This is a genomic window from Mesorhizobium sp. M0437, assembly GCF_040321335.1.
Classification (GTDB): domain Bacteria; phylum Pseudomonadota; class Alphaproteobacteria; order Rhizobiales; family Rhizobiaceae; genus Mesorhizobium.
In genome coordinates this window covers 57,672-113,458 of the sequence record NZ_JAMYRK010000011.1, presented here as the reverse complement: position 1 = coordinate 113,458, position 55,787 = coordinate 57,672, and the positions used below count along the sequence as shown (strand labels likewise).

The 55,787-nt window shown below is 61.8% G+C and carries 56 protein-coding genes and 1 pseudogene (2 of these 57 cut by a window edge); 37 read left to right on the top strand and 20 right to left on the bottom strand.

Going from position 1 to position 55,787, the window contains the following annotated elements; genetic code table 11:
- From NKI72_RS09980 to trmB, 8 genes are all read left to right on the top strand, one after another.
- A protein-coding gene (locus NKI72_RS09980; RefSeq protein WP_352541253.1) for a PhoH family protein crosses the window boundary here: on the top strand, nt 1-458 show its 3' portion. 592 nt of this gene lie to the left of the window's left edge; 458 of the gene's 1,050 nt are visible here — the last part of the coding sequence; its start codon lies beyond the left edge, outside the window; its stop codon occupies nt 456-458.
- A 17-nt stretch (nt 459-475) separates the two neighbouring features.
- Nucleotides 476-973, top strand: a complete 498-nt coding sequence (gene ybeY, locus NKI72_RS09975; RefSeq protein ID WP_352470060.1) for an rRNA maturation RNase YbeY — start codon at nt 476-478, stop codon at nt 971-973.
- Nucleotides 974-1,001: 28 nt separating this feature from the next.
- Nucleotides 1,002-2,075 (top strand): hemolysin family protein, encoded by a 1,074-nt coding sequence (locus NKI72_RS09970; protein ID WP_352850096.1) that lies wholly within the window; start codon nt 1,002-1,004, stop codon nt 2,073-2,075.
- A gap of 17 nt (nt 2,076-2,092) precedes the next feature.
- Complete coding sequence (locus NKI72_RS09965; RefSeq protein ID WP_352767044.1) at nt 2,093-2,272, top strand: VOC family protein; 180 nt, start codon at nt 2,093-2,095, stop codon at nt 2,270-2,272.
- A 229-nt stretch (nt 2,273-2,501) separates the two neighbouring features.
- Complete coding sequence (lnt, locus tag NKI72_RS09960; protein ID WP_352541257.1) at nt 2,502-4,088, top strand: apolipoprotein N-acyltransferase; 1,587 nt, start codon at nt 2,502-2,504, stop codon at nt 4,086-4,088.
- A 137-nt stretch (nt 4,089-4,225) separates the two neighbouring features.
- Nucleotides 4,226-4,645: a helix-turn-helix domain-containing protein gene (locus tag NKI72_RS09955; protein WP_023676895.1), complete on the top strand. Its 420-nt coding sequence runs from the start codon at nt 4,226-4,228 to the stop codon at nt 4,643-4,645.
- Between the two features lie 329 nt (nt 4,646-4,974).
- Complete coding sequence (gene metK, locus NKI72_RS09950; RefSeq protein WP_023676896.1) at nt 4,975-6,264, top strand: methionine adenosyltransferase; 1,290 nt, start codon at nt 4,975-4,977, stop codon at nt 6,262-6,264.
- An 11-nt stretch (nt 6,265-6,275) separates the two neighbouring features.
- Nucleotides 6,276-6,977, top strand: coding sequence for a tRNA (guanine(46)-N(7))-methyltransferase TrmB (gene trmB, locus NKI72_RS09945; RefSeq protein ID WP_352614602.1), 702 nt, complete (start codon nt 6,276-6,278; stop codon nt 6,975-6,977).
- A 60-nt stretch (nt 6,978-7,037) separates the two neighbouring features.
- Here trmB and NKI72_RS09940 read toward each other — a convergent pair whose 3' ends face one another.
- Nucleotides 7,038-7,202 carry a hypothetical protein gene (locus NKI72_RS09940; protein WP_352830451.1) on the bottom strand — a complete coding sequence of 55 codons (165 nt, stop codon included), beginning with the start codon at nt 7,200-7,202 and terminating at the stop codon, nt 7,038-7,040.
- Nucleotides 7,203-7,483: 281 nt separating this feature from the next.
- Here NKI72_RS09940 and rimP point away from each other — a divergent pair, with 281 nt between their 5' ends.
- The 11 genes from rimP (at nt 7,484) to NKI72_RS09885 (ending at nt 20,429) form a co-directional block, all read left to right on the top strand.
- Complete coding sequence (gene rimP, locus NKI72_RS09935) at nt 7,484-8,116, top strand: ribosome maturation factor RimP (protein ID WP_023676900.1); 633 nt, start codon at nt 7,484-7,486, stop codon at nt 8,114-8,116.
- A 47-nt stretch (nt 8,117-8,163) separates the two neighbouring features.
- Nucleotides 8,164-9,759 (top strand): transcription termination factor NusA, encoded by a 1,596-nt coding sequence (gene nusA, locus NKI72_RS09930; protein WP_352681242.1) that lies wholly within the window; start codon nt 8,164-8,166, stop codon nt 9,757-9,759.
- A gap of 38 nt (nt 9,760-9,797) precedes the next feature.
- Nucleotides 9,798-10,448: an RNA-binding protein gene (locus tag NKI72_RS09925; RefSeq protein ID WP_352541262.1), complete on the top strand. Its 651-nt coding sequence runs from the start codon at nt 9,798-9,800 to the stop codon at nt 10,446-10,448.
- On the top strand, nt 10,445-13,012 hold the full coding sequence (gene infB / locus NKI72_RS09920; RefSeq protein WP_352470067.1) for a translation initiation factor IF-2: 2,568 nt from the start codon (nt 10,445-10,447) through the stop codon (nt 13,010-13,012). Before NKI72_RS09925 ends, infB begins: the two co-directional genes overlap by 4 nt.
- A gap of 16 nt (nt 13,013-13,028) precedes the next feature.
- A complete protein-coding gene (locus tag NKI72_RS09915) occupies nt 13,029-13,484 on the top strand; it encodes a hypothetical protein (protein WP_352830455.1) in 456 nt (151 codons plus the stop codon).
- 215 nt (nt 13,485-13,699) lie between these two features.
- Nucleotides 13,700-14,125, top strand: coding sequence for a 30S ribosome-binding factor RbfA (rbfA, locus tag NKI72_RS09910; protein WP_352541264.1), 426 nt, complete (start codon nt 13,700-13,702; stop codon nt 14,123-14,125).
- A complete protein-coding gene (truB, locus tag NKI72_RS09905; RefSeq protein ID WP_352541265.1) occupies nt 14,125-15,078 on the top strand; it encodes a tRNA pseudouridine(55) synthase TruB in 954 nt (317 codons plus the stop codon). The genes rbfA and truB overlap by 1 nt, the downstream gene beginning before the upstream one ends.
- Before the next feature lie 146 nt (nt 15,079-15,224).
- Nucleotides 15,225-16,319 carry a magnesium/cobalt transporter CorA gene (gene corA / locus NKI72_RS09900; protein WP_352613885.1) on the top strand — a complete coding sequence of 365 codons (1,095 nt, stop codon included), beginning with the start codon at nt 15,225-15,227 and terminating at the stop codon, nt 16,317-16,319.
- A 140-nt stretch (nt 16,320-16,459) separates the two neighbouring features.
- Nucleotides 16,460-16,771, top strand: a complete 312-nt coding sequence (gene rpsO, locus NKI72_RS09895; protein WP_280940423.1) for a 30S ribosomal protein S15 — start codon at nt 16,460-16,462, stop codon at nt 16,769-16,771.
- Between the two features lie 407 nt (nt 16,772-17,178).
- Entirely contained in the window at nt 17,179-19,326 is a 2,148-nt protein-coding gene (gene pnp / locus NKI72_RS09890) for a polyribonucleotide nucleotidyltransferase (RefSeq protein WP_023676908.1), read from the top strand.
- An 89-nt stretch (nt 19,327-19,415) separates the two neighbouring features.
- Complete coding sequence (locus NKI72_RS09885) at nt 19,416-20,429, top strand: class I SAM-dependent methyltransferase (protein WP_352767033.1); 1,014 nt, start codon at nt 19,416-19,418, stop codon at nt 20,427-20,429.
- A gap of 36 nt (nt 20,430-20,465) precedes the next feature.
- Here the strand turns inward: NKI72_RS09885 and fabI are convergent, their stop codons facing one another.
- From fabI to fabA, 3 genes are all read right to left on the bottom strand, one after another.
- Complete coding sequence (fabI, locus tag NKI72_RS09880) at nt 20,466-21,278, bottom strand: enoyl-ACP reductase FabI (RefSeq protein ID WP_352613887.1); 813 nt, start codon at nt 21,276-21,278, stop codon at nt 20,466-20,468.
- A 13-nt stretch (nt 21,279-21,291) separates the two neighbouring features.
- Nucleotides 21,292-22,512: a beta-ketoacyl-ACP synthase I gene (gene fabB / locus NKI72_RS09875; RefSeq protein ID WP_023676911.1), complete on the bottom strand. Its 1,221-nt coding sequence runs from the start codon at nt 22,510-22,512 to the stop codon at nt 21,292-21,294.
- 120 nt (nt 22,513-22,632) lie between these two features.
- The gene (gene fabA, locus NKI72_RS09870) at nt 22,633-23,151 is read right to left on the bottom strand and encodes a 3-hydroxyacyl-[acyl-carrier-protein] dehydratase FabA (protein WP_352470073.1); all 519 of its coding nucleotides are present in this window, start codon (nt 23,149-23,151) and stop codon (nt 22,633-22,635) included.
- A 240-nt stretch (nt 23,152-23,391) separates the two neighbouring features.
- Here fabA and irrA point away from each other — a divergent pair, with 240 nt between their 5' ends.
- Both irrA and NKI72_RS09860 read left to right on the top strand, forming a co-directional pair.
- A complete protein-coding gene (irrA, locus tag NKI72_RS09865; RefSeq protein WP_023676913.1) occupies nt 23,392-23,823 on the top strand; it encodes an iron response transcriptional regulator IrrA in 432 nt (143 codons plus the stop codon).
- Between the two features lie 10 nt (nt 23,824-23,833).
- On the top strand, nt 23,834-24,193 hold the full coding sequence (locus tag NKI72_RS09860; RefSeq protein ID WP_352613888.1) for a DUF4260 domain-containing protein: 360 nt from the start codon (nt 23,834-23,836) through the stop codon (nt 24,191-24,193).
- An 81-nt stretch (nt 24,194-24,274) separates the two neighbouring features.
- On the opposite strand, the gene NKI72_RS09855 is transcribed toward NKI72_RS09860, so the two are convergent.
- Complete coding sequence (locus NKI72_RS09855) at nt 24,275-24,832, bottom strand: SH3 domain-containing protein (RefSeq protein WP_352541270.1); 558 nt, start codon at nt 24,830-24,832, stop codon at nt 24,275-24,277.
- Nucleotides 24,833-24,988: 156 nt separating this feature from the next.
- On the opposite strand from NKI72_RS09855, the gene NKI72_RS09850 reads away from it, so the two are divergent.
- Entirely contained in the window at nt 24,989-25,990 is a 1,002-nt protein-coding gene (locus NKI72_RS09850; RefSeq protein ID WP_352470076.1) for a 2-hydroxyacid dehydrogenase, read from the top strand.
- 64 nt (nt 25,991-26,054) lie between these two features.
- Here the strand turns inward: NKI72_RS09850 and NKI72_RS09845 are convergent, their stop codons facing one another.
- From NKI72_RS09845 to NKI72_RS09805, 9 genes are all read right to left on the bottom strand, one after another.
- Nucleotides 26,055-26,543: a GNAT family N-acetyltransferase gene (locus NKI72_RS09845; protein ID WP_352613890.1), complete on the bottom strand. Its 489-nt coding sequence runs from the start codon at nt 26,541-26,543 to the stop codon at nt 26,055-26,057.
- Nucleotides 26,540-27,301 (bottom strand): molybdopterin-synthase adenylyltransferase MoeB, encoded by a 762-nt coding sequence (locus NKI72_RS09840; protein ID WP_352470078.1) that lies wholly within the window; start codon nt 27,299-27,301, stop codon nt 26,540-26,542. The genes NKI72_RS09845 and NKI72_RS09840 overlap by 4 nt, the downstream gene beginning before the upstream one ends.
- A 76-nt stretch (nt 27,302-27,377) precedes the next feature.
- Nucleotides 27,378-28,526 carry a DNA replication/repair protein RecF gene (gene recF, locus NKI72_RS09835; RefSeq protein WP_352613891.1) on the bottom strand — a complete coding sequence of 383 codons (1,149 nt, stop codon included), beginning with the start codon at nt 28,524-28,526 and terminating at the stop codon, nt 27,378-27,380.
- Nucleotides 28,527-28,552: 26 nt separating this feature from the next.
- Nucleotides 28,553-29,671 carry a DNA polymerase III subunit beta gene (gene dnaN / locus NKI72_RS09830; RefSeq protein ID WP_352613892.1) on the bottom strand — a complete coding sequence of 373 codons (1,119 nt, stop codon included), beginning with the start codon at nt 29,669-29,671 and terminating at the stop codon, nt 28,553-28,555.
- A gap of 199 nt (nt 29,672-29,870) precedes the next feature.
- Nucleotides 29,871-31,418 (bottom strand): chromosomal replication initiator protein DnaA, encoded by a 1,548-nt coding sequence (gene dnaA / locus NKI72_RS09825; RefSeq protein ID WP_031211816.1) that lies wholly within the window; start codon nt 31,416-31,418, stop codon nt 29,871-29,873.
- An 841-nt stretch (nt 31,419-32,259) separates the two neighbouring features.
- Nucleotides 32,260-32,526 carry a 30S ribosomal protein S20 gene (gene rpsT, locus NKI72_RS09820; protein ID WP_023676922.1) on the bottom strand — a complete coding sequence of 89 codons (267 nt, stop codon included), beginning with the start codon at nt 32,524-32,526 and terminating at the stop codon, nt 32,260-32,262.
- Nucleotides 32,527-32,686: 160 nt separating this feature from the next.
- Nucleotides 32,687-33,460, bottom strand: a complete 774-nt coding sequence (locus NKI72_RS09815; RefSeq protein ID WP_352613893.1) for an enoyl-CoA hydratase — start codon at nt 33,458-33,460, stop codon at nt 32,687-32,689.
- 24 nt (nt 33,461-33,484) lie between these two features.
- On the bottom strand, nt 33,485-34,375 hold the full coding sequence (gene mutM, locus NKI72_RS09810; protein ID WP_352613894.1) for a bifunctional DNA-formamidopyrimidine glycosylase/DNA-(apurinic or apyrimidinic site) lyase: 891 nt from the start codon (nt 34,373-34,375) through the stop codon (nt 33,485-33,487).
- Nucleotides 34,368-35,609: a phosphopentomutase gene (locus tag NKI72_RS09805; RefSeq protein WP_352613895.1), complete on the bottom strand. Its 1,242-nt coding sequence runs from the start codon at nt 35,607-35,609 to the stop codon at nt 34,368-34,370. Before NKI72_RS09805 ends, mutM begins: the two co-directional genes overlap by 8 nt.
- Nucleotides 35,610-35,769: 160 nt before the next feature.
- On the opposite strand from NKI72_RS09805, the pseudogene NKI72_RS35425 reads away from it, so the two are divergent.
- Nucleotides 35,770-35,898: pseudogene (locus NKI72_RS35425) on the top strand (phosphate/phosphite/phosphonate ABC transporter substrate-binding protein); the annotation flags it as partial.
- Nucleotides 35,899-35,999: 101 nt separating this feature from the next.
- Here NKI72_RS35425 and NKI72_RS09800 read toward each other — a convergent pair.
- The 3 genes from NKI72_RS09800 to NKI72_RS09790 all read right to left on the bottom strand — a co-directional run bounded on the left by NKI72_RS09800 (nt 36,000) and on the right by NKI72_RS09790 (nt 37,785).
- Nucleotides 36,000-36,620 carry a TadE/TadG family type IV pilus assembly protein gene (locus NKI72_RS09800; protein WP_352470083.1) on the bottom strand — a complete coding sequence of 207 codons (621 nt, stop codon included), beginning with the start codon at nt 36,618-36,620 and terminating at the stop codon, nt 36,000-36,002.
- A gap of 30 nt (nt 36,621-36,650) precedes the next feature.
- On the bottom strand, nt 36,651-37,211 hold the full coding sequence (locus tag NKI72_RS09795) for a TadE/TadG family type IV pilus assembly protein (RefSeq protein ID WP_352613896.1): 561 nt from the start codon (nt 37,209-37,211) through the stop codon (nt 36,651-36,653).
- A 151-nt stretch (nt 37,212-37,362) separates the two neighbouring features.
- Nucleotides 37,363-37,785 (bottom strand): pilus assembly protein N-terminal domain-containing protein, encoded by a 423-nt coding sequence (locus tag NKI72_RS09790; protein ID WP_352613897.1) that lies wholly within the window; start codon nt 37,783-37,785, stop codon nt 37,363-37,365.
- A 342-nt stretch (nt 37,786-38,127) separates the two neighbouring features.
- On the opposite strand from NKI72_RS09790, the gene NKI72_RS09785 reads away from it, so the two are divergent.
- The 9 genes from NKI72_RS09785 to NKI72_RS09745 all read left to right on the top strand — a co-directional run bounded on the left by NKI72_RS09785 (nt 38,128) and on the right by NKI72_RS09745 (nt 47,188).
- The gene (locus NKI72_RS09785) at nt 38,128-38,298 is read left to right on the top strand and encodes a Flp family type IVb pilin (RefSeq protein ID WP_023676929.1); all 171 of its coding nucleotides are present in this window, start codon (nt 38,128-38,130) and stop codon (nt 38,296-38,298) included.
- Between the two features lie 149 nt (nt 38,299-38,447).
- Entirely contained in the window at nt 38,448-38,966 is a 519-nt protein-coding gene (locus NKI72_RS09780) for an A24 family peptidase (RefSeq protein ID WP_352613898.1), read from the top strand.
- A 189-nt stretch (nt 38,967-39,155) separates the two neighbouring features.
- Nucleotides 39,156-39,971: a Flp pilus assembly protein CpaB gene (gene cpaB, locus NKI72_RS09775; RefSeq protein ID WP_023676931.1), complete on the top strand. Its 816-nt coding sequence runs from the start codon at nt 39,156-39,158 to the stop codon at nt 39,969-39,971.
- Complete coding sequence (locus tag NKI72_RS09770; RefSeq protein WP_352613899.1) at nt 39,968-41,494, top strand: type II and III secretion system protein family protein; 1,527 nt, start codon at nt 39,968-39,970, stop codon at nt 41,492-41,494. The genes cpaB and NKI72_RS09770 overlap by 4 nt, the downstream gene beginning before the upstream one ends.
- A 14-nt stretch (nt 41,495-41,508) precedes the next feature.
- Nucleotides 41,509-42,243 (top strand): CpaD family pilus assembly protein, encoded by a 735-nt coding sequence (locus NKI72_RS09765; RefSeq protein WP_352448620.1) that lies wholly within the window; start codon nt 41,509-41,511, stop codon nt 42,241-42,243.
- Between the two features lie 55 nt (nt 42,244-42,298).
- Nucleotides 42,299-43,582, top strand: coding sequence for a CpaE/TadZ family protein (locus NKI72_RS09760; RefSeq protein WP_352621909.1), 1,284 nt, complete (start codon nt 42,299-42,301; stop codon nt 43,580-43,582).
- A gap of 29 nt (nt 43,583-43,611) precedes the next feature.
- Entirely contained in the window at nt 43,612-45,120 is a 1,509-nt protein-coding gene (locus NKI72_RS09755) for a TadA family conjugal transfer-associated ATPase (RefSeq protein ID WP_352850094.1), read from the top strand.
- A 29-nt stretch (nt 45,121-45,149) separates the two neighbouring features.
- Entirely contained in the window at nt 45,150-46,163 is a 1,014-nt protein-coding gene (locus NKI72_RS09750; RefSeq protein WP_023676935.1) for a type II secretion system F family protein, read from the top strand.
- A gap of 8 nt (nt 46,164-46,171) precedes the next feature.
- Complete coding sequence (locus NKI72_RS09745; RefSeq protein ID WP_023676936.1) at nt 46,172-47,188, top strand: type II secretion system F family protein; 1,017 nt, start codon at nt 46,172-46,174, stop codon at nt 47,186-47,188.
- Between the two features lie 116 nt (nt 47,189-47,304).
- Here the strand turns inward: NKI72_RS09745 and NKI72_RS09740 are convergent, their stop codons facing one another.
- Nucleotides 47,305-48,126 (bottom strand): tetratricopeptide repeat protein, encoded by an 822-nt coding sequence (locus NKI72_RS09740; protein ID WP_352470190.1) that lies wholly within the window; start codon nt 48,124-48,126, stop codon nt 47,305-47,307.
- Nucleotides 48,127-48,248: 122 nt separating this feature from the next.
- Between NKI72_RS09740 and NKI72_RS09735 the strand changes: the two genes are divergently transcribed.
- The 5 genes from NKI72_RS09735 (at nt 48,249) to pdeM (ending at nt 54,211) form a co-directional block, all read left to right on the top strand.
- Complete coding sequence (locus tag NKI72_RS09735) at nt 48,249-49,613, top strand: leucyl aminopeptidase family protein (RefSeq protein WP_352613902.1); 1,365 nt, start codon at nt 48,249-48,251, stop codon at nt 49,611-49,613.
- 70 nt (nt 49,614-49,683) lie between these two features.
- A complete protein-coding gene (locus tag NKI72_RS09730) occupies nt 49,684-50,034 on the top strand; it encodes a MarR family winged helix-turn-helix transcriptional regulator (RefSeq protein ID WP_023676939.1) in 351 nt (116 codons plus the stop codon).
- Nucleotides 49,997-50,908, top strand: a complete 912-nt coding sequence (locus tag NKI72_RS09725) for a C40 family peptidase (RefSeq protein ID WP_502898527.1) — start codon at nt 49,997-49,999, stop codon at nt 50,906-50,908. Before NKI72_RS09730 ends, NKI72_RS09725 begins: the two co-directional genes overlap by 38 nt.
- Before the next feature lie 67 nt (nt 50,909-50,975).
- Nucleotides 50,976-53,498 carry a ligase-associated DNA damage response DEXH box helicase gene (locus NKI72_RS09720; RefSeq protein WP_352850093.1) on the top strand — a complete coding sequence of 841 codons (2,523 nt, stop codon included), beginning with the start codon at nt 50,976-50,978 and terminating at the stop codon, nt 53,496-53,498.
- On the top strand, nt 53,495-54,211 hold the full coding sequence (gene pdeM, locus NKI72_RS09715; protein ID WP_352830465.1) for a ligase-associated DNA damage response endonuclease PdeM: 717 nt from the start codon (nt 53,495-53,497) through the stop codon (nt 54,209-54,211). The genes NKI72_RS09720 and pdeM overlap by 4 nt, the downstream gene beginning before the upstream one ends.
- 2 nt (nt 54,212-54,213) lie before the next feature.
- On the opposite strand, the gene NKI72_RS09710 is transcribed toward pdeM, so the two are convergent.
- Both NKI72_RS09710 and NKI72_RS09705 read right to left on the bottom strand, forming a co-directional pair.
- Entirely contained in the window at nt 54,214-55,149 is a 936-nt protein-coding gene (locus NKI72_RS09710; RefSeq protein WP_352830468.1) for a dimethyl sulfoxide reductase anchor subunit family protein, read from the bottom strand.
- An 11-nt stretch (nt 55,150-55,160) separates the two neighbouring features.
- A protein-coding gene (locus NKI72_RS09705) for a 4Fe-4S dicluster domain-containing protein (protein WP_352830471.1) crosses the window boundary here: on the bottom strand, nt 55,161-55,787 show its 3' portion. It continues 108 nt past the right edge of the window; the window shows 627 of its 735 coding nt (coding positions 109-735); its start codon lies beyond the right edge, outside the window; the stop codon is at nt 55,161-55,163.

Genomic DNA, 55,787 nt, shown 5'->3' with positions numbered 1-55,787 from the left:
TTCTGCCGGGTGACATGAAGGAGAAGGTCGATCCCTATCTGCGGCCGCTCTATGACGCGCTCTACGACATGATGCCGGCCGACAAGGTCGAGCGGGCGATTGCTGCTGAGGTCATCGAGATCGCGCCGCTGGCATTCATGCGCGGCCGTACGCTGGCGCACGCTGCCGTCATCCTCGACGAGGCGCAGAACACCACGCCGATGCAGATGAAGATGTTCCTGACCCGGCTCGGCGAGAACTCGCGCATGATCGTCACCGGCGATCCGACCCAGATCGATCTGCCGCCAAACACCAAATCCGGCCTGGTCGAGGCGCTGAGAATCCTCGACGGCGTCACCGGCATGGTGACCGTACGCTTCAATGAAGGCGACGTCGTCAGGCATCCGCTGGTCGCCGAGATCGTCAAGGCCTACGACCGTGACGGCAAGCTGGCCAGGGGCTTGGGTGTCGAAAGCTGATACGATTATGCGGCCGCATGGCTGAGGAGCAAAAGGCGGGGGGACCGCTTCCCGTCGAGATCGATATCGCGATCGAGGCGGGCGACTGGCCCGACGAGGCGGCGCTGATGCGGCTTGTCGACCGTGCCGTCTCGGCCGCCTTTGCCGAAACCGGTGCGGACGGCCGTTCCGAGCTCAGCATCGTCTTTTCCGACGATGCCCATATCCGTACGCTCAATGCCGGCTGGCGCGGCAAGGACAAGCCGACCAACGTCCTGTCTTTTCCGGCTTTTCCGTTTGCCAGGGGCGGGCCTCTGCCGCCGATGCTCGGCGACATCGTGCTGGCCGCCGAGACTGTCGCGCGCGAGGCGGCACTGGAAGACAAGCCCATCGAGGACCATATCTCCCATCTCGTCATCCATGGCCTGCTGCATTTGCTGGGCTATGATCACGAAACGGATGCCGAAGCGGAACTGATGGAAGCGACAGAGCGCGCAGCACTTGCGAGGCTTGCCATTCCCGATCCCTACACGTAATTACAAAAGACCAATTGACCGGACGATGATGAACGACAAACCAGAGACTGCCGCCCGCTCCGACGCCGGCAGTGTGATCAAGCCTTCCGAAACGACGGAAGAGGGCTCGAGTCCGAGTACCACGACCGGCAGCTTCGCCAGCGAGGCATCGCCTGCCGGTCCTTCCCTGTTCGATCGCGTGCTCGGGCTTTTCAGGCACCGCAACGGCACCAGCCTGCGCGAGGAGATTGCCGGTGCGCTTGCCGAAACGGCGAGCGATGCAGAATCCTTCTCGCCCGGCGAACGCGCCATGCTCAACAACATCCTGCGCCTGCGCGAAGTGCGGGTCGAGGACGTCATGGTGCCGCGCGCCGACATCGAGGCGGTCGAGATCACCACGAAGCTCGGCGACCTTCTGGGGTTGTTCGAGCAGTCCGGCCATTCCCGCATGCCGGTCTATTCGGAGACGCTCGACGATCCGCGCGGCATGGTTCATATCCGCGACGTGCTGGCGCACATCACCAAGGTCGCCCGCGTCAGAAAGGGCAGGACGACCAGGAAAACTCCGCTCGCGACGGTTCTCGATCTCGCCCAGGTCGATCTGGCGCGCACCATAGGCGATCTCAGCCTGATCCGACCGGTGCTGTTCGTGCCGCCGTCGATGCTCGCCTCCGACCTGATGGGGCGAATGCAGACGACGCGCACCCAGATGGCGCTGGTCATCGACGAATATGGCGGCACTGACGGTCTCGTCTCGCTCGAGGATATCGTCGAGATGGTGGTCGGCGACATCGAGGACGAACATGACGAGGACGAGCCGATGATTACCCAGGCCGGCGAAGGCGTCTTCATCGTCGACGGCAAGGCCGAGATCGACGACGTCGCCAAGATGATCGGCGAGGATTTCGCCGCCGGCGAGCACGGCGAATATGTCGACACGATCGGCGGCATGATCTTCAACACGCTTGGCCGGGTGCCGGCGCGCGGCGAAGTGGTGCAGGCCATACCCGGCTTCGAGTTCCATGTGCTCGACGCCGATCCGCGCCGCGTCAAGCGCGTGCGCATCGTCGAGACCCTGAAGGGCGAGCGCCGCCGCCGCGCCGTCCGCACCGAGCAGGCTTGAAAGACGCGGCTTGCCCGATGCCGGTTGAGGACCCGTTCAAGCACTCGACCTTGGGCTCCGGCGTCTTCTACGAGGATACGCAGGCCGCATTGACCTGGCTTGAAAAGGCCTTCGGCTTCGAGCCGAGCATGGTGGTCAGCGATGCAGGTTCGGCGATGGTTATATCATCGTCGATTCCGAATGGGCCGACCATATAGCCAGCCCGGCTTCAGTTACAGGCAAGAACACGCGCGCGATCCTGAAGGCCATGTCTGGACCTTTTCCCAGACTGTCGGCGCTGTCCCACGCGAAGAGGCTGAGCGGCTGGGCGGGCTGAAGATACAAGGCTGGCATCGATAGCTATGAGCGGACTACGTCGCCCGGTTTGGAGCCAAGGCCGCGGCCTGATAAATCTTGCTTCCTGATTCGCACGACTCGGAAGCATAGATGGAGCGCCAGGCCGGCCGGATAATTCTGCTTTGGGGCTGGCGGCGCGCGCTGGTGGCGTTTCTTGCCGGCGCGCTGGCGGTTCTTGCCCAGGCGCCGTACGATTTCTTCGCCGTCTGTTTCGTTTCGTTTCCCCTGCTGGTGTGGCTCCTCGACGGCGCGACCGGCGAAGCCTCGGACGGTTTTCTGCGGCGCTTGCGTCCGGCCTTCGCCATCGGCTGGTGGTTCGGTTTCGGCTACTTTCTTGCCGGTCTCTGGTGGGTCGGCTCGGCGCTTCTGGTCGAGGCCGACAGCTTTGCCTGGGCCTTGCCGTTCGCGGTGGTCGGCATCCCCCTCGCGCTCGCCTTCTTCTATGGTTTCGCCGCCGTGGTCGCCCGGCTGTTGTGGAGCAACGACATCGGACGCATCGCCGCGCTCGCCTTCGGCTTTGCGCTGGCGGAATGGCTGCGCGGCTTCCTGTTCACCGGCTTTCCGTGGAATGCCGTCGGCTATGCGGCGATGCCGGTACCTTTGCTGATGCAGAGCGTCTCGGTGACCGGCATGGTCGGCATGGACGCGCTTGCGGTCTTCGTCTTTGCGCTGCCGGCGCTGCTTGCGGCGCGCCGGCATCTCCGCCTCGGCGCGGCATTGCTTGTCGTGCTCGTCGCCGCCCATGCCGGCTTCGGCTATATCCGGCTCGCCGCCCCCGAAAAGCCGGCCGCCCGCAGCCTTGACGTCCGTATAGTGCAGCCTGCCGTCGACCTTACCGAAAAATGGGATACCTCGGTGCGTGACCGTATCTTCGCCACCATGATGGGGCTTTCGGCCAAGGCGCCGGAGCCCGGCCATGACAGGCCGCAATTGATTCTGTGGCCGGAGACCTCCGTGCCGTTTCTGTTCACCGAACGTCCGGATGCCCTGCCTGCGATCGGAGAAATGCTTGGCGATGGCCAGATGCTGGTCGCCGGCGTCGTTCGCGAGGAAGGCGGCTCGGCGGCCGGCAGCCGTTACTACAACTCTGTGGTGGCGATCGACGAAAGGGGCGAAATCGTCGATGCCGTCGACAAGGTCCACCTGGTACCCTTCGGCGAATACCTGCCTTTCGCCGATCTGCTCGGCCGCTTCGGGCTTGAGCAGCTTGTTGCCGGTCCAATGACCTTCGCGGCGGGCAATGAGCGGCATCCGATCGCGCTGCCCGGCGGTATCCGGGCGCTGCCGTTTATTTGCTATGAGGTCATCTTTCCCGATCTGGTCGCAGTTGACGCAACGTCAGCCGAGCTTATTGTGAACGTCACCAATGACGCCTGGTTCGGCGACACGCCGGGGCCGTACCAGCACTTCAGGCAGGCGCAGATCCGGGCGGTGGAGAATGGGGTGCCCCTGTTGCGCGCGGCTAATAACGGCATTTCGGCCGTTGTCGACCCACGCGGTCGCATCGTCGACGCGCTGGCAATCGATGCACGCGGCGCGATCGATGTGCGTGTGCCGATCTCCGACCAAGCCATCGTTTCCTCCGGCCAACGACGCATTAACGGAATGCTGATCATGTTTTTGCTTGCCGTTGCGGCATGCATTTTGAACGTAAGGCAAAGGCTACGGGCGAATTGACAGCCGACACATTAGAAACTCATACTGTAAGCGCCTGAAAATTTTCGAAGTCGATAAGGTCGTTCTGTTGGGGCACGGGCCGCGGCGTCGTTTGGGCAGCAAAATAGAAAAAGCCGGAAAAATTCGGCGAGGAAAAAATGACAGAAGAAAACAAGAAAAAGCCGAATCCGATCGACATCCACGTCGGAAGCCGCATCCGGCTTCGCCGCAATATGCTGGGAATGAGCCAGGAAAAACTGGGTGAAAACCTCGGCATAACGTTCCAGCAGATCCAAAAGTACGAAAAGGGCACCAATCGCGTCGGCGCCAGCCGTTTGCAGGCAATCGCCTCCATACTCGGCGTCCCCGTCGCCTTCTTTTTCGAGGATGCGCCCGGTCAGGAGCCCGTGGGCAACCGTGGATTTGCCGAGGATGCTTCGATGACCTCCGCCGTCGAATTCTGCGGCAGCCCGGAAGGCCTCCAGCTGAATCGCGCCTTCGTCAAGATCGCCGATGTGAAAGTGCGCCGCAAGATCATCGAGTTGGTGAAGTCGCTTTCCACCGACGAAGTCGATTGACTGGCCCGTGAAGAGTTCAACAAGGAAGGGCTCGTCGTAGCTGGGCATGCAATTTCTCGCGGCTGCGCGCATTGAGGGATGTTCATTCCGCAGATGCGCTAAAGCGCAGATCGATTTCGCTCGACTCGCTTCCTGGAAGCCGTTTTCCTCAGTCTGTTGCGCAAGGGCTGATCGCAGTGCGCCCTGCCGCCGTCTCGGGATGCAAGGATAATAACGTCAAAATTCATGCCAGAACGGCTGCATGGCTTGACTAGCGACGCCCGGCACCGTTAACAACTGGCGCGCCAAAATCGGCGGCCTGCCGATATTTTTTTCAAGAGGGGACACCCGTGACGCGGCACAATTACTTCTTCACCTCGGAATCCGTTGCCGAGGGCCATCCCGACAAGGTCTGCGACCGCATCTCCGACGAGATTGTCGATCTCGTCTATCGCGAAGCCAGAAAGACCGGCATGGACCCGTGGAAGGTCCGCGTTGCCTGCGAGACGCTTGCGACGACCAATCGCGTTGTCATCGCCGGCGAGGTGCGCGTCCCCGAGACGCTGCTCAAGAAGGACAAGGAGGGCAACGTCCTGAAGGATGCGGCCGGCCATCCGATCGTCAACCCGGCCAAGTTCAAGTCGGTCGCTCGCAAGGCGATCCGCGAAATCGGCTACGAGCAGGCCGGCTTCCACTGGAAGACAGCCAAGATCGAGGTCCTGCTGCACGGCCAGTCGCCGGATATCGGCCAAGGCGTCGACAACGCCTCCGACCGGCAAGGCGAGGAGGGAGCCGGCGACCAGGGCATCATGTTTGGCTATGCCTGCCGCGAAACCCCGGACTTGATGCCGGCGCCGATCTATTACAGCCACAAGATCCTCGAATTGCTGGCGGCTGCGCGCCATGAAGGCAGCGGTGATGCCGGCAGGCTCGGGCCGGATGCCAAGAGCCAGGTCACCGTCCGCTATGTCGACGGCAAAGCGGCGGAAGTGACGCAGATCGTGCTGTCGACCCAGCATCTCGATGAGACGTGGGATTCGAAGAAGGTGCGCAACGTCGTCGAGCCCTATATTCGCGAAGCACTGGGCGACCTGAAGATTGCCGACAATTGCAACTGGTACATCAATCCGACCGGCAAGTTCGTCATCGGCGGGCCTGATGGCGACGCCGGCCTGACCGGCCGCAAGATCATCGTCGACACTTATGGCGGGGCTGCGCCTCATGGCGGCGGCGCTTTTTCTGGCAAGGACACCACCAAGGTCGACCGCTCGGCGGCCTATGCGGCGCGTTATCTCGCCAAGAACGTGGTTGCCGCAAAGCTCGCCGATCGCTGCACCATCCAGCTTTCCTATGCGATCGGTGTCGCCCAGCCGCTGTCGATCTACGTCGACCTGCACGGCACCGGCAAGGTCGACGAGGCAAAACTCGAGCGTGCACTGCGCGCCGTGATGGACCTGTCGCCGTCCGGCATCCGCCGCCACCTCGATCTCAACAAGCCGATCTATGCCAAGACGTCGTCCTACGGCCATTTTGGCCGCAAGGCCGGCCGCGACGGATCCTTCTCCTGGGAGAAGACCGATCTCGCCAAGGCGCTCAAGGATGCTCTCGCCGAACCGGTCGCCGAAGCAGTCGCCGCCTAACCGCGGCGCCTATGGATCCGAAGGACCGGCCAAGCCGTGCGACCGAGGCCTTTTTCGGTCGCCGGCGCGGCAAGACCATTCGACCACAACAGGCAGCGGCGCTGGAGAGCGGCTTCGCCGCCTACAGGCTCGATCTGACGGTTGAACCGCCGGCCGACCTGCGCAGCCTTTTCGAAGCCGAAGTTTCGGCTGTCCAGCTCGAAATCGGTTTTGGCGGCGGCGAACATCTTCTGCACCGTGCTACGGCAAGCCAGGCGACCGGCTTTATCGGCGTCGAGCCTTTCGTCAACGGCATGGCCAAGATGATGATGGCGGTCCGGGAGCGGCCGCTTGCCAATCTGCGCGTCTATGACGACGACGCCACACGTCTGCTGGACTGGCTGCCGCAGGCTTCGCTTGACGGCATTGACCTTCTCTATCCGGATCCGTGGCCGAAGAAGAAGCACTGGAAGCGGCGCTTCGTCAGCCCGGTCAATCTCGACCGCTTCGCGCGCGTCCTGAAGCACGGCGGAAAGTTCCACTTTGCATCCGATATCGACAGCTATGTGAACTGGACGCTCCTGCATTGCCGGGCGCACGACGCCTTCACGTGGCAGGCAAGCGAAGCAGCCGACTGGCACCGGCCCTATGATGGCTGGCCGGGGACGCGCTATGAGGCCAAGGCCATTCGCGAAGGCCGACGGCCCGCCTATCTCACCTTCGTGCGGAAATAGGCGGGAAATTAGAGCTGAGCACAAGGCGAGCCGGCCGAAGGCTCTCGGCGGCCACCTGGCTCAGAAGCGACGGATCTTGTTGAAGGCTGCCGGCTCCATGCCGAGATTGCGCAGATCATGCGCACGCGGCTTGCGACCGCGTTCCACAGCCCGCGACGCGGCTACGGCGCTGCCGAACACGCTAAAGACATCGCCTATGCCTGAAAAAAATCCACGATTGTTCATGATGGGACCCTTTCGAGCGCAGTGAGCGCTCCAATTGTGCAATGCAACGTAGATAGTCGTGCGTGGCCGGTGCTCAAACGGTGATCACTGCATGGGCGCCATGCATTTGGAGCAGCGCTGCGGACTCGGAGCCTTGCCGTCATGCAGGACGGGCTTGAAACGAGGACCACGATCGTCTATATCAGCTTCAAATTCTTGGTCGGTATGACGAAGAGTGGGTCCACCCGGTCCCGCTCTTTTTTATTACCTGCCGACCGACAGAAATCGAGTGACAGGACCGAATGACAGTGACGGCAAGCGAAGGCGACGACCGCATCATCCGCGAAAGCGGCATCGATGCGCGCATCGCGCTGATCGTTCAGCCGGTACTGCGCGCCATTGGCTTCCGCTTGGTACGTGTGCACTTGTCGGGCCAGAACGGGCTGACGCTGCAGATCATGGCCGAGCGCGAGGACGGCACCATGACGGTCGAGGATTGTGAAGAGGTCAGCCGGGCGGTATCGCCGGCGCTCGATGTCGATGATCCGATCGAGAAGGCTTATCATCTCGAAGTGTCGTCGCCGGGCATCGACCGGCCGCTGGTCCGCAAATCGGACTTTGCAGCCTGGACCGGCCATCTGGTGAAGATGGAAACGTCGGTTCTCGTCGCCGACCGTAAGCGCTTCAAGGGCAAGATCGCCGAAAGCGACGCGGACGGTGTGCTGATCGAGCGTGACAAGGCCGCTTACGGCGAGGAGCCGACGGTACGTGTTCCCTACGATGCGATTGCCGAAGCGCGGCTGATTCTGACCGACGACCTTATCCGCGATGCGCTGTCGAAGGACAATCGGGCGCGCAAGGAAGCCAGGAAACGCCGCGGCGAACCCGAAGACGCACCAGAGGGTGCGGAAGACGAAACCGAACAGGAAATGTGATTGGGCTGCCGGCCGTAAAGGTCGGCAACAAGCTCGGGAGAAAGAAGATGGTTGTAAGCGCCAACAGGCTTGAACTGCTGCAGATCGCCGATGCGGTCGCGCGTGAAAAGTCGATCGACAAGTCGATCGTCATCGCCGCCATGGCCGATGCGATCCAGAAGGCCGCGCGCTCGCGCTACGGCCAGGAAACCAATATCCGCGCCGACATCAATGCCAACACCGGCGAGATGAAGCTGCAGCGGCTGATGGAAGTGGTCGAGAAGGTCGATGACTACGCGACGCAGATTGCCATTTCCTCGGCGCGCGAGCGCAATCCGGACGCCCAGCTCGGCGATTTCATTGCCGAACAGCTACCGCCGATGGATTTTGGCCGCATCGCCGCCCAGTCGGCCAAGCAGGTCATCGTGCAGAAGGTGCGCGAGGCCGAGCGCGACCGGCAATATGACGAATACAAGGACCGTATCGGCGAGATCGTCAACGGTACCGTCAAGCGCGTCGAATACGGCAACGTCATCGTCGATCTCGGCCGCGGCGAAGCGATCATCCGCCGCGACGAGCTGATTCCGCGCGAAAACTACAAGTATGGCGATCGCGTCCGTGCCTATGTCTATGACGTGCGCCGCGAACAGCGCGGCCCGCAGATCTTCCTGTCGCGCACCCATCCGCAGTTCATGGCGAAGCTGTTCACCATGGAAGTGCCGGAAATCTACGACGGCATCATCGAGATCAAGTCGGTCGCCCGCGATCCGGGTTCGCGCGCCAAGATCGCTGTCATCTCGCGCGACAGCTCCATCGATCCGGTCGGTGCCTGCGTCGGTATGCGCGGCAGCCGCGTCCAGGCGGTCGTCGGTGAATTGCAGGGCGAGAAGATCGACATCATTCCTTGGTCGCCTTCGGCGGCGTCCTTCATTGTCAATGCATTGCAGCCGGCGGAAGTCGCCAAGGTCGTGCTCGACGAGGATGCCGAGCGCATCGAGGTCGTCGTTCCCGACGATCAGCTGTCGCTGGCCATCGGCCGCCGCGGCCAAAACGTCCGTCTTGCCTCGCAGCTCACCGGCTGGGATATCGACATCCTGACCGAGCAGGAAGAGAGCGAACGCCGCCAGAAGGAATTCGTCGAACGGTCGTCGCTGTTCATGGAAGCCCTCGACGTCGACGAGATGGTCGGCCAGGTGCTCGCTTCCGAAGGCTTCACCAGCGTCGAGGAGGTCGCGTATGTCGACTCCGGCGAAATCGCGTCGATCGACGGCTTCGACGAGGACACGGCTTCGGAAATCCAGACCCGCGCCCGCGAATATCTGGAGAAGATCGAAGCCCAGCATGACGAGAAGCGCAAGGCGCTCGGCGTCAAGGACGAGCTGCGCGAGATCCCCGGCATCACCACCGCCATGATGGTGACGCTCGGCGAGGACGGCGTGAAGACGATCGAGGATTTCGCCGGCTACGCCGCCGACGACCTGACCGGTTGGAAGGAACGCAAGGACGGCGAGACGAAGGTATTCCCGGGTGTGCTCGCCAACCACGGCGTATCACGCGCCGATGCCGAGCAGATGGTCCTGGCCGCTCGCCTGAAGGCTGGCTGGATCACCGAAGACGAGCTTGCCGCCGAGGGCGTGCCGGCTGACGAAACCGTCGGTGCGTGAGGTGAAACCGCATCGCACCGAACCCGCCCTTGGACGAGATGAACGATCGCACCTGCATCGTCACCCGCAGGCAAGCCGAACCGGATGAACTGATCCGTTTCGTCGTCGGCCCGGGTTCGGCCGTCGTTCCGGACATCAAGAGAAACCTGCCCGGCCGCGGTTGCTGGGTGACGGCCGACCGCCTACATATAGAAAAGGCAGCGGCCAAAAATCTGTTTGCCCGTGCTTTTAAGGCACAGGTGAGCGTGCCGGCCGATCTTGGCGGCATGGTCGACGCGCTACTTTCCAGGTCCGCTCTGGGCATGCTTGGCCTGGCCCGCAAGGCGGGCGCCATAGCGCTCGGAGCGACCAAGGTCGAGAGCGCCGTGCGCGGCGGACTTGCACTTTTCGTGCTCCACGCGACCGAGGCTTCCGACGATGGCGTCCGCAAGATAAGCCAGGCGCGACGGGCAACCGTCCACCTTGGCGGGCCTGCGATCCGCGCTTACAAACTTTTCTCCGAGGCCGAGTTGAGCTTGGCATTGGGGGGTACAAATGTGATACATGCTGCCGTTCTCGCGGGAGACGCGGGCAGGGCGGTCCAGAAGCGCATGGTTGCGCTCGACCGATATCGGGGCGGTTCCCCGGACGATCTGGCAATGCTTGCGGCCGTTGCTGACGAAGATGATGCCGCAGAGGATATGGAATGAGCGATACGAAATCGGGCGACGACAAGACGCTGAGTGTTACGCCGAAGAAGACCTTGACGCTGAAGCGCCCCGGCATGGAACAGGGCACGGTGCGCCAGAACTTCTCGCACGGCCGCACCAAGTCGGTGGTCGTCGAGACCAAGAAGCGCAAGTTCTCGCTGCCCGGCGACAAGCCGGAGCCGGCGGCAGCGCCTGTGTCCGTCTTCACGCCGAAGCCGGTCGCGGCAGCGCCTGCCGTGCAGGAAGCTCCCAAGGCGCCTCCCCCTCCGCCGCCGGTCGAACGCGGCGGCATGGTGCTGAACGAGTTGTCGCGCCAGGAAATGGAAGCACGCCGCCGGGCTCTCGAGGGCTCGAAGGTCCGCGATGTCGAGGATCGCCAGCGCGCCATCGAGGAAGCCAAGCGCCGCAGCGAGGACGAAGAGCGCCGCCGCCGCGAGCGCGAGGAATCGGCTCGCCGTCAGGCCGAGGAAGAGGCACGGCTGCAAGCCGAGGCCGAATCCCGCCGCCGTGCCGAGGAAGAGGCGCGCCGCCGTGCGCCGCTCGCCGCCGAACTGGCAACAGTCGATGACGAGGAAGAGGTCAAACCGAAGCGGACCGGTGCCGGCGCACCAGTGCGCCGTCTGGTTACGCCGGAAGTGGCGCGTCCGGCCAAACCGACCAAGGGCGAGGAAGACCGCCGCCGCGGCAAGCTGACTCTGAATTCGGCGCTTTCCGACGAGGATGCGCGCGCCCGCTCGCTCTCGTCGATGCGCCGCCGTCAGGAGAAATTCAAGCGCGCGTTGCATAACGAGCCACGCGAGAAAGTCATGCGTGAAGTGATCCTGCCCGAAACCATCACCATCCAGGAGCTGGCGCAGCGCATGTCCGAGCGCGCTGTCGACGTGGTCAAGTTCTTCATGAAGCAGGGCCAGATCCTGAAGCCTGGTGACGTCATCGACGCCGACACGGCCGAACTCGTCGCCACCGAATTTGGCCACACGGTCCGCCGCGTCGCCGAGTCCGACATCGAAGAGGGCTTGTTCAACATCGCCGATCGTCCCGAGGACCTGCAGCCGCGTCCGCCGGTGGTAACGATCATGGGTCATGTCGATCACGGCAAGACCTCGTTGCTCGATGCCATCCGCAATGCCAACGTCGTCTCCGGCGAGGCCGGCGGCATTACCCAGCATATCGGCGCCTATCAGGTCGAGAAGAACGCTCACAAGGTTACCTTCATCGACACGCCCGGCCACGCCGCCTTCACGGCAATGCGTGCCCGCGGTGCCCAGGCGACCGATATCGCCATCCTCGTGGTGGCAGCCGACGACAGCGTCATGCCGCAGACGATCGAATCGATCAATCACGCCAAGGCGGCCGGCGTTCCGATCATTGTGGCGATCAACAAGATCGACAAGCATGACGCCGACCCGCAGAAGGTGCGTTCGGAACTGCTGCGCCACGAGGTGTTCGTCGAATCCATGGGCGGTGAGGTGCTGGATGTCGAGGTGTCGGCGACCAAGGGCATCAATCTCGACAAGTTGCTCGAAGCGATCCTGCTGCAGGCCGAAATCCTCGACCTGAAGGCCAATCCGGACCGCACCGCCGAAGGCGTGGTCATCGAAGCCCAGCTCGACAAGGGCCGCGGCCCAGTCGCTACCGTGCTGGTGCAAACCGGCACGTTGATGCCGGGCGACATTCTCGTCGCCGGCAACGAATGGGGCCGGGTACGCGCACTCGTCAATGATCGCGGCGAGCAGGTCAAGGAAGCGCCGCCGGCAATGCCGGTGGAGGTGCTCGGCCTGCAAGGCACGCCGCAGGCCGGCGACCGCTTCGCCGTGGTCAACAACGAAGCCCGCGCCCGCGAGATCACCGAATATCGCCAGCGTCTGGCGCGTGAGAAGGCGGTGGCCAGGCATGCCGGCCAGCGCGGCTCGCTTGAACAGATGATGTCGCAGTTGCAGACCAGCGGATTGAAGGAATTCCCGCTGGTCATCAAGGGCGACGTGCAGGGCTCGATCGAGGCGATCAACGCCGCGCTCGACAATCTCGGCACCGACGAGGTGCGCGCCCGCATCGTCCATGCGGGGGCTGGCGGCATTACCGAAAGCGACGTGTCGCTGGCGGAAACTTCGGGGGCTGCGATCATCGGCTTCAACGTTCGCGCCAATGCGCAGGCCCGCGCAGCCGCGGCTGCGGCAGGCATCGAGATCCGCTACTATTCGATCATCTACAATCTGGTCGATGATGTGAAAGCGGCGCTCTCCGGCCTGCTCTCGCCGGAGCGTCGCGAGACCTTCATCGGCAATGCCGAGATCCTCGAGATCTTCGACATCACCAAGGTCGGCAAGATCGCCGGCTGCCGTGTCACCGAAGGCAAGGTCGAGCGTGGTGCGGGCGTCCGCCTGATCCGGGACAACGTCGTCATCCACGAAGGCACGCTGAAGACCCTGAAGCGCTTCAAGGACGAGGTTTCGGAAGTTCCGGGCGGCCAGGAATGCGGCATGGCCTTCCAGAACTACGAGGACATGCGCGTCGGCGACGTCATCGAGTGCTTCCGCGTCGAGATGGTGACCAGGACGCTGTAAAGCGCTTGGCACCGATATGGGCCAGGACGCTTCAAATCTGGAAGGTATGTTCCCTCTATGGGAATATACCTTCCAAACAAATGATACGCAGCTTAAACGTGCTGCGCGTTCGTTTTCCGACCTGCGGTATGGTCGATCCAGGCGTTGGATTCTCACAGGTCTTGCTTGGCTGATTTTGATAGCCTCAGTTCTTTTGATTATCTGGACATCTGCGTTGGCCGTCGCTCTGCTGGAGTACCTTTCAAAGGGCGTGGTCTCCAGTGAGACAATTTACGTTCTCGCCCCAATTGCGATGGGGACTATATATATTATAGTAGCTCGTAGTTTTCTTGGTTTCTTTAAAAGGAAAGTAAATAATAAGAAAATTGGCAATATCACCGAACCGGTAAAGATCTTCGATGGGTATATTATTCAGTTTTTGGACTCGATAAAGAATCGAAGGATAGAACGGGTGCAACTGAGCAACGACTAGCTGTTTTTCCTCATAGATAACGGTACCCATTTCGTTTTTATCCCAAGGGATGTCGTTCCCGCCGATGCGCTCGAGAAAATAAAAATCTGGGCAACTCAGGCTCGGTCGTAGAACGAAGACCTATTAAGGTCAGTTGCCCAGGGTAGCCAAACCTGCCCAACGGCGTTAAGTCAGCGGTTTGAGGCGGTTCGAACCCGCGCGAAGGAAGAATTTTCATGCCAAGACCACCATCGGCTGGCCCATCCCAGCGTATGCTTCGCGTCGGCGAGCAGGTGCGCCATGCTCTGTCGGAAACCTTGCAACGTGGCGAGATCCTCGATCCGTTGATCGAGAATGCCGTGGTGTCGGTCTCGGAAGTGCGCATGTCGCCCGATCTGAAGATCGCCACCGCCTTCGTCTCGCCGCTTGGCGCCAAGGATGCCGGCGTGGTGGTCGAAGCGCTCAACAAGCATGCGAAGTTCGTCCGCGGCCGTGTCTCCGGCGCGCTGCGGCAGATGAAGTACATGCCGGAATTCCGCTTCCGGCTCGACACCAGCTACGACAATTTCCAGAAGATCAACGAATTGCTGCACTCGCCCGAAGTGGCGCGCGATCTCAGCGCCGACGACAAAGACAAAGACGACCGGAAGGACAGCGAATAGTGGCGCGTCGCGGCAAGAAGAAGGGCCGGCCGATCTCGGGCTGGCTGGTACTGGACAAGCCGGTCGGCATGGGCTCGACTGAAGCCGTCGCCAAGATCAAATGGCTGTTCCAGGCGGAAAAGGCCGGCCATGCCGGCACGCTCGACCCGCTGGCGTCCGGCATGCTGCCGATCGCGCTCGGCGAAGCGACCAAGACCGTGCCATACGTCCAGGACGGCGCCAAGGTCTACCGCTTCACGGTTGCCTGGGGCGAGGAGCGTTCGACCGACGACCTCGAAGGCCCGGCGACCAAAAGCTCGGACCGCCGTCCGGCGGAAGCCGACGTACGGGCGCTGCTTTCGAAATATACCGGCGTCATCATGCAGACGCCGCCGCAATTTTCGGCGATCAAGATCGCCGGCGAGCGCGCCTACGACCTTGCCCGCGATGGCGAGACGATCGACATTCCACCACGCGAGGTAGAGATCGGCCGGCTCGACCTGGTCGAGCACATGGCAGATCGCACCATCTTCGAGGTCGAATGCGGCAAGGGCACCTATGTCCGCTCGCTGGCGCGCGACATGGGGCGCGACCTTGGCTGTTTTGGTCACATCGCCGAGCTGCGGCGGGTCGAGGTCGAGCCGTTCACGCAGGAAGATTTCGTCACCTTGGCCGAGTTGGAGGCCGCCCGCTTCGGCGAGCAGGGCGAGCCGCAAGCAGCAGACGCGCCGATCGACTTCGGTACCATCGATGCCCTTCTGCTCGACACCGCCGCGGCGCTCGAATGCTTGCCGCAGGTTGCGATCAGCGACGATGCGGCAACCAAAATCCGCCTCGGCAATCCGGTCATCATTCGCGGCCGTGACGCGCCGGTAGAAGCGGAGGAGGCCTGCGCCACCGCGCGCGGCAAGCTGGTCGCCATCGGCGCCATCGAGCAAGGCATGTTCAAGCCAAAGCGGGTCTTTGTCGGGTAACAGCTGTCGCCCGGCGCATGATCTCCAAACCGGATTCTATTTTGGGAAAGGATCATGCGCTAAATCAACAGGCCTACGGCGTCGTTTGCAGTCCGAAAGGATGCGCTGCGCTGTAGTGCCGTTCGACGCTGCACTCGAGGGGGCACATGGCAAAGGCTGACACGGTCAACAAACGAGCGGCGCTCAAAACACGGAGGCCGCCGGTCGGGGCTTCGCCCGGCACGCTGATCGCCGACCCGGCGGCACGCCGTTCCGAGCTCAGGCTGACGTTGATCTCGCCCGAAAAGTTCAAGACCATCGACAATGCCAGCATCGACGACGTCAACACCCATTGCCACAATTGGCCGGTTATCTGGCTCGATTGCACAGGCCTCGCCAACATCCAGCTGATCGAGGAGATCGGCCGGATCTTCAACCTGCATCCGTTGGCGCTGGAAGATGTCGTCAACACCGGCCAGCGGCCGAAGGTGGATTTCTTCGAGGACCATGCCTTTGTCGTCGTCAGGATGATCGACGATGTCACCGCGCATCGCTACGAACAGATCGCCGTCTTCTTCGGCAGGAACTTCGTCGTCACCTTCCAGGAGCGCGAAGGCGACCCGTTCGATCCCGTGCGCAAGCGGATCGCAAGCTCGGTGCCCAACCGCTTGCGCTCGCGCGGCGCCGACTATCTCGCCTATGCTTTGATCGACGCCATCGTCGACAGCTATTTCCCGCCGATCGAGGCTGCCGGCGAATTGGTCGACAGCATTGAGGACCAAATGCTGAACCAGGCGCACAAGCATCAGATGCGGCAGCTTCACGAATTGCGGCGCGATGCCAATGTGCTGAAGGGCGTGCTTTGGCCGATGCGCGACGCGCTGGCGACCATGATCCGCAACGACGTCTCTTATGTGAAGGCCGAAACCAAGATATTTCTGAACGACACGCTCGATCATTCGCTGCGATTGATCGAACTGGTCGAAACCCAGCGCGACATGCTGACCGGCCTGATCGAGATGCACTTGTCGCTCAGCCAGGCGCGCACCAACGACGTCATCAGCTATCTGACGATCGTCTCGGTGATCTTCATGCCGCTTACCTTTCTCGTCGGCGTATGGGGCATGAATTTCGACCCCGACACCTCGCCCTGGAACATGCCGGAGCTGAAGGCCTATTACGGCTATCCGCTGTCGCTCGCCTTCATGGCGCTTGTTGCGGTCGGGCTCTTTGCGTACTTCAAATGGAAGAAATGGCTCTGACTAGGCGGAAGTGCCCGTTTATGCAGCAAAAAGCCGGCTTGTGAATTAGGCTGGCCTTTTTGTCGGAATTGCACTATATGCGCCGCAGCTTCGCGCTTTGACGCGTTGCTTGCACCGGCCCCTGCTGGACGACATCCCGGCTGAGGGCGTCCCGTTTCCTCAAACAGACAAGGAAAAACACGATGTCGATTACTGCCGAACGCAAGAAGGAATTGATGGGCGAATTCGCAACCGCCAAGGGCGATACCGGGTCTCCGGAAGTCCAGGTGGCCATCCTTTCCGAGCGCATCAAGAACCTGACCGATCATTTCAAGGACCACAAGAAGGATAACCATTCCCGCCGTGGTCTGCTCGCTCTCGTTTCCCAGCGCCGCAGCCTGCTTGATTATCTCAAGCGCAAGGACGACGCGCGCTATCAGACGCTGATCGAGAAGCTCGGTCTGCGCCGTTGACGAATTGACCGGCGGGTTCTTTCGAGAGCCCGCCGGTCGCGCATTGGAGCATCGGGTCATCCAAGGCTCCATGAAGGAAGTAGAGCGCCGCGCATCGGTTTGGATGCGCAAAGGACGCTCTGAAGTTTAGATTTGCGCAGGATATTTTCCGAAAACCTGGTTTTCGGGTTCACGCGCAAGGCCACTCGGATCGATTGGCCAACCCGGTTTCGAAACAGCAGAGGGCCGCTCGAAACCGCCCATGGACGGTCATGGGGCAGGATTGCAGGACGCTCGTGCGGCAAATGCGCTGAATAGCCGAGCTTCCCGTTGTCTTGCCCGTGGCTGCCCGAGAAAGGAAGCCAAGGGAAAGGGGCATCCGCGCACGCTGAAACGGCGCGGCCCTTTCCGCATACGAAGGACAAGACATGTTCAATTACCACAAAGTGGAAATCGAATGGGGCGGCCGTCCGCTCATTCTCGAAACCGGCAAGATCGCACGTCAGGCTGATGGCGCGGTGCTGGCCACCTACGGCGAAACCAAGGTTCTCGCCACCGTCGTCTCGATGAAAGAGCCGAAACCCGGCCTCGATTTCTTCCCGCTGACGGTCAACTACCAGGAGAAGACTTACGCCGCCGGCAAGATCCCGGGTGGCTATTTCAAGCGTGAAGGCCGTCCGAGCGAGAAGGAAACGCTGGTTTCCCGCCTGATCGACCGCCCGATCCGGCCGCTCTTCGCCGAAGGCTACAAGAACGACACCCAGATCGTCGTCACCGTCGTCCAGCACGATCTCGAAAATGACCCGGACATCCTGTCGATCGTCGCCACCTCCGCCGCCCTGACCTTGTCCGGCGTGCCGTTCATGGGTCCGGTTGGCGGCGCCCGCGTCGGCTACATCAACGGCGAATACGTGCTCAACCCGCATGTCGACGAGATGCAGGAATCGAAGCTCGACCTAGTCGTCGCCGGCACCGCCGACGCCGTGCTGATGGTCGAGTCCGAAGCCAAGGAACTCGGCGAGGACCTTATGCTCGGCGCCGTCATGTTCGGCCACAGGGGCTTCCAGCCGGTGATCGACGCGATCATCAAGCTGGCTGAAGTCGCGGCAAAGGACCCGCGCGACTTCAACGCGCCGGACTATTCCGCACTTGAAGCCGAGATGCTCAAGATCGTCGAAGGCGAGCTTCGCGACGCCTACAAGATCACCGACAAGCAGAAGCGCTATGCCGCCGTCGACGCCGTCAAGGCGAAGGTCAAGGCCGCGTTCGCGCCGGCAGAAGGCGAAGAGGCCAAATACACGTCCGAACAGATCGGCACCGTGTTCAAGGAGCTCCAGGCCAAGGTCGTGCGCTGGAACATCCTCGACACCGGCTCGCGCATCGACGGCCGCGACCTGAAGACGGTCCGCAAGATCGTCTCGGAAGTCGGCGTCCTGCCGCGCACGCACGGCTCGGCGCTGTTCACTCGCGGCGAGACCCAGGCGCTGGTCGTCGCCACGCTCGGCACCGGCGAGGACGAGCAGTATGTCGATTCGTTGACCGGCATGTACAAGGAGAAGTTCCTCCTGCACTACAACTTCCCTCCCTATTCGGTCGGTGAAACCGGCCGCATGGGTTCGCCGGGCCGCCGCGAAATCGGCCATGGCAAGCTCGCCTGGCGCGCCATCCGGCCGATGCTGCCGACCGCCGACCAGTTCCCCTATACGTTGCGCGTCGTTTCGGAGATCACCGAGTCCAACGGCTCGTCGTCGATGGCTACCGTCTGCGGCACCTCGCTGGCTCTGATGGACGCGGGCGTGCCGCTTGCCAAGCCGGTCGCCGGCATTGCGATGGGCCTGATCAAGGAAGGCGAGCGCTTCGCCGTGCTCTCCGACATCCTTGGCGACGAGGACCACCTCGGCGACATGGACTTCAAGGTTGCCGGCACCGCCTACGGCATCACCTCGCTGCAGATGGACATCAAGATCGAGGGCATCACCGAGGAGATCATGAAGATCGCCCTCGACCAGGCCAAGGATGGCCGTCAGTACATTCTCGGCGAAATGGCCCACGCGCTGTCCGGCGCACGTGCCGAGCTCGGCGAGTTCGCGCCGCGCATCGAGGTCATGCACATCCCGACCGACAAGATCCGCGACGTGATCGGCTCGGGCGGCAAGGTCATCCGCGAGATCGTCGAAAAGACCGGCGCCAAGATCAACATCGAGGACGACGGCACCGTCAAGATCGCCTCGGCCAATGCCAAGGAGATCGAGGCGGCTAAGAAGTGGATACACACCATCGTCGCCGAGCCGGAAGTCGGTGAAATCTACGAAGGCACGGTCGTCAAGACCGCCGACTTCGGCGCTTTCGTCAATTTCTTCGGTCCGCGTGACGGCCTCGTCCACATCTCGCAACTCGCCAATGACCGCGTCGCCAAGACCTCCGATGTGGTCAAGGAAGGCGACAAGGTCTGGGTCAAGCTGATGGGCTTCGACGAGCGCGGCAAGGTCCGCCTGTCGATGAAGGTCGTCGACCAGGCCACCGGCAAGGAAATCGTTCGCGACAAGAAGAGCGAAGGCGAAGAAAACGCCGCCTAAGCTGATCTAACTATGCAATCGAAGCGGGCGCGCCGGAAGGTCGCGCCCGTTTGCGTTTCAACAACAGCCTTGCAGTTCAAGAGTGGTGAATGTCCGCCGAGCCGCTGAAAACGCTTTTCCATCCGTTCGAGGCCGGTGCTGTCTCCCTGCCACGAAAGGATGAACGCATACTCTTTCTCGGTGCCGAGCCCGGCTTTCGCTTGCCCGAAAGTTTTGATGCCAAGCTTCATCTTGTCCAAGGCTTCAGGCCGCACTTTCGCGCCTTGCAGGCGTCCGGCTTCGCGGTCACGCCGCAGGTCGAAGGCGAGGCTTTCGACGCGGCATTTGTGCTCGCTGGCCGCCATCGCGGCCAAAACGAGTTGCGCGTTGCCGAAGCGGTCGAACGCGCAGCACCAGGCGGGTTGATCGTCGTCGCCGGCAGCAAGGACGATGGAATCGCCAGCCTGCGCAAGCATGTCGGCGCCCTTGTGCCGCTCGAAGGCCACCTGCCGAAGCATCACGGCATTGCCTTCTGGTTTCGCCGGCCGGCCGATACCGTTGCCGCGGCAACGCTTCGCGCCGCCAATCCGGACTTGGTGGTCGAGGACCGCTTCCGCACGGCCCCAGGCATGTTTTCCTTCGACAAGATCGATGCCGGATCGAAGCTGCTAGTCGAAAATCTGCCCAACGATCTGCGTGGCAGCGTTGCGGACTTCTGTGCCGGTTGGGGCTATGTCGCCGCCGAAGTCGCCGCCCGCTCACCCGGCATATCGGCGCTTGACCTTTACGAAGCGGATTTCGAGGCGCTGGAGGCGGCCAAGGCCAATGTCGGCAACACAGGCGTGGAGCCACGTTTCTTCTGGATAGATCTGTTGAGCGAACCGGTCGAGCGCCGCTACGACGTGGTCGTCATGAACCCGCCCTTTCACCGCAGCCGGGCGACTGAGCCGGAAATCGGTGCCGGCATGATCCGCGCGGCAGGCAAGGCGCTGAAGCCCGGCGGCCGGCTGTTCATGGTGGCAAACCGCCAGCTTCCCTACGAACCGGTGCTGGCGGCCGCCTTCTCCAGCCATGCGGAGCTCGCCCGCGACGGCATGTTCAAGGTCTTATCGGCGCGACGCTGAAATCCTGCGGGGCAAGCCGGCGATACGTCGCTCGCGCTATTCCCGCCCGCCGTCGGTCTGCTTCAATTCGTCAAGCGTCGGCATGGAAACGATGTGATAGCCGGAATCGACATAATGGATTTCGCCGGTGACGCCGGAGGACAGGTCGGACAGCAAATAGAGCGCGGAGCCGCCGACTTCATCGATCGTCACTGTACGGCGTAGCGGCGAGTTGCGCTGCTGGTAGGAGAACATGTGGCGTGCGTCGGAAATCCCGGCGCCCGCAAGCGTCCGTACCGGTCCCGCCGATATGCCGTTCACCCTGATGCCGCGCGGGCCGTAGTCGTTGGCGAGATAGCGGACGCTGGCCTCCAGCCCCGCCTTGGCGACACCCATAACGTTGTAGTTCGGCATGACACGGACCGAACCGGCATAGGTCAGCGTGACCATCGAACCGCTATCCTTCATCAATGTGGCGGCGTGACGGGCGATCTCGGTGAAGGAGTAGCAGGAGATCACCATGGTGCGGATGAAGTTGTCGCGGCTCGTGTCGGCGTAGAGGCCTTTCAGCTCGTTCTTGTCGGAAAAGCCGATGGCATGGACGACGAAATCCAGCCCGCCCCACGCCTTCCCCAAAGTCTCGAAAGTCGCGGCGACCGACACGCTGTCCTCGACGTCGCAAGGCACCACCAGGGATGCGCCCAATTTCTCGGCGAGCGGCTTGACCCGGCGCCCGAAGGCCTCGCCCTGATAGGTGAAGGCGAGGTCCGCGCCATGTTCGGACAGTTTGCGGGCGATACCCCAGGCGATCGAATGATCGTTGGCAACACCCATGACAAGCCCGCGCTTGCCCTTCATCAATCCGTCCATGGTCGGCAAATCCTTATGCGGAATAGCGCTGGAAAATCAGCGTTGCGTTGGTGCCACCGAAACCGAACGAATTGGACAAAACGGTGTCGATCCTTGCATCGTCGATGCGCTTGCGCACGATCGGCATGCCCTCGAATTCCGGATCGAGGTTCTCAATGTGGGCGCTCTCGCCGATGAAGCCGCCTTGCATCATCAGGATCGAGTAGATCGATTCCTGCACGCCGGCGGCGCCCAGAGAATGGCCGGTTAACGATTTGGTCGACGTGATGAAAGGCATCTTCTCGCCGAACACCTCGCGGATGGCGCCCATTTCCTTGGAGTCGCCGACCGGCGTCGAGGTGCCGTGCGTATTGATGTAGTCGACCGGCGAGGACACCGTTGCGAGCGCCTGCTTCATGCAGCGCGCCGCGCCTTCGCCCGACGGCGCCACCATGTCGTAGCCGTCCGATGTCGCGCCATAGCCGACGATCTCGGCATAGATCTTGGCGCCGCGTGCCTTGGCATGCTCGAGCTCTTCAAGAATCAGCACGCCGGCGCCGCCGGCAATGACGAAACCGTCGCGATCGACGTCGTAGGCGCGTGAGGCGACCGACGCCCTGTCGTTGAACTTGGACGACATGGCGCCCATGGCATCGAAGAGATCCGACATCGTCCAGTCGAGATCCTCATGGCCGCCGGCGAAGACGATGTCCTGCTTGCCCCACTGAATCAGCTCGTAGCCATTGCCGATGCAATGCGCAGACGTCGAGCAGGCCGATGAGATCGAATAGTTGACGCCGTGGATCTTGAACCAGGTGGCAAGCGTCGCCGACGCGGTCGACGACATCGCTTTTGGCACCGCGAACGGCCCGATCCGCTTGGGGCTGCCGTTTTTGATCGTGGTCTCGGCCGCCTCGACGATTGCACGGGTCGACGGTCCGCCGGAGCCCATCACGATACCGGTGCGCTCATTGGTGATGTCGGCCTCGTCGAGGCCGGCGTCTGCGATCGCCTGGTCCATTGCGACATGGTTCCAGGCAGCACCCTGCGACAGGAAGCGCATGGCGCGACGGTCGATCATGCCCGACGGGTCCAGCGTCGGCGCACCCCACACCCGGCAACGGAAGCCATGCTCGGCGAAAGAGTCGGAGAAGCTGATGCCGGATCTGGCATCGTGCAGCGAGGTCTGCACCTCGTTGGCATTGTTGCCTATCGACGACACGATTCCGAGACCTGTGACTACGACCCGTCTCATTCGCAACTCCTTCCAGCGGACCCCGAACCTGAAATCAATTTCCGGAATGGAACCATGCGCAAAATTAAAGTGCTACAGCGTTCATCAGACGTCCAAGACGTCGTACTGCAGGGTCTTCGTTCAGACGGCGGCCGATTGCTTGGACAGACCGACCTTCAGATCCGTTGCCGCGTATATGGGCTCGCCATCTGCCTTCAGCCAGCCATCGGCGATGCCAAGCACAAGCCGACCGCGCATCACGCGCTTGAAGTCGACGCCATACTCCACCTTCTTGACCGAAGGCGTGACCATGCCTTTGAACCTCACCTCACCGGTCGACAGCGCCATCCCCTTGCCGGGTTCACCGAGCCATCCGAGATAGAACCCCGTCAACTGCCACATGGCGTCCAGGCCCAGGCATCCCGGCATGATCGGATTACCGATGAAATGGCAGGCGAAAAACCACAAATCCGGCTTGATGTCGAATTCCGCGCGGATGAAACCCTTGTCGAACGCACCGCCGGTCTCGCTGATCTCGGTGATGCGGTCGAACATCAGCATCGGCGGATAGGGCAACTGCGCATTTCCCGGTCCGAACAGCTCGCCGCGGGCGCAGGCAAGCAATTCCTCGTAACCGTAGCTGGATTTCGGATCCGCCATCAATCTCGTCCCCGTGATCGTCCCGCGCGAAAGGAGCCCTTGTCGGTGGTTTCCTAACACAATCTGTTTCAGGCCGGAAACCGGCGTTTGCGCTTAACCTGCCCGTCTGCCCGGGTCAATGCGCGCTATTGATCGCATTCGGTCGACAGAATATATGTCAGGACACGTCCAGTTTCGGCAGATGCTCAATTTCTGCCATTTTGGACCTGTCTGAGGCGGAACTGTGAGCGCGACGGATAGATGGATCTGGGTTGCCGGAAGGATAATGTCGCTGTGGACAAGCGGGTTCGTGAGGCCGGTCTGAGGCCGACACGCCAGCGCATCGCGCTGGCCGATCTGCTTTTCGCCAAGGGCGACCGCCATCTTTCGGCCGAGGAACTGCACGAGGAGGCGCTTGCCGCCGGCGTGCCGGTGTCTCTGGCCACCGTCTACAATGCTCTGCACCAGTTTACCCAGGCCGGTCTTCTGCGCATCCTTGCCGTCGAGGGATCGAAGACTTATTTCGACACCAACACCTCCGATCACCATCATTTCTATATCGAGGGCGAAAACAGGATCTTCGATATCGACAGCGGCCCGGTGACGGTTTCCAACCTGCCGGAGCCGCCGGAGGGCATGGAGATCGCCAATGTCGATATCGTGGTGAGACTGCGTCCGAAACGCTGCGACTGACCGGCATCTTATGAAATTCCTGGATTTGACGCTCCGGCTCGAATGGGTCGCCGTCGCGGTGGCGGCTCTTGTCTTCTATGCAATCGCCGGTGTTTCCTGGTGGCTGTTTGCCGTGCTCATTCTGGCGCCCGACCTGTCGATGCTGGGTTACATCGCCGGGCCGCGCGTCGGGGCCGTCGCCTACAACGCCTTGCACACACTGATCTTGCCCGTTCTGCTGGCGCTTCTCGGCAGCGTCTTTGACAATGCAATGGCGATAGCTGTCGCGCTGATCTGGATCGCCCACATCGCCATCGACCGCGCTCTGGGCTACGGTTTGAAGCTGTCAAGCAGTTTCCAGGATACCCATCTCGGCCGCATCGGCCGCTAAACCATCCCCGAACCGAAGATCAGCGAAACAAATGCCGGATCCGGTGCTTCCAGCGCTGGCCCGACCTGCGGTTCGGAAAAGTCAGTTCTTGACCTTTTCGCCGGGATAGGCACCCCAGACCAGCGACTGCGCGAGCCAGCCGGTATGGCCGTCGAAGGTCATTTCGCACCACTGGCCATCGCAGGACTTGATCGTGCCCATCACCCCCGGTTCGAGGATCGCGATGACGCCTGCGTCTTTTGCCGGGTCGTCAAGGAGGTTGACGCGAGCGTCCTTGCCGCGCTGCCAGGGGGCGACGATCGCCGTGCGACGGCCCGAAAGCAGCGACTGATTGATCCAGCCTTCCGAGCCGTCGGCATCACGCACACGGCGCCACGTATCGAACTCCTGGATGATCTCCATCGGCAGGCCTGGCTTCATATACATCCAGTCGACGGAATAATTGACGCCCGGCCCAACGCGCGAGTTGACGCGGCCGGATTTCAGGCTGACGAAGCGCGGCAGCGGCAAGCCGCTTGGTCCGAGCGTGATGCTCTGGGCGGGTGCGGCGGCACTTTGCGCCATCACCAGTGGGCTATGGATGAGAGCGCCGAGGAATGCTGCACTGAGGGTCAGGCGGAGCGACGCGAAACCAGACACTTTCGTTCCTTTCGGCACCGGCCCATCGGCCTTCGCCCCTTTTTCTTTGTCTTCGGCGGAACCGCTTGTTACATGAATGACCGGTACCGCGATCGGCTCTCAGTTTCGCCGTTCTTGGTTAAAGAGGTCTCAACGAGATCGGGTTCGAGGAAAACAATGGCAGGCAAAAAGAAGCCCCTCGTCGTCATCACGCGCAAATTGCCCGACCCGGTCGAGACCCGCATGCGCGAGTTGTTCGACGCCCGCTTGAATGTGGAGGACAGGCCGATGACGCAGCCGGAACTGGTGGCTGCGGTCAAGGAGGCCGATGTGCTGGTGCCGACCGTCACCGATAATATCGACGCGGCGCTGATTGCCCAGGCCGGCGACAACCTCAAGCTGATCGCCAATTTCGGCAATGGGGTAGACAAGATCGACGTTGCGGCAGCGGCCAAGAAAGGCATCACCGTGACCAACACGCCGAACGTGCTGACCGAAGATACGGCCGACATGACCATGGCGCTGATGCTGGCCGTACCGCGGCGGCTGGCCGAAGGCGCCAACGTGCTGACCGGCGATAAGAAATGGGCGGGCTGGTCGCCGACCTGGATGCTCGGCCGGCGCATTTGGGGCAAACGGCTCGGCATTGTCGGCATGGGTCGCATCGGCACCGCCGTCGCCAGGCGTGCCAAGGCGTTTGGCCTCTCGATCCACTACCACAACCGCCACCGCGTACTGCCGGCAATCGAGGACGAGTTGGAAGCCACGTATTGGGAAAGCCTTGACCAGATGCTCGCCCGCATGGACATTATCTCGGTCAATTGTCCATCGACACCGGCAACCTTCCACCTGCTTTCGGCGCGGCGGCTGGCGCTTCTGCAACCGTCAGCTTACATAGTCAACACCGCGCGCGGCGATATCATCGATGAGGAATCGCTGGTCAAGCTCATCCATGACGGCAAGATCGCCGGCGCCGGCCTCGACGTCTACGAGCACGAGCCGGCGCTGAACAGCAAGCTGCTGAAACTCGCCCACAAAGGCAAGGTCGTGCTGTTGCCGCATATGGGCTCGGCGACGCTCGAAGGCCGTATCGACATGGGCGAGAAGGTAATCATCAACATCCGCGCCTTCTTCGACGGTCATCGCCCGCCCGACCGCGTGCTGCCGCTGCGGGCGTGACCGGCCATCGTGGCAGCGAATTCTGGTCGCGGCAGCTGCCTGCTCGCTTTTGGATAGCGTTTGCTTACAAAAGCACCTTGCGCATGGTGATTGAGGTCGGCCGGTCGTAACCTTTGTGTGCTGTCCGTTCGGTTTCGCGAAAGCCGAGGCGGGCGAAGGCAGCGTGGTTTCCAGTCAGTTCGACCCGGGTCTGGAGCTCGATGGCGGTCCTGTTGCGGCTGCGGGCAAGATCTTCGACGGCCTGCATCAGCTGTTTTCCAATGCCTTGTCCCTGAAGCGTCGGCTCGACCGCGAGCTTTCCAATATAGAGGTCGTCTGCGCGCTTCAGGACGAAGACGCAACCGACGATCTCGTTTCCCTTCAGTGCCAGGAATGCTGTCTCCTCCAGCGCTCTAGCCCTGAGATTTTCAACGGTGAGCCGATGCGCCGAGGACGGCGGGTCAATAACCTCGTCCATAAAGGCGAAGGCGCGCATGACCAGCGCCAGCACCTCGTCCCAACGGTCGAAATCGGCCGCAAGCTGCACGATGGAAACGTCGGCAGGCAGGCTCATGGGCTGGTTCGCTTGTAGCGGATCGTGTCGAAGCGTGCCGCCAGCGCATCGTAGAGCAGCAGTCGTCCGACCAGCGGCTCGCCAATCCCGGTGATCAGCTTGATCGCTTCCATGGCTTGCAGCGTGCCGATGACCCCGGTCAGCGCCCCGACAATGCCGGCCACCGCGCAGGATGGCACAAGTCCCGGCGGCGGCGCCTCGGGAAAGAGATCGCGGTAGCTTGGGTTCAACTTGCCGTCCGGGCCGGTTTCGAATGGCTTCAGTACGGTGACCGAGCCGTCGAAGCGGCCAACGGCGGCATGCACGAGCGGCCGGCTTTCCGCGGCGCAGGCGTCGGCCACCGCGTAGCGTGTCTCGAAATTGTCGGAGCCGTCAACGACGATGTCATAACGGGCAATGAGGGTAGGGGCGTTGTCGACGGTCAGCCTGAAATTGTGCTCTTCCACGACGACGTTTGGATTGATGCGGATGATCGCCGCTCTGGCACTGTCGGTTTTTGCCATGCCGACCATGTCCGTGCCGTGGATCACTTGTCGTTGCAGGTTGGAAAGCGAAACGATGTCGTCGTCGACGATACCGAGAGTGCCAATCCCTGCGGCGGCGAGATATTCGAGCACAGGCGCTCCCAATCCGCCGGCGCCAATGACGAGCACCCGCGCCCGCTTCAGCCGCTGCTGGCCGGCGCCGCCGATCTCGGGCAGCACGATGTGGCGGGCGTAGCGTTCGAGCTCTTCATCGGTGAGGGCGGCTGTGATCATCGCCGGACCATATAGCGGAGGAAAAAGCTTGTCAGGTATCAATGCATGCCGCTCAGAAGTGCGCCATGAACCAAGTTCAAATGGTCGGCCTGACCGTGCCGTGATCGACGGTCAGGAATTGCGCGCGTCCCTTGAGGCTGTCAAACAACGCGGCATCGGTCCCGGTCATGAAGGCCTGGCAGTTTAGTTCCTCCAGGATCGAGAACAAGGCCGCCCGTCGACCGCCGTCGAGATGGGCGGCGATCTCGTCGAGCAGCAGGATCGGTGTCATGCCCGACATCTCACCGGTTAGCCGCGCATGCGACAAGACAATGCCGACCAGCAGCGCCTTCTGCTCGCCGGTCGAACAGAGCTCGGCCGGCATCGCCTTGGGCCGGTGGCGCACCACGAGGTCGGAACGGTGCGGGCCGTCGAGCGTGCGTCCGGCGGTGCGGTCGCGGTCGCGCCCCTGGACAAGCGCACGACGGAACCGTTCCTCTACGTCGACGGCCGGCAAAATACCGAGTTCGCCTTCCAGTTCGCCAGAGATGCCGATGTCGGCTTGCGGAAACGGTCCGTCGCCGGGCAGCCGGTCGATCATGGCGGCGAGCAGGCGCACCAGTTCGGCACGCGCCGCGGCAATCGCCACGCCGGTCTCGGCCATTTGCATCTCGATCGCATCGAACCAGGCACCGTCGCGTGAACCGTCGGCGAGCAGTCTGTTGCGGCCGCGCATTGCCTTTTCGTAGTCAAGCGCGCGCTGGCCGTGGCCAGGATCGATCGCCAGCACCAGCCGGTCTAGGAAGCGCCGGCGGTCGGCAGCCGGCCCGGGGAACAGGCCGTCCATGGCCGGTGTCAGCCAGACCACGCGCAGCCATTCCAGCATGTCTTCGGCTGAGCGTGCCGTCGCGCCGTTGATCCGCACCCGCCGGCCGGCTTCGCCGTCGCTGCCCGATATTCCGGTACCGATCTCGACCTGGCCTTCCGGCCCGTCAAGCCGGGCATGCAGCGCAAAGCCACCGTCGCCGCCTTCGCGCGCCACCTCGGAATAGGGTGCGCGGCGCAGGCCGCGGCCCGGCGTGAGCAGCGAGATCGCTTCAAGCAGATTGGTCTTGCCGGCGCCATTGTCGCCGGAGAAAACGACAGCGCCGGGATCAAGGTCGATTGCCAACGCCGCATAGTTGCGGAAATTCGTAAGTATGAGCTTACTTATGTACGTCTGCTGCGGTTTTGCAGATCTGGTCACGACAGCAAGATGGCCCCGTTCGGGCCCTACACCCGCATCGGCATCAGCACGTAGAGCGCGGTCTCGTCGGCCATATCGTGGATCAGTGTCGGGGAACCGGCATCCGCCAGCATGAACTTCGCCTCCGTGCCGGTCAGTTGCGCGGCAACGTCGAGCAGGTATTTGGCGTTGAAGCCGATTTCAATCGGATCGGACGAATAGTCGGCCGCCAGTTCCTCGGTGGCACTGCCCGAATCCGGGTTGTTGACCGCAAGCGTGACCTGCCCTTCGGCGATCGAAAGCTTCACCGCCCGGCCGCGTTCGGACGAAATGGTCGAAACGCGATCGACGGCAGCGGCGAAACTCTGGCGATCGATAATCAGCTTCTTGTCGTTGCCGGTCGGAATGACGCGCTGGTAGTCCGGGAAAGTGCCGTCGATCAGCTTGGAGGTCAAGATAACGCTGCCGATGGTGAAACGGATCTTGGTGTCGGACAACTCGGTGGTGACTGCAACATCGGGATCGTCGACCAGCTTTTGCAGCTCGCTGACCGTCTTTCGCGGGATTATGACGCCAGGCATGCCCTCAGAGCCTGCCGGCGCATCGATCTCGGCGCGCGCCAGCCGGTGGCCGTCGGTCGCGACAGAGCGCAGCTTCAGCTTGCCGCCGGCCTCGTGCGTGTGCAGATAAATGCCGTTCAGATAATAGCGCGTCTCCTCGGTGGAAATGGCGAACTGGGTCTTTTCGATGAGGCCCTTTAGTCCGAAGGAATCGAGCCGGAAAATATGCGAGAACGACCCGGCTGAAAGCTCGGGAAAGTCGGACTGCGGCAGGCATTGCAGGCGGAAGCTCGAGCGCCCCGACGTCACCGTCATGGCGTTGCCGTCTTCGTCGGTCTTCAGCGCCACCTCCGCGCCGTCGGCAAGCTTGCGCACGATGTCGTAGAGCAGATGTGCCGGGACCGTCGTCGCCCCGCCACGTTCGACCTTTGCCGGCGTTGCTTCGGTCACCTCCAGGTCGAGGTCGGTCGCCTTCATTTCAAGGCTGGCCCCCTCGGCGCTGAGCAGCACGTTCGACAGGATCGGAATGGTATTGCGCCGCTCGACCACGCGGTGAACATGGTTGAGCGACTTCAGGAGATTTGACCGTTCCAGGATAACACGCATGACAAAACAGGCTCGCTTGAATGAATGAACGGGTCTCCGGCAAGCGGCGCCCCGCGAAAGGTCTGAACAGGCTCAGAATCTGCGTAAACTGACAGGAAAAACCCGGCAAACGCAAGCCCGCGCCACCGGTTCGGACCGGCTGCACGGGCTTTCTGGGGATAAAAAGGCCGGAGTCCGCGAGCCGGCGTTTTTCGGGCCGTCAGGCCTGGTCGTTGATCAGCCTTCTCAGCAATTCGAGTTCCTGCGCCAGTGTGTTGTCGGCACCGGAAAGATCCTCGATCTTGCGCACCGCATGCAGCACGGTCGTATGGTCACGACCGCCGAACCGCCGCCCGATCTCCGGCAGCGAGCGCGGCGTCATCACCTTCGACAGATACATGGCGACCTGCCGTGGCTTGACGATGGTGCGTGTGCGCCGGTTGGACAGAAGTTCGGTCTTCGACACGTTGTAGTGGCGCGCGACGATGCGCTGGATGTCCTCGATACGCACCCGCTTGGGTTCGCCCGAACGATAGATGTGGCCAAGGATCTCGTCGATGCGGTCGATGGTGATCTGCGGTTCGAAGGATTGACGAAACAAAAGCTGGTTGAAGGCACCTTCGAGCTCGCGTCCGCTGCCGGTCACCGTGCGGGCGACGTGGTTGAGGATCTCTTCGGAAATATCGAGCGACGCATCGTCGAGCTTGGCGGTGGCAAGCCTGAGCTTGAGCATACCGATACGCATGGCGAAATCCGGGGCTGACATTTCCAGCGCGACGCCGCCGTTGAGGCGCGAGCGGACGCGTGGCTCCAGCGACTCCAATTCCGACGGCGGCCGGTCGGCAGCGACCACCACTTGCTTGGCGCTGTCGAGCAGCATGTTGATTAAATGGCAGAATTCGTGCTGGATCGACTTGCCCTGCAGGAACTGCATGTCGTCGATGATGAGGAGGTCGATGTCGCGCAGCTGTTCTTTCAGCGTCAGTGCGTTGTTGTCGCGGATCGCGGTGGCGAACCGCCACATGAAATACTCAGCCGTCAGATAGACGACCCGCGATTTCGGATTCTGCTTCAGCGATTCTGCGGCGATCGCCTGCAACAGGTGCGTTTTGCCCAGCCCGACCGTCGCGTGAAGAAAGAGCGGATTGAAACGCACCGCGCTCGACTGCGATTCCGCGACCGCCTTGGCGGCGGCAAAAGCCACTCGGTTCGATGGTCCTTCGATGAAGGAGGTGAAAGTATAGCGTGGATCGAGTGGCGAACCGAGAACATTGTGCCGGAACTCGGTTTCTGCCGGCATCCCCGGGCGGGGTACCGGGACCCGTTCGACCCTGCTGGGGCTCGCCGTGCCCGCAGAGAGCGCGGTTTGCGTCTGCCTGGTCATCTTGCGCGCCGGGGCCACTTCTGGCTCGACGCTGTTGCGGCCCTGCCGTGTGGCGGTGCGAACCACGATCTCGATCTTGAGGATTTCCGGATCCTCGTGCTTCCACAACTCGGTGATGAGATCGAGATAGTGGCCGTTGATCCATGAACGCAGGAATGCGGTTGGCACTGAGATGCGGACAATGCCCTTAGAGGATTCAGCGACCTTCATGCGCCCGAACCAGCTCGAATAGACCTCGGTTCCCAGACGCGCCTTCAACTGGGCCTTGACCCGATCGAACTTCTGTTCAGCTTCATTGGAAGCCGCCATGTCGTTCCTTCCGATTAACGTTCCAGGAAATGGGAGGTCGCCTGTAAGCTCCCTTTCGATGCCGCCGCTCTGCATGATCGAGTTCCTTGTCTCTTGTACCTGTTTTCCGCCGGGGATGCGCCTCCTGCATCCATGTTTCCGGCGACCGTGTCTTCGCTGCGACACCATCGCCGCCGCCGGGCTGATGAATCGCCTCGTTGTCGGTCCGGCGCCGAAGAGCCGATCCGCTTTGGTCATGTCAGGGCAACAAAATGCCGTCCGGCGAAAAACCGCCGGCGCACCGTCGACCTGCCATGTACAATTACGCCAGTCCCCTACCGTATCGAAAAGACAAACCAACCCCGTCCGCGGAGTTGAATCCGCGCTGTAAACTCTGCCAATTTGAGCTGGCCGGTTTCAGGCTGGTCAAGGGCCAAGGGCCCGTCCCTTCGATGGACAGACATTACCGAAATCGCTGTGGATAGGGCAAGGCCACCCCTAACGGATTTTTAAGGAATCTGACTAGCAAGGGACGTTTCGAACGCCATGCCGCAACAGTTGATTTTGACAAAGCCATTGTGATTCAAACCCTTTTCCGGCGAATGTGAAAAAGGCCACACAACGCGAAATTTTCTGAAATAATTCACTTGACAGCCAATTGCCGCCTATCGGCCACAGCCGATGTGAACAAGCTGTGGATCACCATCGGTAAGCCTCTGAAAAAAAACAGTAATCTGTGACGCTCGGAAATTTTCGCATTGGCGGTTTCGAAGGCTGCGAATATCAGCGGGTATGTATACGCCGGCAAAGCATTTCGAACTTTGAAATGCATGCGGAGCGCCATTTTGCGGGCTTTCTTTTAAGTACTTGCCGGCAAACGAAAAAAACCCGGCGCGATTGGCCGGGTTTGAAGAAGCGCAGTTCAGGAAAAGATATATTAGGCCGACAGCACCTTGACCCGTTGGGCCAGCCGCGACACCTTGCGCGATGCCGTGTTCTTGTGCACCACGCCCTTGGTCGCGGCGCGCATCAATTCCGGCTCGGCCACCTTGAAGGCAGCCTGTGCGGCCGCCTTGTCGCCGGCCGCGAGCGCCTCTTCGACCTGGCGGATGTAGGTCCGGACGCGGGAGCGGCGGTTCTTGTTGATCGCTGCGCGACGGGCGATCTTGCGCGTTGCCTTTTTGGCCGAGGAGGTATTGGCCATGGTGCCTCTCTTCTGATCTGGTGGGCGCTTGCGGGATACCGCAGGGCGCAAAAAACAAACGGGCAGCCACAGGGCCGCCTCGGTTGGTGCGGCTTATAGTTCAGCTTTTCCGGCGCGTCAACGCTGCAGCGCTTTCTTTTTGACCGGCGCCTTCGTCATCTCATCGGTTCGTGAAATTCGGCTTCCGCTTGCCGCTGAAGGCCGCCATGCCTTCCTTCTGGTCATCCAGCGCAAACAGCGAATGAAATAGCCGGCGCTCGAACCGCAGACCCTCGGTGAGCGTCGTCTCATAGGCGCGGTTGACGGCCTCCTTTGCCATCATCACCGACGGCAAGGAAAAACCAGCGATCTTGGACGCTGCCTTAAGCGCTTCCTCGATCAACTCGCCGGCTGGCACCACGCGCGAGACAAGGCCGGAACGCTCGGCCTCGGATGCGTCCATCATTCGACCCGTCAGGCACATATCCATCGCCTTCGACTTGCCGACAAAGCGGGTCAGGCGCTGCGATCCGCCCATGCCGGGCATGACGCCCAGCGTGATCTCGGGTTGGCCAAACTTGGCGGTGTCGGCGGCGATGATGAAGTCGCACATCATCGCCAGTTCGCAGCCGCCCCCCAGCGCATAGCCCGCCACTGCCGCGATGATCGGCTTTCGTGCCCGCGTAAATTCCTCCCAGCCGACGAAGAAATCCTGCAGATAGGCATCCACATAGGAGATGGACTGCATTTCCTTGATATCGGCACCTGCCGCGAAAGCCTTTTCCGAACCAGTGATGACCATGGCGCCGATGTCGGCATTGGCGCCCATGCTATTCACCGACGCGACCAGTTCCGCCAGCACTTGTGAATTCAGCGCGTTGAGCGCCTGCGGCCGGTTCAGCGTAATCAGCCCGACCTTGCCGCGGGTTTCGACGATGATGGTTTCATAGCCCATGCTTTGCTCCTCCTCGGTTCTGGTTCAAGCCTGACAGGCCCGGCAGTGGAAGGTCGAACGACCGCTTTGCACGATACGCTCGATGTGGCCGCCACAACCAGGCTTGGAGCAGCCTTCCCCCTCGCGATCGTAAACCGCGAAGGAATGCTGGAAGTAGCCCAGTGATCCATCGGTCTGCATATGATCGCGCAACGACGAGCCGCCGGCGGCGATCGCATCGGCGACGACCGAGCGGATTGCTTCGGCCAGGCGTTCGCTTTGCTCTTTGGCTTTCTTGCCGGCTCTCGCGAGGGTGCCCGCTTCGCGCAGCGGCGACAGGCCGGCCCGCCAAAGCGCTTCCGAGACGTAGATATTGCCTAGCCCGGCAATCAGCCTCTGGTCCAGAAGTGCCGCTTTCAGCGGTGACTTGCGACCTTTCAGCAACGAAGCGAGCAGCGCGCCGTCCAGTGCGTTGCCTGTAGGCTCGACGCCTAATCCCGCCAGCATCGGATGCATGTCGGGCTCCCCTTCCGAAAACAGCATGAACCCGAAGCGGCGCGGGTCGTTGAAGATCACGCGAGAGCGGACGCCGGAAGGGGATGCGATGTCGAAGACGACGTGATCGTGAGCAGTGTTTTTCGAGCGTTCGTGGTGGAACGCGCCGGGCGTTGCGCTCTCGTCGGCCGTTTCGATGCGAAACGAACCCGACATGCCGAGATGGCAGATCAGAACCGGGCCGTTGTCCATGTGCATTGTCAGATATTTGGCACGGCGGCCGAGCGCCGCAATCGTCTTGCCGGTCAGCCGCTCCGAAAATCTCTCGGGGAACGGAAACCGCAAATCCGGCCGGCGTGCCTCGACACCGACAATGCGGGCACCTTCAAGGGCCGGCTGCAGACCGCGCCTGACTGTCTCTACCTCCGGCAGCTCAGGCATGGCCACCTATCGTGGCATGGAAGGAGGTGCCGTGACGGCCGCGCGCCAGCCCGAGATGTTCGGCCACGGTTTCGCCGATGTCGGCAAATGTTGTCCTCAGTCCGATGTCTGCGCCTTTGAAACCCGGCCGTGTCCCGATAATCGGAATACGCTCGCGCGTGTGGTCGGTGCCGCGCCACGTCGGATCATTGCCGTGATCGGCGGTCAAGATGAGCAGATCGCCTGGCCTCAGCCGTGCGAATGCCTCGGGCAGGCGCCGGTCGAAAGCTTCGAGTGCGGCGGCATATCCCGCAACGTCGCGCCGATGCCCGAACTCGGTGTCGAAGTCGACAAAGTTTGCGAAGACGAGGTCGCCGTCGCGGGCGTCTTCCATGGCACCAAGCGTTTTGTCGAACATCGCCATGTTGCCGGCAGCCTTGCGGACTTCCGAGATCCCCCGATGGGCGAAAATGTCGCCGATCTTGCCGATCGCGATAACCCGGCTGCCGCGCGCCGTCAGCCGGTCGAGCAGCGTCGGTTCCGGTGGCGGTACGGCATAGTCGCGACGATTATGCGTTCGCTCGAACGTGGCGGCGGTTTCACCGATAAACGGCCGCGCGATGACGCGGCCGATATTCAGCGGATCGACGAGCCTGCGCACCAGTTTGCAGAACTCGTAAAGCCGTTCCAGGCCGAAATGAACCTCATGCGCGGCGATCTGCAGGACGGAGTCGATCGAAGTGTAGCAGATCGGCTTGCCGGTGCGGATATGGTCTTCGCCGAACCGTTCGATAATCTCGGTGCCCGGAGCATGGCAATTGCCGAGGATGCCAGGCACCTTCCCTTCACGCACCATTGCTTCGGTCAACTCGGCCGGAAAGGCAGGAATCTTGTCTGGGAAGTAACCCCAGTCGAAACGGACCGGCAGGCCGGCTATTTCCCAATGGCCCGATGGCGTATCCTTGCCGCTCGAAACCTCTTGGGCCGCGCCGTGAAAGGCGGCGGCAAGCGGTGCACTGCCGGCATTCTCAAACCTGAAACCCGTTGCCGTTGCCGCGGCTTGGCCGAGACCGAGCGCGAGCATGTTTGGTACAAGAAGGGGTCCGGCACGCAGGCCTTCGCGGTCGGCGCGGCCTTCTGCGCAGGCCCGCGCGATGTGTGCGAACGTATTGGAGCCGGTGTCGCCATAACGTTCGGCATCGGCCGCGCCGCCGATGCCGAAGGAGTCGAGGACAAAAAGGAAGGCGCGTGCCATCGAAAGGTTCATCATTGCCTGTGTGTTGGCTCAGACATAGGGTTCCGCGCCGCCATTGGCAATTCGGAAACCCAAACAGCACGGCTTGGCGTGCTGGTCCCGGAGAGACGAATCGCGGCATGGTCGATCTGCGGATGGAAATGCGCGGCGCGGAGCTCGCATGAGGCTTGCCCTGACAGCATTCGCCACCGTACTGGCTTTGCTGCTGGATGCGTCTTGCACAAACCTGGCGCGAGCCGATTGGCGCGATGTTATCAGAACGTTCCGTATCGGTATCGTCGCCGAACCGTTGCCGGTCGAGGGACTATGTGCTGGCTGCAGCCATCGTGCGTCTAGTCTCGGCCCGCGGTCGCAAGCAATAGCAACAGACCGGTTAGCGGGCTTCAGGCGTCAGCAATCGCTGCACGGAATGGTCGGGCTCCTGCGCGGCCGCAGATAATAAGTTTCCGCCATCGATATCGAATTGAAGACCGAGCTCAACCCGAACCGGCTTTGGCCGTCCGCCGACCAGGTAATGATTGGCTTGTAGGCGAGATCGCTTTCGACCCGGATGAGGAACGTGCCTTTGATCTTGAGCGCGCTAGGGACCGTTGTGGTGGAATCCTTGACCGCGTCGACGCTAGAGACGCCATCGACCAGTTTGCGCGACCACACGACCAGGACTTTCGGCGTCGTCTCGTTCGTCACCTGTATCGCCGTGATAATGATCTTCGGTTTCGAGCGGTTGTAGGGCTGGAGCGTGGAACTGCCGATCGCCATGATGGCATCGACATCGGCCGCCTTGACGGTCTGCTGCTGCGTGACGAGGTCCGCTACCATGCTGCCGATGCGGCTGACCTTCTTGCTGGTCTCGATGGCTTGCGAGGCCTCCATTGTCATAAAGTACATGATCAACAGGATAGGCACGATGAGGGCAAACTCGACAGCCGCAATACCGCGGCGGTCCGAGCAAAGTCGGACTGCTCTTGTACAAATCCCTGCGATGCCCAGCTGTGCCCCCGCACGAATCATGGCTTTGCCCTTTTCAAGCGACTACGTGGTTCAGTTGTCGAACGGCTCGTTCTGCCAAGTGATCGAAGCAAAATGCAGCGTTTTGCCGTCCTTCAGGTTGGCCATCGATTTGGCCATGAAGTCGGTCATCACCGGCCATTTGTAAAAAACACGCAGCATGTTTCTCGACTCCGCCAGGCCAGGTGCGACGGTGAAGGTCTGTGTGCTCGTGCCTTTGGTCAGCACGACGTCGCCATCCTGGACCTTGAAACCGGCCAGCGCCGCATCGGCGAAGGTCGGATATTCGCGCAAGTCCACCAGCAATCCGGGACAGGTCTTGGCGACCATGATCTCCAATTTGGTGCAGATCATATCCCGCAGCTTGGTGCCGGACACATCGGTCGGTCTTAATTGGCCGGTACGCAGCTGGCGCGCGATGTCGTCGGTTGCGTTTGCCATCACTTCCTGTGCGGCAAAAGAAATGCAGCTCTCCAGGATGGCGAAGACAAGAAGCGCGAAAGGAATTGCAAGCATGGCGAATTCGATCGCCGTGCTTCCGCGGCGGTCGCCCAAAAACCGTCTTGGAGAACCTGCTCGTCCTGCCTTGCTCATGTCCGCTGCCCGCCGATGCCGCTTCTGTATCGGTCCACCCTTAGTCGGAACCGATTGAAGTCCGGTTGGAATGACCGTTAAATTCAACGGGAAGGCCTTAACCCGGCGATAACCGAAGCACGTTCCCGCCAAAGACGGAGACGTCGGCTAGCTAATGCACGGCGCTCATTTCGGCTTCAGAGGCCTTCTCGGCATCGCTCTTATACGAGCTTTCGCAATATGGCGCACAGGACATGGTCTGTACTTCGGAACGCCGATAGATGCGCACCGACGACGCTGCCTGGCGCACGACGGTTATTTGCTCATCGACGATCGGATTGCCCTGCTGGTCGAGGACGACGAGATTGGTGACGCCAAATCCCTTGCCGGTCAGTACGATCGTCGATGCGTCCTGCACGGAGGCGTCGGCGATCGCCGGATTGCCGACGACAATCGTATCGGCGGCGCGCGACAATTTGATGATCTTTGCCTGGTTCATCGTCACCTCGATGCCGGCGCCGGCCTTGGCTGGAAAGGCGAAAGCCGCTGCGGCAAAAAGCACGGCAACTGGAAATGATGATCTCGGCCCGGCCATTGAGGCGCCCCCTGGCAAACTGTTCAACGGAACATGAACGAGATTGGTGAACCAACCGTTAAGCGGCTGGAATTCAGAATCAAGCCGGAACCGGCATTGGGTCTAGCCGGCACGGCTGAAACGTCTTTGCCGAATTGCGCCTGTTGCGCCTTTTGTCGGCCGGGGCCCTGGCGGCGGGTATTTTAGTTCTGGGTTAACCACGCAATGTCGTCGAAGCGGGAAAGGAATCGGTAAGCCTGTTTATTAAGCCGATTGAAACAGCTTCTCCTTAGATTCGCAGTATCCGATCAGCCACCAAGAGAAGTTGACGGAAGTGCTGTAACAATTGGAGTAGGAGCTCGAATGTCTAACCTCATCGCACGTTTTGTGAAGGACGAATCCGGCGCGACCGCTATCGAATACGGTCTGATCGCCGCTCTTATCGCACTCGCCATCATGGTCGGCGCCGGCCAGCTCGGCAACTCGCTGAACGCCAAGTTCACCGCCATCTCCACTAAGGTGAACGGTAGCTGACCGTAACGGGTTCGCTTGTTCTGAAATAAGGGCCGCCGCACTGGCGGCCCTTATTTAGTCCTGGTATGAATTGAAATTTGCGCCTCATCAGTCGTTAGTCGAATAGGATTGGGTTGGGGGCCAGATGCAATTGGGTCATAGGCGCGCCGATGCTTGAAGCCGTGATCTTCGTCGTATTTCCGTTCTGCATGCTTTTTGCCGCGATCTCCGACATGCTTTCGATGACGATCGCCAATCGCGTGCCGGTGTTGCTTGTGGTCGTCTTCGCCTTGGTTGCGCCTTTGACCGGTATGGACTGGGCCACCTATGGCTGGCATTTCGCCGCCGCCGGCCTGGTTCTCGCGGTGACGTTCGGCCTGTTCGCGCTGGGCGGCATGGGCGGCGGCGACGCCAAGCTTCTGGCTGCCACTGGCATGTGGATGGGACTGAACATCCATCTCATCGAATACCTCGTCGCCTCGACATTCATCGGCGGCCTGCTGACGCTAGCCATCCTCGCCTATCGAAAATCGCCGCTTGCCGCCGTCACAAGCCATAATCCGTTCCTGCGCCATTTCGCCGATGAGGCGACCGGCGTTCCGTACGGCATCGCGCTTGGCATTGGCGGTCTGCTCACCTATTCCGACTCGCCATTGATGGCCTGGGCACTCACCAGGCTGGCGGGCTGAATTTCACTTTACGCGGTTGGCGCCGAGCAGGCGAGTTGGCCACGTTTTCCTTCGGGCCGGGCTTGTCGGTCCAATTTATATAAACGTTAAATTAATCACGATCGTAAGTATAACATTAACCTTGTTTTGACGATTGCCGCTGCAAAGTCCCGCTTGGCTACGTGGTTTGCCAAGGCGAGGTTCGGACAGATGCCAGCATCCCGATTGATTATTCTGAGCGTGGCGATAGCCGCGGCCGGTGGTGCAGGCTATGTCGCGAAGAACATGGTCGTGGCTCCGCCGCCTCCGGTTGTCGATTCCGGTCCTCAGGCGCCGGCGATCGCGCTGCAGGATGTGCTTGTTCTTTCCGGCGACGTTCCGATGGGCAGTCCGCTTGAAAACAACATTTCCTGGGAGTCATGGCCGTCCGCAGGCATCAACGCAAATTTCATCACCCGCGCCGCCGAGCCTGAAGCGCTGGACAAGCTGAAGGGCGCCGTCGCTCGCGTGGCGCTCTACGCCGGCGAGCCGCTGCGGCGCTCGAAGCTGATCGGTGAAGGGCAAAGCTTCATGTCGTCGATCCTGCCCTCCGGCATGCGGGCCGTTGCCACAAGCATCTCGGCCGACACCTCGGCCGGTGGCTTTATTCTTCCCAACGATTTCGTCGACGTCATCATGACCCGCCGAGCCGATCCCGCCAATGGCGGTGGTCCGGGCTTCACGACCGAAACTATCCTGAAGAACATTCGCGTCCTGGCGATCGACCAGACCATTCAGGAGGACGAGGAAGGTAAGAAGACCAGGGTTGGCCAGACCGCCACCCTGGAACTGACGCCGCAGCAGTCCGAGATCATCACCGTCGCACAGCAGATGGCGGATCGCCTGACATTGGCGCTGCGCTCGATCAAGGACAGCCAGGACAAGAATGTGGGCGAAGCCGATTACCTGGTTTCCGGCAATGGCCGGCGCGGAACAGTGCGGTTGATCAAGTCGGGCGAAGTTTCCGAAGTGGGGGCAAGGAAATGAGGCTAAAAACCAAACTGCCGCTCATCCTGGCTGCGGCGATCGGCCTGTTTCTCCTTGGAACGAATGCATATGGCATTGTCGATGCCAGTGCGGCGGGCAATGCCAGGGTGACGGCTTCGACCGCCACCCAGCGGGTTAAGCTCGGACTGAACAAGTCGGTGGTCATCGACCTCCCGAGCGATGCCTACGACATTCTCGTCGCCAACCCCGCTGTAGCCGACGCGGTGACCCGCACCGCCAGGCGCATCTATCTGTTTGGAAAGGCGGTCGGCGAGACAAATATCTTCGTCTTTGGCTCGAATGGCGAGCAGATCGTCAGCCTTGACCTAGCGGTCGAACGTGACGTCGCCGGGCTGGAGGATTATATCAAGCGCTTCATCCCGTCATCGGAGGTCAAGGTCGAGTTGCTGAACGACAACGTCGTTCTGACCGGAACCGTGGACACTCCTCTGGACGCCAAGCGCGCGGCCGATCTGGCAACTATTTTCGTGTCCGGCGGCGAGGCAACCACGGGTCAATACTCGCAGACCGCTGCCGGCGGTTCGGCTGAAGCCGGCGTCGCGATCGATAACCCGGATGCCGAGCGCCGCGTCAGCAAGATCGTCAACCTGCTGCAGATCATCGGCGACGACCAGGTGACGCTGAAGGTGACGGTCGCGGAAGTCAGCCGCTCGGTGATGAAGCAGCTCGGCGTCAACATGGTGGGCAACGGCAGCAGCAACGGCATCAGCTGGGGCGCGGTAAGCGACAATTTCACTGGTTTGGGCAAGTCGCTGTCGAACTCGGGCCTCTCTATCGGGAGCTCGACGCTGCAGGCCTACATCAATGCCATGGAACAGTCCGGTGTCATGAAAACCCTCGCCGAACCAACATTGACGGCCGTATCCGGCGAGAAGGCGACCTTCAAGGTTGGCGGCGAATACAACATGGTGACCAGCGTTTCCCAAGCCGTATCAAACGATAACCAGACCGGTCTGAAGACGTATTCGGTCGAGAAGATCGAATACGGCATTGGCCTGGAATTCCAGCCGGTGGTGCTGTCTCCCGGCCGTATCAGCCTGAAAGTCAGAACCTCGGTTTCCGAGCCGACAACGGAGGGATCTGTGTCTTTGTCCGAAGGCGTAACGAGCCCGGGCATGAATGCCCTGTCGCTCCGCAAGCGCTTGGCCGACACAACAGTGGAACTGCCTTCGGGCGGCTCGATGATGATTGCCGGCCTTGTCCGCGATGATCTCAGGCAAGCTGTCAACGGCTTGCCCGGTCTGACAAAGATTCCAGTGCTTGGCGCGCTGTTCCGCAGCAGGGATTTCGTTCGCAACGAGACCGAGCTCGTCATCATCATTACGCCCTATCTGGTGAAGCCGGTGGCGCGCAACGATCTTGCCAAGCCGGATGACAATTTCAACGCCGCCAGCGATGGCGCCGGCATTTTCCTTGGCCGCGTCAACCGTGTCTACGGCACCATGCAGACCAACAAGCCCAACGGCCGTTACCACGGCGTTGTCGGCTTTATCTACAAGTAAGCGGGGAAGCGGTCATGTCTAAGGCAACATCGAAGGCACGGGCGATCACCGCGACGCGGTCAGTCCATTCGCGAATCTGGCGGCCGGCCGTTCCCATTATGGCGATCGCGGTGGCGGCATTGCTGGCCGGCTGCGCCAATCGCGACAGCGTCACGGTGGGTGCCATACCGGACGATTATCGCACCACCCATCCGATCGTCATAGCTGAGAAGATACAGAAGATCGACCTTCCGGTCGGCGCCGGCGACCGTGGCATGACCAGATCCCAGCGTGACACGCTCCTGGGCTTCCTGGACGGATACGACAGGAGCGCGGCTCCGGTGCTGACGATCGAGATTCCGAGCGGCTCAGCCAACGAAATCGCAGCGGCCGCGGCCGGCCGCGATTTCGCCAGGCTGGCCATAGCCAGCGGCATCAGCCGGAAGCGGATCGACATGCGGTCCTATCAGTCTGTTTCGGCCGAAGCGTCCGCACCGGTTCGTGTTGCCTACGTCTCGGTGAAGGCTCAGACGGATAAATGCGGGCGCTGGCCCGAAGACCTGCTGCAGACTTCGGAAAACAAGCACTATGCCGATTTCGGCTGTTCGTATCAGAACAACCTGGCTGCCCAGATGGCCAATCCGTCCGATCTGATCGGGCCACGCAAGCCGACGCCGATCGACGCGGAAAATCGCGGCGCGGTGATCGACGTCTATCGTGACAGAGGTATTTCGGACGAATTCCTCGGCAATTCGGAAGTCGAATATTAACGAGTGTTGAGGCTCAACAAACCCTAAGCCGCGCAAGTCACGGAAAGTGATGACAATGAGCAATCTTGCCTATGACACAGAGGTACCGGGCGGCGAAACCTCGGAGCAGGATATTGCCGCGATGCAGGCGTTGCGGCCGATCCCGCGCATTTCGATCCAGGCATTTTGCGAGACCGAAGGCGTAGCCAATCCGGTCGAGCGCGCCGGCGAGGATCGCCGCATGGCCAAGGCCCATTTGAAGGTGCATATGGGGGGCATCCCCACCGCTATCGAATTCTATCAGTCGGCGCCGACGCCGAACCTGATCCTGCTTGAATCGCGCAGCGAGCCGAAGCTGTTGCTGGAACAACTCGCCCAGCTCTCCGAGCATTGCGACCCGACCTCCAAGGTGGTGGTTGTCGGCCACTACAACGATGTCGGCCTGTACCGCGAACTCATCCGTTCGGGCATTTCCGAGTATGTCATCGCGCCCGTATCGATGGCCGACATCGTCAGCGTGGTGTCTTCGATCTTCGTTGATCCGGAAGCTGAGCCGATCGGCCGCTCGATTGCCTTCATCGGCGCCAAAGGCGGCGTCGGCTCCTCGACCATAGCCCATAATGTGGCCTGGGCCATGTCGTCCCTTTTCAAATCCGAAGTGGTTGTCGCCGATCTCGACCTCGCCTTCGGAACGGCCAATATCAATTTCGACCAGGATCCGGCGCAAGGCATTGCCGAGGCAGTCTTCTCGCCGGAACGCGTCGACGAGGTCTATCTCGACCGGCTGCTCGCCCAATGCGCCGAGCACCTGTCGCTGCTTGCGGCCCCTTCGACCCTGGAGCGGGTCTACGATTTCGATCCAGACGCCTTCACCCAGCTTATCGACATAGCCCAGCGTAGCGCGCCGCTCCTCGTGCTCGATGTTCCCCACGTGTGGGCCGGCTGGACCAAGAACACGCTGGTCAAGGCCGACGAGATCGTCATCACGGCGACGCCCGAACTTGCCAATCTGCGCAACACGAAGAACCTGGTCGACATGCTGAAGCGGCTTCGTCCGAACGACCCCGCGCCAAAGCTTGTGATCAACCAGGCCGGTGTGCCGAAACGTCCTGAGATTACGCCGTCCGACTTCTCCGAATCGCTCGGCCTTTCGCCGATGTCGGTCATCCCGTTCGAGCCGCTTTTGTTCGGAAATGCTGCCAACAACGGACGTATGCTCGGTGAGATGGATGCCAAGAGTCCGGTTGTCGCCACGATCAACGAGATCGCCCATGTGCTGACAGGGCGCAGCGAAATCAAGGTGAAGAAAAAGGCTGGCCTCGGCAATCTGATCGGCAAGCTTTCGCGCAACAAGAAGTGATGCCTCAGCGGTGGAATTGGTAAGCGATCATGTTTGGTAAAAGAGGCAGCGACGACGGCAACCGGACCATTCCGGAATTCCGTCAGCCAGCACCCGCGCCTGCCGCGCCGGCGGCCGCGAACCCTGTGGAAGCGGCTGTAGCTGCCAGGCCGGCGGCGCTGCCGCCATCCGGCGCGCCTGCCGCGCCGGCGGTTCGCCGTGCGGTCGAGCCGCCGCCATTGGCGCCGGAGCCGAAAAGTATCCAGCGCCAAAAGAGCGAAACCTACTACGACACCAAAAGCCAGGTCTTCGCCGCACTCATCGATACGATAGATCTGTCGCAGCTCGCCAAACTCGATCCCGAAAGCGCGCGCGAGGAAATCCGCGATATTGTCAACGACATCATCGCGATCAAGAATTTCGCGATGTCCATCGCCGAGCAGGAAGAGCTTCTCGAGGATATCTGCAACGACGTTTTGGGCTACGGGCCGCTGGAGCCACTGCTTGCCCGCGACGATATTGCCGACATCATGGTCAATGGCTCCAAGAACGTCTACATCGAAGTCAACGGCAAGGTCGAGCAGACCGGCATCCGTTTCCGCGACAACCAGCAGCTCCTCAACATCTGCCAGCGTATCGTCAGCCAGGTTGGCCGCCGCGTCGATGAATCAAGCCCGATCTGCGATGCGCGTCTTCCTGATGGCTCCCGTGTCAACGTCATCGCACCGCCCCTGGCTATCGACGGCACCGCACTTACCATCCGCAAGTTCAAGAAGGACAAGCTGACGCTCGACCAGCTGGTCAAGTTCGGTTCGATTTCTCCGCAAGGGGCCGAGATTCTCAAGATCATCGGGCGTGTCCGCTGCAACATTGTCATCTCGGGCGGTACCGGCTCAGGCAAGACGACGCTGCTCAATTGCCTGACCAACTATATCGACCGCGAAGAACGCGTCATCACCTGCGAGGACTCAGCTGAGCTGCAATTGCAGCAGCCGCATGTGGTGCGTCTCGAAACCCGTCCGCCCAACCTCGAAGGCGAGGGCGAAGTGACCATGCGCGACCTGGTCAAGAACTGTCTGCGCATGCGCCCCGAACGTATTATCGTCGGCGAAGTGCGCGGACCCGAAGTGTTCGACCTGCTGCAGGCGATGAACACCGGCCATGACGGCTCGATGGGAACGATCCACTCGAACAGCCCGCGCGAATGCCTCAACCGCATAGAGTCGATGATCGCCATGGGCGGCTACACGCTGCCGCAAAAAACCGTGCGCGAGATCGTCGTCGGCTCCGTCGACGTGATCATACAGGCTGCACGCCTGCGCGACGGATCGCGGCGTATCACCCACATCACCGAGGTAATCGGCATGGAAGGCGACGTCATCGTCACCCAGGACATCGTTCTCTATAACATCAAGGGCGAGGACGCGAACGGCAGGCTGCTGGGCGAGCACGTGTCGACTGGCATCGGCCGTCCGCATTTCTGGGAGCGCGCCCGCTACTACGGTGAGGAGCAGCGCCTCGCGGTCGCGCTCGAGGCGATGGAGAAACGCGCTGATTGATCCGTCTGGAAGCGTGGGGGCCAGGGTCGATGTTCGGAATTGACGGCACCGTATTGGCATTCGTCGTGCTCGCCGGCTTCAGCGCCGGCGCTGTGGCCTATGCTTTCCTGTTCAACCGGATCAGCACCGAGAAGCAGGTCGGCAAGCGGCTTGAATCGATCAAGACCGCCGAGACGGATCGTTCCGTCGTCAAGGCGTCGCGCGATCGCGTGGCGGAAGCGGCCAAGCGTCGCAAGTCCGTCCAGGATTCGCTGAAGGATCTCGATCAAAAGCAAAAGTCCAATCAGAGCCTGGTCAAGAAACCACCGCTGAAGATCCAAATCCGCCAGGCCGGCATGAAGATCTCGCTTGAGCGCTTCTATGTCTACTCGGCGGTCTGCGGCGTCGTATTGACGGCTCTTGTATATTTCATCGGCGCACCGTTGCTGGTCTTGCCGGCTGCGCTGCTGGTCGGCGTCTTGGGTCTGCCCCGCTGGTTCGTCTCGTTTCGCCGCGCGCACCGCGTCAAGGCGTTCCTCAACGAATTTCCGAACGCGCTCGACATCATCGTGCGTGCGGTAAAATCCGGCCTGCCGCTGAACGACGCCGTGCGTCTGATCGCCAACGAATCCCCCGAGCCGGTCAAGACCGAGTTCCGCCGCATAGTCGATTCGCAGCAAATGGGTTTGTCGATCCCTGACGCGGCCATGCGCATGCCAGAAACGATGCCGTGCACCGAGGCGAGCTTCTTCGGCATCGTCATCCAGATCCAGTCTCAGGCCGGCGGCAATCTTTCCGAAGCGCTGGGCAATCTTTCGCGCGTGCTTCGCGACCGCAAGAAAATGAAAGCCAAGGTCCAGGCATTGTCCATGGAAGCCAAGGCATCCGCCGTGATCATCGGCGCGTTGCCTTTCGTCGTCGCCTTTCTCGTCTATTTGACGAGCCCGAACTACATCATGCCCCTCTTCATCACCAGCACCGGCCATCTGATCCTCGGTTGTTCCGGCATCTGGATGTCGATGGGCGTCCTGGTAATGCGCAAGATGATGAATTTCGAAGTCTAGGACTCGTTATGACCGATCACGTCATCAGAACTCTCACCGACCCGTCCCTGCTGATCGCACTGCTGGTCGGCATCGCGGTGTTTGCGACCGTCTTCACGCTGCTGCCCGCTTTTGGCGGGAACCAGCTCAAGGCGCGCATGAAATCCGTAGCGCTGGAGCGCGATGAGCTGCGCGCCAAGCAGCGCGCGCGGCTGGCAGTCGAAGCCGACCGCCGCCGCAAGGGCCTGCGCGAAGAACAGTCGGTCGGCATGCGCAATATTGTCGATCGCCTGGATCTCAGGCGTGCGCTGGCGGATGAAGGTACCTTGCAGAAATTGAAAGTGGCGGGTTTTCGCGGGCAAAATCCGCTGACGCGCTTCCTTTTCTTCCGTCTCGTCCTGCCCTTCATCGGCTTTGCATTGGCGGCGATGTATCTGTTCGTGCTCGGCGGATTGCCCGAGCAGCCGCTTTTCGTGAAGCTGTTCGTGTGCATCGTGGTAGCCTATGCGGGATTCTACGCGCCGGTGCTCTACGTCAACAACCGCGCTACCAAGCGCAAGCAATCGATTCAGATGGCGTGGCCGGACGCGCTCGACCTGTTGCTGATATGCGTCGAGTCCGGCATGTCGGTGGAAGCGGCGCTTCGCAAGGTCGCCGATGAGATCGGCGCGCAATCGGTGGCATTGGCGGAAGAATTCATCCTGACAAACGCCGAGCTTTCCTATCTGCAGGAGCGCAAGCAGGCCTACGAGAACCTTGCAAGCCGAACTGGCCTGGAATCCGTCAGGTCGGTGTCCCAGGCGTTGGTTCAGGCCGAGCGCTACGGCACGCCCGTGGCGCATGCATTGCGGGTGCTTGCCAGTGAGAGCCGCGACATGCGCATGAATGCCGCCGAGAAGAAGGCGGCCGCGCTGCCGCCGAAGCTCACCGTGCCGATGATCCTGTTCTTCCTGCCGGTGCTGTTCGCCATCATTCTGGGTCCCGCCGGCATCCAGGTGAGCCAGCGCGGCATCTTTGGCGACCAGCCGAAATCAAGCAGCGAGTAGCGCCAGCGGCGTTGCCAGAAACGCTGATACGATTCAGAGCCACGCTGCCGGTGCAGCGCGGCTCTTTGCGTTAGACATGTTGCGGAATTCGCGCGCCGGTTCGGCGCTCGAAGCGGTCAGTTGGTGGCGGGCTTTGCCTTGTCCTGGTCCTTGAGCTGGCTCCAGGCATTCTGCTGCGCCAGCATCTGGCGAAGGTAAGCGACGTTAGCCTGCGCCTGATCCGGCGACAGCTCTTGCGAGGCGATCTTCTCTGCCTCGTCGAAACGGCCTTGCAGACCGACGACCAGCGCAAGGTTCTGGCGGACGCGGCTGTCTGCATTCGGCTGCTGGGCGGCTGAGCGCATATAGGTTTCGGCTGTGCGCAAATCACCTTCCAGCACGTACGACATGCCGAGATTGGAAAGGATCGACGGTTCGTTCGGCCTGAGGTCAAGCGCCTTGCGATAGCCTTGGCGAGCCTCGTCCTTCTGGCCGAGCTGGTCGAGAATAGCAGCTTCCGCCGATACCAGTTTCCAGTCAGGATATTCGGGCGTCTGGGCGCGGCGCACGGCATCGAGTGCCGGCTCGAACTGTCCGTTGGCGGCAAGCGCCTTGCCATAGGCGGCGAGCACGTCGCGATCCTTCGGCAAGGCGATCGCCAGCTTGCGCATCACCGCAAGCGATTGGTCTGCGTCGCCGTCCATCTGCAGCGCCGCGGCATAATTTGTCGCGATCCGCTTGTCGCTGGGGTTTTTCGAATAGGACTGGCCGAGCGCCATCGTAGCGTTGTGCAGTTCGCCCGCCGACATTGTTTCCAGCGGCTTGCCGCTTGGACGAGAAATCGAGCCAGTCGTCAATTTGCTGGTTCCGCAGCCGGCGACGCCTGCAGCAAGCACCATCATCAACGCCGTGGTGATCAGCCTATTTGCGCTGGCGTTCATCCTGCGGTTGGTCGGCATCGGCACCAGGGCTCCGTTCATGCGCGTGACCATTTGCGAGGTCATCTTTCCTCCCGCAGAAATATTCTGTTAACCCTAACGGAGAGTTAAGAAACGCCGACTCGGAAGCCGGAGGCCAGCGAATGCCTGTCGAACTCGTCGAGAAAGAATTGAGCAATGCGCTGCCGGTCCATCTGGTGGCGAAGGATGCTCTGGCGGCGGCGGGCCTTGCGCCATCCTCGGTCGCCTGGGCCAAGGCCAACGGCTTTTCCGGCGAGGCCGGCAGGACGCTGATCATGCCTGGCGACAACGGCGCGATTGCCGGAGCCCTGTTCGGCACCGGTGATGGCGAGGGCGCACTGGCCATCGGCGCACTAGCGAGAGCCTTGCCCGCAGGCGAGTGGCATTTTGCGTCCGCACCGGCCAAGCCGGAGCTTACGGCACTCGCCGTGGCGCTCGGCGGCTATGTCTTCACCCGCTACGGCAAGAAGCCAGGCAAGACGCTTCGCCTCGCGCTGCCGGCAGGCACCGACGCCGCCCGCATCCGCCGCCTCGCCGATGGCATTTTCCTGGCGCGCGATCTGGTTAACACGCCGACCAGCGATATGGGCCCCGGGCAGTTGGAAAAGGCCGCCCGGACCTTGGCCGCGACGCACAAGGCCGAAATATCGGTGACCAAAGGCGACGATCTTCTTACCGCCAACTTTCCGATGATCCACGCCGTCGGTCGGGCTTCTGCCGACGCGCCACGCCTGATCGACATGATTTGGGGGCCGAACAATGCCCCCAAGATAACGCTGGTCGGCAAGGGCGTCTGCTTCGATACAGGCGGTCTCGACATCAAGCCGTCCTCGGGCATGCTTTTGATGAAGAAGGACATGGGTGGCGCTGCCAACGTGCTGGGTCTCGCTTCCATGATCATGGCCACCGGGTTGAAGGTTCGGCTGCGCGTGCTCATCCCGGCTGTCGAGAATTCGATAGCCGGCAACGCCTTCCGGCCAGGCGACGTGCTGGTGAGCCGCAAGGGCATTACCGTCGAAATCGGCAACACCGACGCCGAAGGACGGCTGGTGCTCGCCGATGCCCTGGCCTTGGCCGATGACGAAGAGCCGCAGATGCTGGTCGATATGGCAACGCTGACAGGCGCTGCCCGTGTTGCGCTCGGTCCCGACTTGCCGCCGTTCTATACCGGTGACGAGACGCTTGCATCCGAGCTGGCGGACGCCTCCGTTGCGGTCGAGGATCCGCTATGGCGGATGCCGTTGTGGAAGCCCTATGACGCCAAGCTGGCGTCGAAGGTGGCCGACGTCAACAACGTCACGCCGGACGGTTTCGCCGGCTCGATCACCGCGGCGCTTTTCCTGAAGCGCTTCGTGGAAAAGACCGCCGGCTGGGCGCATGTCGACATCTTCGCCTGGAACCCGTTCGACCGCCCGCACGGCCTTGCCGGTGGCGAAGCGCAAGGCATCCGGGCGCTGGAGCAGGTCATTTCGAACCGCTACGGCTGATTCTCGGGCATAGCCGACGAAGGTTATTGACTGAAACGGAACCGAAACAATTTTCCGTCATGCTGGACGGATGTCGATTATCATGCGTCCAAGCCAAGCGTTGCGACTATGGCAACAGGTGGTGCTGTCGGAGGTGCGCGACGACGCGCCCGATCTCACCATGCGCCAGACGGCGATCCTGTTCACCATCTATCTCGATCCGCCGCCCCACACGGTACGGGGGTTAGCCGCCCGCCTCAACGTCACCAAGCCGGTGATCACCCGTGCGCTCGATACGATGGGGGCGCTGAAACTGGTGTCGCGCCACCGCGACGAGCTCGACAAGCGCAACGTGCTGGTCAGGCGCACAGTCGAAGGCGCGCTCTTTGTCGAGCGCTTTGGCGATGTTATCATTGCCAGAGCCCAAGAGTTGCCCATTTGAACGAGTTGCCGATTTGACCGCCAGGGATGCCCGCCTCCATGCCTTCCGCTCCGATCTCGCCGACGCCAGGCTGCGAGGCGAGGTCGCCGCCGACCGTTTCGTCGCCGGCCGGCCGGCTCGCATATCAGCCTGCGTCGCCGACATCCGCAAGGCGCCGCGCCCGGACGCCGGCGTCGATACCCAGCTTCTGTTCGGCGAAGACGTCCTCGTCTTCGAGGACGTTGAGGGCTGGGCCTGGATACAGGCCGAGCGCGACGGCTATGTCGGCTATGTCGCCGACACCGTGCTGGGCGGTCGGGAGCATGCGCCCACCCATGTTGTCTCGGTGCCGCGCACTTTCCTCTATCCGGGACCGGATTTGCGGTTCCCGGTGAGCGGGGAGCTCTCGATGGGGTCATTGGTGGCGGTGACGGGCTCAGCGGAAACGCGCGGCACGCATTATGCTCTGCTGCCGTCCGGCCAGGCGGTCATCTCGAGTCATCTCAGGCCGGTCGCCGAGGTTCATCCCGACTACGTCGCGGTCGCCGAGGCGTTTCTCGGCACGCCCTATCTGTGGGGCGGCGTCTCCGGCTTCGGCATCGATTGTTCCGGTCTCGTGCAACTTGCAATGCACATGGCTGGCAGGCAAGTGCTGCGCGACACCGACATGCAGGCGGCGACCGTCGGCGAGCCGCTCGAACCCGGGCCGGATTTTGCCGGGTTGCGGCGCGGCGACCTGGTCTTCTGGAAAGGCCACGTCGCGATCATGACAGATCCGGAGACCATGATCCACGCCAACGGCCACACCATGCTGGTGTCGCGTGAAGGACTGAGGGAGGCGGTCGCCCGTATCGGCTATCTCTATGGCGGACCGACCGGGTTTCGCCGGCCGTAGCGCGAATCGATCACCTTTTGTTCTGATTCTGCTTGGCGATTGCGCGCCGCCGCGCTACGTCTGGCGCGTGACAGAGCAGCCGCGCCTTGCCGAACAGAATGCCGCCGTCGTCCTGCCCGAGCCATTTGTCAAATGGTTTGCGGAAAAGGGCTGGTCGCCGCGCGCCCACCAGATCGATTTGCTGGCCAAAGCCCAGGGCGGCCGGTCGGTATTGCTGATCGCCCCGACCGGCGCCGGCAAGACGCTGGCCGGGTTCTTGCCATCGCTGACCGAACTGGCCGGCCGGCCGAGGAGAAGGCCGGGGCAGGCGCATCGAGGCATCCACACACTCTACATCTCGCCGCTGAAGGCGCTGGCCGTCGACATCGAGCGCAATCTCGGCAAACCCGTCGAAGAAATCGGGCTGCCGGTCACCGTCGAGACGCGCACCGGCGACACGCCCGCACACAAGCGCCAGCGGCAGAAGCTGGCGCCGCCCGACATTCTCCTGACCACGCCCGAGCAATTGGCGCTGCTGATTGCCGCGCCCGATGCCAAGCGCTTCTTCGAGGACCTGCGCTATGTCGTGCTCGACGAATTGCATTCGCTGGTGACCTCGAAGCGCGGGCATCTCCTGTCGCTCGGGCTGGCCCGGCTGCGCTCGTTTGTGCCCGCCCTGCAGACGATAGGCCTGTCGGCGACGGTCGCCGAGCCTGACGAATTGCGGCGCTGGCTGGTCAGCCAGAATCCACCGGGGCCGATGGCCGAACTGATCGTCGTCACTGGCGGCGCCAAGCCCGACATCTCCATTCTCGATTCGGAGGAGCGCGTGCCGTGGGCGGGACATTCGGCCCGCTACGCAACGCCGGAAATCTACAACGAGATCAAGCGCCACAAGACAACCCTGCTGTTCGTCAACACGCGCAGCCAGGCGGAGTTGCTGTTCCAGGAGTTGTGGCGGGTCAACGAGGAGACCTTGCCGATCGCGCTGCATCACGGCTCGCTCGACGTCGCGCAGCGCCGGCGTGTCGAAAAGGCAATGGGCGAGAACGCCCTGCGCGCCATCGTCGCCACGTCGACGCTCGACCTCGGCATCGACTGGGGCGATGTCGATCTAGTCGTCCATGTCGGCGCGCCGAAAGGTGCCAGCCGGCTGGCGCAGCGCATCGGCCGCGCCAACCACCGTATGGACGAGCCGTCGAAGGCGATCCTGATACCGGCCAACCGCTTCGAGGTGCTGGAATGCAGGGCGGCGCTCGACGCCAATTATCTCGGTGCCCAGGATACGCCGCCGCTGGTCAATGGCGGGCTCGACGTCCTGGCGCAGCACGTGCTGGGCTGTGCCTGCGGTGCGCCGTTCCATGCCGATGCGCTGTTTGAGGAAGTGCGAACGGCAGCACCCTATGCCGATCTCGATCGGCCGACATTCGATCGCGTCATCGATTTCGTCGCCACCGGCGGCTATGCGCTGAAGAACTATGAACGCTACGCCCGTATTCGTCTCAACAAGGACGGGCTGTGGCGGGTCTCAAATCCTCGCGTCGCCCAACAATACCGGCTCAATGTCGGCACCATCATCGAAGTGCCGGCGCTCAACGTCCGCTATGTCCAGGCCGGCAGCAGAGGCGCGGCTTCGCGTGGCGGCCGGGTTCTGGGCAAAATCGAGGAGGCGTTCCTCGAAACGCTGACGCATGGCGACACCTTCATGTTCGCCGGCAAGGTGCTGCGCTTCGAAGGTATCCGCGAGAATGAGTGCTTTGTCTCGAATGCACCCGGCAGCGACGCCAAGGTGCCGTATTACGGTGGTGGCAAATTCCCGCTTTCGACGTACCTGGCCGAACAGGTCCGCGCCATGCTGGACGATCCGCAGCGCTGGAAGAAGCTGCCGGAGCAGGTCGCCGACTGGTTACGCTTTCAGGCCGACAAGTCGGTGCTGCCGAAACGCGACGATCTGCTGATCGAGACCTTTCCGCGCGGCAACCGCTACTATCTGGTGGCCTATCCGTTCGAGGGCAGGCTGGCGCACCAGACGCTCGGCATGCTGCTCACCCGCCGCCTCGACAGGGCGGGAGCCAAGCCGCTCGGCTTCGTCGCCACCGACTATGCGCTTGCCATATGGTCGCTGGCCGATATGGGCCATATGTTCAGGGCGAAGAAACCGTCGCTGGCTGCGCTATTCGATCAGGACATGCTGGGCGACGACCTCGAAGCCTGGCTCGCCGGCAGTTGGTTGTTGAAGCGCACCTTTCGCAATTGCGCGCTGATCTCGGGATTGATCGAGAAACGCCACCCAGGGCAGGAGAAGAGCGGCCGCCAGGTAACCGTGTCGACGGATCTCATCTACGACGTGCTGCGCAGCCACGAGCCCGACCATATCCTTTTGCAGGCGACGCGTGCCGATGCCGCGACCGGTCTCTTGGATGTCAGCAGACTTGCCGAGATGCTCTCGCGCGTCCAAGGTCGAATCATGCATAAGAACCTCGAGCAGATATCGCCGCTCGCCGTGCCGATCATGCTCGAGATCGGCAAAATGCCGGTGCACGGCGAGGCCGATGACACGCTGCTGATGGATGCAGCCACGCTGGTCGAGGAGGCCATGGGGACGAAATGACTGTCGCGCTCGCCATGGCTGCGCCTCTGGCGGATGCTGGCACTGTCCGTATCGCCGGCGAACGCGCGATCTGCGACCGTCGCGGCGTGCTCTATTTTCCCGAATTCCGGCTTCTGACCGTATCCGACCTGCATCTGGAAAAAGGCTCATCACTGGCCAGGCGCGGCACGCTGGTCCCACCTTACGACACCGGTGCGACGTTGCTCCGGCTGCAGGCGGTGATCGCCGATTATCAGCCTGCGATCGTTATCAGCCTGGGCGACAGTTTTCACGATGGCGGCGGCGCCGCACGTATGCACGCGAGCTTTCGCCAAAGGCTGGAAGGGCTGATGGTCGGGCGCGACTGGTTCTGGGTCGCCGGCAATCATGACCCGGAAGCACCGGCCGACCTGCCGGGCGAAACCGTGCGCGAATTGGCCATCGGTTCTCTGCTCTTCCGGCACGAGCCTTCGGCGGTAAGGGTAGAGGGCGAGATATCGGGCCATCTGCATCCTTGCGCCCGCATCGTGCAGCAAGGCCGTTCGGTGCGGCGTCGTTGCTTTGCCGGCGATGGCGGCCGCATGATCATGCCGGCTTTCGGCGCCTATACCGGCTCGCTCAACGTGCTCGATCGCGCCTATGCCGGGCTGTTCCGCCGCGAAACGCTGATGGCCTATATGCTTGGCACACAGCGCATTTTCGCGATTTCCCACGCGATGCTCAGGCCGGGCTGAACCTACCTGCCGTAGTACAAAGTGACCGTGTGCTTGGCCTCGGCGAAGAACAGCCAGCGCTCGACCAGCATTCCGGCGAGTTGGGCGATTGCGGCGAGTATCGACAGTGCTGCCGCATAGGGCCACGGCAAGGCGAACGCCGCGACCAGCAGCAACGCGGGCAAAGCAAAGGCCAGCACCTGCGTGATCTGGCGGAGTTTAGCGCTGTGCTTGCGCGCAATGCGAAAACCCATCTCCTTGAGCAGATAGTTTTCCTCGGTATGCGGCCATTCCAGCGACCGCACCGTGCCGCCGGAAAGCCCGGTTGCGGTGTTGGCATTGGTCGGGATCTCCAGCCTGTCATTGTATCGCCAGGTCGCCAGCTTCAAACCCCAGCCGAGTGCGGTCAGCAACAGGGCAGCTGCCAGAAGCATATTCGAGCCTGCGGCAAATCCCTGCAGCAGGGCGTTGAGCAGTACGCTGCCGGTCATCGCCGAAAAGACCAGGTAGGCGGGGAGGGTGAAGCGGCTGTGCCACTGGGCAATCGGCTTCAACGACGCGTAGATCATGCCGGTGGTGCAGACGGTTGCGACCGCGCCGATGGCAGCCAGCAGCCCGGCGACAGCCACCCAGCCGCTCGTGCGTCCGAGGATCACCCAGCCGATGCCGAACAGTCCCGCGGGGACGAAGGTCGCGACCGACGCAACGCCTTCGCGCGACAGCCATGAGCTACGCCATTGCGAGAAGGCACGCCACGCGCGTTCGGGCCGGCCGAGATGGCCGGCCGACGACAGCAGGCCTGTCGAGATCAGGCCAAGCGCCAGCCCCATGCCGGTGAGGCCAAGCCAGAAATCGGGCGGGATAAAGCCCTGTCCAGCGAGCACGCCAAGCAGCGCGAGCAGGCCGTAACCGGCGCCCGTGGCCGTGGTGAAAAAGACGACGGAGAAGGCTGGATGCATGAAGGCACGGGTCAGTTCGAAAGCATGCGGTCGACCCAGCCGAGGAAGCCGCCTTCGGCCCGCACCGCTTCAAGCGCTGGCGCCGGCACCGATGCGGCGCGGGTGGTGTGGGCACGTGGCGGCAGATATTTGTTGGTCGGCTTATAGCCCATTTCCGGCATCAGATCGACACCGCCGCGCTCGGCCACCAGTTGCGAGATAGCGGATGCCGGATCGCCTAGATCGCCAAAATGCCGCGCGCTGGTCGGGCAAGCAGCGACGCAGGCCGGCACGCGATCTTCTTCCGCCAGATTGTCGTTGTAGATGCGGTCGACGCACAACGTGCATTTCTTCATCACGCCGACATTGGTGTCGAATTCGCGCGCTCCGTAGGGACAGGCCCAACTGCACAGTTTGCAGCCGATGCATTTGTCCTCGTCGACCAGCACGATGCCATCCGACGCCCGCTTGTAGGAGGCGCCGGTCGGGCAGACCGTGACGCACGCCGGCGTCTCGCAGTGCAGGCAGGAGCGTGGGAAATTGACTGTGCGCCCACCCATCTCCGTGATGTGCTCATAACTGTGCACGCGGTTGAACCAGACGCCGTCGACATTGCCGCCATAGGGGTCGATGTCGGTCAGCGGCGCCATATGGCCGCC

What these genes read in the sequence shown, in the direction of transcription:
- ybeY (WP_352470060.1), top strand. Translation starts at nt 476, where the DNA reads ATGGCTGAGGAGCAAAAGGCGGGGGGACCGCTTCCCGTCGAGATCGAT.
- NKI72_RS09970 (WP_352850096.1), top strand. Translation starts at nt 1,002, where the DNA reads ATGAACGACAAACCAGAGACTGCCGCCCGCTCCGACGCCGGCAGTGTG.
- NKI72_RS09965 (WP_352767044.1), top strand. Translation starts at nt 2,093, where the DNA reads ATGCCGGTTGAGGACCCGTTCAAGCACTCGACCTTGGGCTCCGGCGTC.
- lnt (WP_352541257.1), top strand. Translation starts at nt 2,502, where the DNA reads ATGGAGCGCCAGGCCGGCCGGATAATTCTGCTTTGGGGCTGGCGGCGC.
- NKI72_RS09955 (WP_023676895.1), top strand. Translation starts at nt 4,226, where the DNA reads ATGACAGAAGAAAACAAGAAAAAGCCGAATCCGATCGACATCCACGTC.
- trmB (WP_352614602.1), top strand. Translation starts at nt 6,276, where the DNA reads ATGGATCCGAAGGACCGGCCAAGCCGTGCGACCGAGGCCTTTTTCGGT.
- NKI72_RS09940 (WP_352830451.1), bottom strand. Translation starts at nt 7,202, where the DNA reads ATGAACAATCGTGGATTTTTTTCAGGCATAGGCGATGTCTTTAGCGTG.
- rimP (WP_023676900.1), top strand. Translation starts at nt 7,484, where the DNA reads ATGACAGTGACGGCAAGCGAAGGCGACGACCGCATCATCCGCGAAAGC.
- nusA (WP_352681242.1), top strand. Translation starts at nt 8,164, where the DNA reads ATGGTTGTAAGCGCCAACAGGCTTGAACTGCTGCAGATCGCCGATGCG.
- NKI72_RS09925 (WP_352541262.1), top strand. Translation starts at nt 9,798, where the DNA reads ATGAACGATCGCACCTGCATCGTCACCCGCAGGCAAGCCGAACCGGAT.
- infB (WP_352470067.1), top strand. Translation starts at nt 10,445, where the DNA reads ATGAGCGATACGAAATCGGGCGACGACAAGACGCTGAGTGTTACGCCG.
- NKI72_RS09915 (WP_352830455.1), top strand. Translation starts at nt 13,029, where the DNA reads ATGGGCCAGGACGCTTCAAATCTGGAAGGTATGTTCCCTCTATGGGAA.
- rbfA (WP_352541264.1), top strand. Translation starts at nt 13,700, where the DNA reads ATGCCAAGACCACCATCGGCTGGCCCATCCCAGCGTATGCTTCGCGTC.
- corA (WP_352613885.1), top strand. Translation starts at nt 15,225, where the DNA reads ATGGCAAAGGCTGACACGGTCAACAAACGAGCGGCGCTCAAAACACGG.
- pnp (WP_023676908.1), top strand. Translation starts at nt 17,179, where the DNA reads ATGTTCAATTACCACAAAGTGGAAATCGAATGGGGCGGCCGTCCGCTC.
- NKI72_RS09885 (WP_352767033.1), top strand. Translation starts at nt 19,416, where the DNA reads ATGTCCGCCGAGCCGCTGAAAACGCTTTTCCATCCGTTCGAGGCCGGT.
- fabI (WP_352613887.1), bottom strand. Translation starts at nt 21,278, where the DNA reads ATGGACGGATTGATGAAGGGCAAGCGCGGGCTTGTCATGGGTGTTGCC.
- fabB (WP_023676911.1), bottom strand. Translation starts at nt 22,512, where the DNA reads ATGAGACGGGTCGTAGTCACAGGTCTCGGAATCGTGTCGTCGATAGGC.
- fabA (WP_352470073.1), bottom strand. Translation starts at nt 23,151, where the DNA reads ATGGCGGATCCGAAATCCAGCTACGGTTACGAGGAATTGCTTGCCTGC.
- irrA (WP_023676913.1), top strand. Translation starts at nt 23,392, where the DNA reads ATGGATCTGGGTTGCCGGAAGGATAATGTCGCTGTGGACAAGCGGGTT.
- NKI72_RS09860 (WP_352613888.1), top strand. Translation starts at nt 23,834, where the DNA reads ATGAAATTCCTGGATTTGACGCTCCGGCTCGAATGGGTCGCCGTCGCG.
- NKI72_RS09850 (WP_352470076.1), top strand. Translation starts at nt 24,989, where the DNA reads ATGGCAGGCAAAAAGAAGCCCCTCGTCGTCATCACGCGCAAATTGCCC.
- NKI72_RS09845 (WP_352613890.1), bottom strand. Translation starts at nt 26,543, where the DNA reads ATGAGCCTGCCTGCCGACGTTTCCATCGTGCAGCTTGCGGCCGATTTC.
- NKI72_RS09840 (WP_352470078.1), bottom strand. Translation starts at nt 27,301, where the DNA reads ATGATCACAGCCGCCCTCACCGATGAAGAGCTCGAACGCTACGCCCGC.
- dnaN (WP_352613892.1), bottom strand. Translation starts at nt 29,671, where the DNA reads ATGCGTGTTATCCTGGAACGGTCAAATCTCCTGAAGTCGCTCAACCAT.
- dnaA (WP_031211816.1), bottom strand. Translation starts at nt 31,418, where the DNA reads ATGCAGAGCGGCGGCATCGAAAGGGAGCTTACAGGCGACCTCCCATTT.
- rpsT (WP_023676922.1), bottom strand. Translation starts at nt 32,526, where the DNA reads ATGGCCAATACCTCCTCGGCCAAAAAGGCAACGCGCAAGATCGCCCGT.
- NKI72_RS09815 (WP_352613893.1), bottom strand. Translation starts at nt 33,460, where the DNA reads ATGGGCTATGAAACCATCATCGTCGAAACCCGCGGCAAGGTCGGGCTG.
- mutM (WP_352613894.1), bottom strand. Translation starts at nt 34,375, where the DNA reads ATGCCTGAGCTGCCGGAGGTAGAGACAGTCAGGCGCGGTCTGCAGCCG.
- NKI72_RS09805 (WP_352613895.1), bottom strand. Translation starts at nt 35,609, where the DNA reads ATGGCACGCGCCTTCCTTTTTGTCCTCGACTCCTTCGGCATCGGCGGC.
- NKI72_RS09800 (WP_352470083.1), bottom strand. Translation starts at nt 36,620, where the DNA reads ATGATTCGTGCGGGGGCACAGCTGGGCATCGCAGGGATTTGTACAAGA.
- NKI72_RS09795 (WP_352613896.1), bottom strand. Translation starts at nt 37,211, where the DNA reads ATGAGCAAGGCAGGACGAGCAGGTTCTCCAAGACGGTTTTTGGGCGAC.
- NKI72_RS09790 (WP_352613897.1), bottom strand. Translation starts at nt 37,785, where the DNA reads ATGGCCGGGCCGAGATCATCATTTCCAGTTGCCGTGCTTTTTGCCGCA.
- NKI72_RS09785 (WP_023676929.1), top strand. Translation starts at nt 38,128, where the DNA reads ATGTCTAACCTCATCGCACGTTTTGTGAAGGACGAATCCGGCGCGACC.
- NKI72_RS09780 (WP_352613898.1), top strand. Translation starts at nt 38,448, where the DNA reads ATGCTTGAAGCCGTGATCTTCGTCGTATTTCCGTTCTGCATGCTTTTT.
- cpaB (WP_023676931.1), top strand. Translation starts at nt 39,156, where the DNA reads ATGCCAGCATCCCGATTGATTATTCTGAGCGTGGCGATAGCCGCGGCC.
- NKI72_RS09770 (WP_352613899.1), top strand. Translation starts at nt 39,968, where the DNA reads ATGAGGCTAAAAACCAAACTGCCGCTCATCCTGGCTGCGGCGATCGGC.
- NKI72_RS09765 (WP_352448620.1), top strand. Translation starts at nt 41,509, where the DNA reads ATGTCTAAGGCAACATCGAAGGCACGGGCGATCACCGCGACGCGGTCA.
- NKI72_RS09760 (WP_352621909.1), top strand. Translation starts at nt 42,299, where the DNA reads ATGAGCAATCTTGCCTATGACACAGAGGTACCGGGCGGCGAAACCTCG.
- NKI72_RS09755 (WP_352850094.1), top strand. Translation starts at nt 43,612, where the DNA reads ATGTTTGGTAAAAGAGGCAGCGACGACGGCAACCGGACCATTCCGGAA.
- NKI72_RS09750 (WP_023676935.1), top strand. Translation starts at nt 45,150, where the DNA reads ATGTTCGGAATTGACGGCACCGTATTGGCATTCGTCGTGCTCGCCGGC.
- NKI72_RS09745 (WP_023676936.1), top strand. Translation starts at nt 46,172, where the DNA reads ATGACCGATCACGTCATCAGAACTCTCACCGACCCGTCCCTGCTGATC.
- NKI72_RS09740 (WP_352470190.1), bottom strand. Translation starts at nt 48,126, where the DNA reads ATGCCGACCAACCGCAGGATGAACGCCAGCGCAAATAGGCTGATCACC.
- NKI72_RS09735 (WP_352613902.1), top strand. Translation starts at nt 48,249, where the DNA reads ATGCCTGTCGAACTCGTCGAGAAAGAATTGAGCAATGCGCTGCCGGTC.
- NKI72_RS09730 (WP_023676939.1), top strand. Translation starts at nt 49,684, where the DNA reads ATGTCGATTATCATGCGTCCAAGCCAAGCGTTGCGACTATGGCAACAG.
- NKI72_RS09725 (WP_502898527.1), top strand. Translation starts at nt 49,997, where the DNA reads ATGTTATCATTGCCAGAGCCCAAGAGTTGCCCATTTGAACGAGTTGCC.
- pdeM (WP_352830465.1), top strand. Translation starts at nt 53,495, where the DNA reads ATGACTGTCGCGCTCGCCATGGCTGCGCCTCTGGCGGATGCTGGCACT.
- NKI72_RS09710 (WP_352830468.1), bottom strand. Translation starts at nt 55,149, where the DNA reads ATGCATCCAGCCTTCTCCGTCGTCTTTTTCACCACGGCCACGGGCGCC.